We start from the raw sequence: 48,675 nt of genomic DNA, 5'->3' as shown, positions 1-48,675 counted from the left end.
CCCCCGGTTTTTTTTGTCCGTCCGCGCGGGCTTGCGTGATGCCGAGTCTTGGCGCGAATGGGCGCGGTGGCGTCTTCAGCCGCCCGCCTTGCCGCCGCGCTCGTCGCGCGCCGCATGCAGGCAGTCCATGAAGCACTGGGCCGCCGGCGTGGGCGGTGAATCGGCGCGCGTCACGATGCATACGCGCGCGGCGGGCAGCGCGTGGTCCAGCGGCACCATGCGCAAGGGGCGCGGCAGCAGTTGATGCTCGAACAGGTCGCGCACGAAGATGCCCAGCGCGTCGCTTTCGGCGATCAGGGCCAGGCCCACGGCGATGGACTGGCAGGGGATCACATCGCGGGGCGGCGGCAGGCCGTGGGCGGCATAGGCCAGGCGCAGCAGGTTGGACGGCGACTCGATATTGCCCGGCACCAGCCAGAGCGCCTCGTGCAGCTCGGCCAGGCTGCGCGCGCGGCGCAGCGGATGGCCGACGCGCGCGCCTACCGCCAGCGGCAGGTCGTAGAGCGTGGCGCGGGTGAAACCGTCGTCGATCTGGCCGCCGTATTCGGTCTGGACCAGCAGGTCGTAATGGCCGGATTCGAGCAGTTCGTGGCTGTGCGGCGGCGCGACTTCGTTGAAGGAAACGGACACGCGCGGCATGCGCTGGCGGAAGTCCCTGAGCGCGCCCGGCAGCACGGTCAGCGCCGACGAGCTGACCGCCAGGTGCAGCGAACCGCCGGCGCCGTCCTTCATCTGGCCGATCTCTTCCTGGGCGCGGCGCGTTTCCTGCAGGATCAGCACGGCGCGCTTGTACAGCGCCTGGCCGTAGGCGGTCAGCTCCACGCCCTTGGGGCTGCGGCGCACCAGCTCGGCGTCCAGGCTTTGCTCCAGCTCGCGCAGGTTGCGCGTGGCCGCCGGCTGGGTCAGGTGCAGGGCGCGGGCGGCGGCGCGGATGCTGCCGTGTTCGGCGATGAGGACGAAGGTGCGCAGCTGGCGCAGGTTCATGGGCGGACTTCCGGAATGCAGGGGTATCAGGAAAAGCTTTCACTGGAACGAAAATACTATCTTTTCCTTATCGTCAGCCATCCGTATATTCATGGCCATCGCAGCGGATACGGAACCGGGATCACCGGCCGGGCGCCGCGAGCCTAACGGACATCAAGGGGAAACCATGTCTATCGCCGTCGCGGCCGTTTCCGGCCAGCCGGGGCTGTACACGCCTTCCATGCGCCGGCGCGTCATTGCCGGCACCACCATCGGCAACGCGCTGGAGTTCTTCGACTTCACCGTCTTCACCTTCCTGATGCTGGTGATCGGGCCGCTGTTCTTCCCGGCCGCCTCGGGCTATGGGCAGCTGCTGCTCACCACGGCCACCTTCGGCGTGGGCTTTCTGATGCGGCCGGTCGGCGGCATGCTGATCGGTTCCTATGCCGACCGCCACGGCCGGCGCGCCGCCATGACGCTGACGCTTTGGCTGATGGGCCTGGGCTGTGGCCTGATCGCGCTGGCGCCCACCTATGCGCAGATGGGCATCGCCGGGCCGGTGATCATGGTGCTTGCGCGCCTGATCCAGGGCTTCGCGGCCGGCGGCGAGGTCGGCGCGTCCACCACGCTGCTGGTCGAGCACGCGCCGTCGTCGCGGCGCGGCTTCTATTCCAGCTGGCAATTCGGCAGCCAGTCGCTGGGCGTGATGCTGGGCGCGCTGGTGGTGGCGCTGCTGACCGCCGCGCTCACGCCCGAGCAGATGAAGGACTGGGGCTGGCGCGTGCCCTTCGTGATCGGCATCCTGACCGTGCCGGTGGGCGCTTATATCCGCCGCAACCTGGAAGAGACGCTGGAGCCCCAGCCCGCGCCCGGCGCGGCGCGCGCCCGCTCCGACCACCAGCCGCTGCGGCGGGTGCTGGCCGGGCACAAGGGCGCGGTGGCCAAGGGCATCCTGCTGGTCATCGGCGGCATGGTCTGCGCCCAGATCATCGGCTTCTACATGCCGGCCTACGCCAACAAGGAACTGGGCCTGCCGGCCACGTCCACGCTGTCCGCCAGCGTGGTGCTGGGCGCCATCGGTTTCGTGGCCGCGCCCTTCGTCGGCCTGCTGGCCGACCGCGTGGGACGCAAGCGCGTGATTTTCTGGTCGCGAGCCGCCACCGTGGCCGCGCTGTTGCCGTGCTTCCAATGGCTGGTGTCGGCGCCGAGCAGCGCGCGGCTGATGACCGTGATCGCCTTGCTTGCGATATTGTTGGCGCTGCAGACCGCGCCGGTCATCACCATGCTGCCCGAACTCTTTCCCAAGGCGGTGCGCACCACCGGCATGTCGGTGGTGTACGGGCTGGGCATCTCGGTGTTCGGCGGTTTCGCGCAGTTCTTCGTCACCTGGCTGCTGCACGTCACCCGCAATCCGATGGCGCCGGCCTGGTACTTGATGGTCACCGTGACGCTTTCCACCGTGGTGCTGTTCTGGATCCAGGACCGCACCGGGCATGACATCGACAATCAGGAGGCATGATGCAGTCCCGCTATTTTTCCGACAGCTACGCTCAGGCGCGCGAGCGCTTTCTTGCCGCCGCCAAGGCCGTGGCCGCGCGCATGGCCTCGTATCCGATCGAGGCGCGCGGCGCCCGGGACGAGGCCCTGTCCACCGACGTGGCGCTGATCGGCGACGCCAAGGCCGAACGGCTGCTGATCATGACGTCCGCCACGCACGGCGCCGAAGGCTTCTGTGGCTCCGGCTGCCAGCTGGCGCTGCTGGACGATGCGCCGATGCTGGCTCGCGCGCGCGAGTCCGGCGTGGCCCTGCTGCTGGTGCACGCGGTCAATCCTTATGGCTTTTCGTGGATCGCGCGCACCGACGAGGGCAACGTCGACTTGAACCGCAATGCCCAGCCCTTCGACGGCCGTCCCTCACCCGAGAACCCCGGCTACGCTGCGCTGCATCCGCTGCTGCTGCCCGAGTCCTGGCCGCCGACCGAAGCCAACCAGCGCGAGCAGGAGCGCTACATCGCCGAGCATGGCCTGGCCGCCTACGCCCAGGCCGTCTCGCGCGGGCAGTACACGCATGCCGACGGCCTGTTCTATGGCGGCGATCGCCCGGCGGCCTCGCTGTTGAACATGCGGCGCATCCTGAAGGAACATGCCGCCGCTTTTTCCCGCATCGGCTGGATCGACGTGCATACGGGGCTGGGGCCGCGCGGCCACGGCGAGAAGATCTACGCCGGCCGGCGCGACGAGGCCGAAGTGGCGCGGGCGCGGCACTGGTACGGCGCGGACATCGCCGTGCCTTACCAGGGCAGCTCGGCCTCGGTGGACATCACGGGCCAACTGGCCAGCGTCATCTACGATGCCTGCCCGACGTCCACGCCGACGCTGATGGCACTGGAATTCGGCACCCAGCCCTTTGCCGACGTGGTGCAGGCGCTGCGTGGCCGCAACTGGCTGCGCGCGCATCCGGAAGCCAGCGAGGACGCGCGCCGGGCCATTCTGAAGGCCACGTTGGATGCCTTCTATTGCGGCGACGCCGATTGGCACGGCATGGTGCTGGGACAGAGCCGGGTGGCGGTGCTGCAGGCGTTGTGCGGCCTGCAAGACGACTGAGAGTCCGCATCGGATCCGGAAGGGCGCGGCGCCGGCGACGGGGCCGCGCATTTTTTTTTGCCTTGCCGCTTGTTGTTTATGTAATGTTATATCATCTAATTTTTGTTCGTAATGATATAACATCCATAGGAATCGAGATGCAGGGAAAGAAAGAGGGATCGCGGCGCTTCGCCCGCCGCGCCGGCGCGGCCGGGAAGGGATTGCGGCCGCTGGCGTGGGCGTTGCTCGCCGCCTCCGGCGCCACCGCGCAGGCCCAGCAAGCGGCCGGCCAGGCGGACGCCGCCGCCACGCTGGCGCCGGTCACGGTATCGGCCAATCCGCTGGGGCTGGATCTGAACAGCACCACGCAGCCGGCCTCCGTGCTGGAAGGCGATGCACTGGTCGAGAAGCGCGGCGGCACGTTGGGCGACACGCTCGATGGCCTGCCGGGCGTGCATAGCGATACCTTCGGCGGCGGCGCCAGCCGTCCGGTGATCCGCGGCCAGACCGCGCCGCGCGTGAAGGCGCTGTCCGACGGCTCCGAGCTGATGGACGCCTCGGCCATTTCGCCCGACCATGCCGTGACCACCGAGCCGCTGCTGGCCGAGCGCATCGAGGTGTTGCGCGGCCCGGCGGCGCTGCTGTACGGCGGCGGCGCCATCGGCGGGGTGGTCAATGTGATCGACAAGAAAATCCCCACCGAAGTCCCCGAGAAAGGCATCGCCGCCGAGGCCGAGATCCGTGGCGCGACCGGCACCAAGGAACGCGCGGGCGCCATCGGCATCACCGCCGGCGAAGGCAATTTCGCCGTGCGTGTGGAAGGCATGAAGCGCCGCAGCGGCGACTATCGCGTGCCAGACTGGTCCAGCAGCAAGCTGGACGGCTCGTACAGCGAATCCACGCAAGGCACGGTGGGCATGTCCTGGATCACGCCGCGCGGCTACATCGGCCTGGCCTTCACGTACCTGGAAAGCAAGTACGGCCTGCCTGGGCACAATCATGAATACGAAGGCTGCCATCCGCATGGCACGCATCTGCATTGCGGCGGCCACGATCATGGCGACGAGGACGGCCACGACCATGACCATGGCGCCGAGGGCGGCGGCGTGCCCTACGTGAAGCTGCGCAGCAATCGCACGGACCTGCGCGCCGAATACCTGGATCCCTTCGCCGGCATCGAGAAGATCCGCCTGCGCGGCGGCTTGACCGACTACCAGCACCAGGAGATCGAGGGCGGCGAGGTCGGCACCACCTTCAAGAACCGTGGCTACGACCTGCGCCTGGAGGCGCAGCACAAGCCCGTCGCCGGCTGGCGCGGCGTGGTGGGCATGCAGACGTCCTACAGCGATTTCCGCGCGGACGGCGAGGAAGCCTTCCTGCCGCGCAGCAAGACGCGCGCCAACGGCATCTTCCTGCTGGAGGAATACAAGCTGGCCGACTGGCGCTTCGAGCTGGGCGCGCGCCAGGACTGGCAGACGGTCTCGCCCCAGGGCGGCGCGCCGCGCAGCAGCCTGTCGGGCACCTCGCTGTCGGCGGCAGCCATCTGGAACTTCGCGCCGGAGTATTCGGCGGCATTGTCGCTGTCGCGCTCGCAGCGCCTGCCGACCGCGCAGGAGCTTTACGCCAAGGGCGTGCACCTGGCCACCAACACCTATGAGATCGGCAACGCCGGCCTGGGCCGCGAGACCTCGCACAACATCGACCTGACGCTGCGCAAGCACTCGGGCGCAACCACTTTCAGCGCCAGCGTGTTCCACAACCGCGTGAAGAACTACATCTACGCCAACACGCTGGACCGCTACGAGGACTTCCGCCTGATCGAGTACACCCAGCGCGACGCCGAGTTCACCGGCGTGGAAGGCGAGCTGCGGCATCAGTTCACGCCCGTGTTCTCGGCCGCCGTCTTCGGCGACTACGTGCGCGGCAAGCTGACCGGCGGCGACGGCAACCTGCCGCGCATCCCGGCGGCGCGCGCCGGCCTGCGCGGCAACTTCAAGTGGCAGCAGTGGTCGGCCGGCGTCGAGTACGCGCGCGTGTTCTCGCAGAAGGACATCGCCGCCTACGAGAACAGCACGCCCGGCTACAACCTGGTCAACGCCGTCGTGGCCTATCGCGGCAATTACGGCTCGACCGGCTACGAGGTCTACCTGCGCGGCACCAACCTGCTGAACAGGCTGGCCTACAACCATGCCTCGTTCATCTCCTCGGTGGCGCCGCTGCCTGGCCGCAGCGTGCTGCTGGGCATGCGCCTGACGTACTAGTCGTGGCAGGAGGGCGGGGCGGCGGCCCTGTGCTATGTTCGCGGGGTGCCGCCACCGGGCGGCGCCACGCAGCGCAGGAGCCCGCCATGCTGAAGTTCGCCGCCAACCTGTCCATGATGTACACGGAACATGCGTTCCTGGACCGCTATGCGGCGGCCGCCGCCGATGGTTTTGCTGGCGTGGAATGCATGTCGCCGTATGAAGCGCCGGCGGCCTTCGTGCGCGAGCGCCTGGACGCGGCGGGGCTGCGCCAGGTGCTGATCAACACGCCGGTCGGCGCCGCGGCGCGCGGCGATCGAGGCCTGGCCGCGCTGCCCGGCCGGCAAGACGAGTTTCGCGCTGGCCTGGAGCAGGCGCTGGCCTATGCCGACGCGCTGGCCTGCCCGCAGGTGCATGTGATGGCCGGGCTGGCGCCCGACGGCGCGCCGCGCGCCGCGCTGCTGGACTGCTACCGCGAGAACCTGGCCTGGGCCGCGTCGCAGGCGCGTGCGTGTAATGTCACGCTGCTGATCGAGCCCATCAATACCCGTGACATTCCCGGCTACATCCTCAACCGTCAGGACGAGGCCCATGCCGTGGTCGAGTCGGTCAACGCGCCCAACCTCAAGGTGCAGATGGATCTGTACCACTGCCAGATCGTCGAGGGCGACGTCAGCGCCAAGCTGCGGCGCTACCTGCCCACCGGCCGCGTCGGGCATCTGCAGATCGCCGGCGTGCCGCTGCGGCACGAGCCCGACCAGGGCGAACTGAACTATTCCTGGATCTATGCGCTGCTGCGCGAGCTGGACTATCGCGGCTGGATCGGCTGCGAATACCGGCCGGCCGGCGCCACGTCGGATGGCCTGGGCTGGCTGGCCGCCGCCCGCGCGTGAGCGCGCCGGATCGGAGCCCCGGACATTCGAACCCGTGCGTGATCGCGAGACGGTTGGCGCACGCTTGCGTTGCCCGGCCCTGGCGTGCCAACATAATTAATATGTTAATTAAATACGGTCCAAGCAGGCCGTAAAACGGGATAAGGAGACAGTCCCCATGTTCACAGGCATTTTCCGCCGCCTGCCGCGCGCGGCCTTGCTGGCCGCTGCCCTGGCGGCATCCGTGGCCGCCGTCCGGCCCGCGTCGGCGGCCGAATTCCCCGATCATCCGATCCGCTGGCTGGTGCCCTTCAGCGCTGGCGGCGGCAGCGACATCGCCACGCGCATCGTGGCCCGGCACGTGGCCGACGCGCTGGGCCAGCCGGTGGTGGTCGAGAACCGTCCCGGCGCGGCCACCATCGTCGCCGCCCAGGAAACCGCGCGCGCCGCGCCCGACGGCTACACGCTGATGACGGCCGGCATGAGCACGCTGGCCCTGAATCCCTGGCTCTACCGCAAGCTGCCATACGACCCGCAGAAGAACCTGGCGCCGGTGTCCACGCTGGTGGACCTGCCCATCGTGCTGGTGGTGTCGCCGGACTCGAACCTGCATACGCTGGCCGACGTCATCGCTTACCTGAAGAGCGACAAGGCGCCCAGCTACGCCTCGCTGGGCGTGGGCAGCCCGCACCATCTGGCGATGGAGCTGTTCCTGGAAACGGTGAAGGGCAAGGCCACCGCCATCCCCTACAAGGGCACGCCGCCGGCCTTGCAGGACGTGGCCTCGGGCGTGGTGCCCTTGATGATGGCCGATCTGGCCGCCGCGCGGCCGCTGATCCAGGGCGGCAAGCTGCGCCCCATCGCCGTGCCGGCGGCGCGGCGCTCGGACCAGTTGCCTGACGTGCCGACCTTCGCGCAGGCCGGCGGTCCGGCTTTCGAGGCCGCCGCCTGGCAGGGCGTGGTGGCGCCGGCCGGCACGCCCGAGCCGGTGATCAGGAAGCTGAGCCAGGCGATCGAACAGGCGCTGCGCGCGCCCGAGGTGGTCAAGCAGCTGAAGCTGCAAGGCATGGAACCGACCGGCAGCACGCCGGAAGCGTTCAGCGCCTATGCGCGGCAGGAGCACGAGCGCTGGGGCGCGGTGATCCGGAGCAAGGGCATCACCGCCGATTGATACGCCTGCATCATCCGCGTCTCAGTCCGGCGCGGGGGCGGGCGGCGCGCGGCGTCTGGCGGTGGCGGCGCAGCCCGCCGACGCGATCACGATGCCGCCGATGGCCAGCCACTGGTTGCCCGACAGCTGCTCGTTCAGCACCACCACGCCGGCCAGCGCGCCCATGGCCGGCTCCATGCTGAGCAGCACGCCGAAGGTCTTGTTCGGCAGGCGCTTGAGCGCCACCATCTCCAGCGAATACGGCAGCGCGCTGGACAGCACGCCCACCGCGATGCCGGCCAGGATCAGCGACGGATCCAGCAACGCCGTGCCGGCATGGGCGGCGCCCACCGGCAGCGCCACCAGGGCCGCCGCCGTCAGGCCCAGCGAGGTCGCCTGACCGCCGTGGATATGGCCGGCGCGCTTGCCGAAGATGATGTACAGCGCCCACAGCACCGCCGCGCCCAGCGCATAGGCCAGTCCGACGGGATCCAGGTCGTGCACCGATTGGCCGGTCGGGATCAGCAACAGCAGCCCGGCCGCCGCGCAGGCGATCCAGAGGAAGTCGATGGCGCGGCGCGACGAGAACACCGCCAGCGCCAGCGGCCCGGTGAACTCGATGGCGATGGCGATCCCCAGCGGCAGCGTGCGCAGCGCCATGTAGAACATCAGGTTCAGGCAGGCCAGCGTGACGCCGTACAGCGCGATCTTCAGCGCGTTGGCGCGGCTCAGCGGAAAGCGCCACGGACGCCAGATGGCCAGCAGGATCAGCGCGCCGATCACGATGCGATAGGCCGTCGTGCCCTGCGCGCCCACCATCGGGAACAGCGATTTGGCGAACGAGGTGCCGATGCACAGGGACGCCATCGCCGCCATCAGCGACAGGACGGGAACCAGCGTGGAGGAGGAGGTATCGCCTCCGGTGTTCAGGGTAGCGGTGCTCATGGTTGCGTGTAGCAGGTAGGGGCCGGGCGCGGAAGACAGGGAATCAAGGACTCAGGGCGCGGTCGTGGAGTAAAGCACATATGCCGCCAGGCCCAGCATGATGGCGCCCAGCAGTCCCTGCTGCGCGCGCAGGAACCAGGAGTTGCGCCCCACCCAGCCGCGGATGCGCGAGGCGCCGTAGGCGAAGCAGCTGCCGTAGGGCAGGCTCAGGATCTTCATGGTGACGCCCAGCACCAGCATCTGCGACCAGACCGGCCCCTGCTCGGGCGAGGTGAACTGCGGCAGGAAGGCGATCATGAACAGCAGCACCTTGGGATTGAGCAGGTTGGTCACGAAGCCCTGCCAGAAGGCGTCACGCGCATCGCCGGGCCGGGCCGCGAGCGAGACCTCGGCGTCGCGCGCGCAGCGCAGGATGGCCTTGATGCCCAGGTAGGCCAGGTACAGGCCGCCAGCCGCCTTCACGCCCAGGAACAGCCGGGGCGAGGCTTGCAGCACCGAGGCCAGGCCCAACACCACTGCCGGTACTTGAACGAAACCGGCCGCCACGTTGCCCAGCACGCTGAGAAAGGCCGGGCGAAAGCCCTGGGTCATGCCACGGGACAGGGTCAGCGCCATGTCGGGCCCGGGCGTGAGCTTGAGCGCCGCGTCGGCGGCGAGGAACAACAGGAACAACTGGAGCGAAGGCATGGGATTCTGGCGCGGCAGGCCCGCGGCGCGCGGACGGCAAGAATCACAGTGTAAGCAAGGCGGCTGATTTTTTTCTGCGCTACACGGGGCAGAAATGGAGTTTTCCGTCGAAAGCAGGGGTGCTGGACGCAGCAGAGGCGCTGGGTGCGTTTAGAATCGTCGCACGGGCCCGCCGGCCTGCATCCGCGACCGCATACGCTCCGCCTCACGCCGCCATGGAACTCGACGATTTCGACCGCCTCATCCTGCAAAGCATGCAGGAAGACAACCAGCGCACCAGCCAGGAAGTGGCCGAACGCGTGAACCTGTCGCCCGTGTCCTGCCTGCGCCGCATGAAGCGGCTGCGCGACGCCGGCGTGGTCGCCGCCGACGTGTCGGTGGTCGATCCGGCCGCCGTGGGGCGCGGCATCATGATGGTGGTGCTGGTGTCGCTGGAGAGCGAGCGCGCCGACAAGCTTGGCAAGTTCAAGCGCGCCATGACCGAGGCGCCGGAAGTCATGCAGTGCATGTCGGTCACGGGCGAGGTGGACTTCGTGCTGACGCTGACCATGCGCGACATGCTGGAGTACGAGTCCTTCGCGCAGAAGCACTTCTGGGGCGATCCCAATGTGAAGCGCTTCTCGACGCTGGTGGTGATGAACCGCGTCAAGCACGGTCTGGCGGTGCCGATGGATATCTGAGGCGCCGCGCGCCCGGACTGGCGTCGCATGATGGCTGAGGCGGGTGTTTCCGACTGCACTTGCTTGAGCGATTCGCCGCGATAGGGGGCGGCCGCCCGGCGTTCCCGTCTCTGGCGGGCTCGCTTTATCTTCAAAAAATATCAATCTAATTAATATTGATTCATCAATTCGCGATTCCTAGAATCTTCCCATGGCTCACCGCCGCCTTGGGGTAGACATGGACAGCGAAAAAAACACGACGCCGCGACAGCTAACCGTCCGCATCTCACGCGGCGCCGGCGATGGCGAATTCACGGTCTATTCGGTGCCGTGGCGCGACAACCAGACCGTGCTGGACGTGGTCACCGAAGTCCAGCGCACGCTGGAACCCGGTCTGTCCTATCGCTACGCCTGTCGCGTGGGCGTGTGCGGTTCCTGTGCGATGACCGTCAATGGCAAGCCGCGCTGGACCTGTCGCACGCACGTGAGCCGGGTCGAGGAAGACGGCGTGATCGTCATCGAGCCGCTGCGCAACATGCCGCGCATCAAGGACCTGGTGGTCGACATGCGCGAGTTCTTCCAGAAATGGAAGCGCGCCGGCAACACCTTCGTGGGCACGGCAACGCGCCACGATCCGCCGGCGATGGTGTCGCCGCAGAGCAAGAAGCGCAAGCAGGCCGACGCCGCCATCGAATGCATCAACTGCGGCGTGTGCTACGCGGCCTGTGACGTGGTGTCCTGGGACCCGGAGTATCTCGGGCCGGCGGCGCTGAACCGCGCCTGGACGCTGTACAACGACGAACGCCATGCCGATCCCAAGGACGTGTTGCGCCAGGCGACCTCGGGCAGCGGCTGCAATTCCTGTCACACGCAGGGCAGCTGCATGAAGCACTGTCCGGTCGACCTCAGCCCGACCGGCAGCATCGCCGGCCTGAAGCGCAGCTCGCTGATCAACCTGCTCAAGGGGGGCTGACATGGAGGCCCGCCTGTTCGCGCTCCAACGCCTTACGGCGATGGCCATGGCGCCTTTCGTTCTCGTGCATCTGGGACTCATCATCTACGCCGTGCGCGGCGGCCTGAGCGCCGGCGCCGTGCTGTCGCGTACCCAGGGCAGCTGGGCCTGGATCCTGTTCTACGGGCTGTTCGTGGCCTGCGTCGCCATCCACGTGCCCATCGGCCTGCGCAACATCCTGGTCGAATGGCTGCGGCTGGGCCGGCGCGCGTCCTCCTGTATCGGGCTGGCCTTCGGCATCATGATCCTGTTCCTGGGCCTGCGCGCGGTGGCCGCCGTGGGAGGGCTGCTGCAATGAAGTCCGCGCGCAATCACCAGGCGTACTGGGCCTTCCTGGGCCATCGCCTGTCCGGCCTGGCGCTGGCGCTGTTCCTGCCGGTGCATTTCTACGTGCTCGGCATGGCGCTGGACGAGGCCCGTTTCGACCGCTTCCTGAAGCTGTCCGACATGCCGGCGATGAAGGTCGGCGAATGGGGGCTGGTCCTGCTGCTGGCGTTGCACCTGTGTTTCGGCCTGCGCCTGCTGGCGCTGGAACTGTTGCCCTGGCGTTCGACGCGCAATGCCCGCAACGGCTGGATAGGCTGGGGCTTCGCCGTGTCGATGGCGATCGGCCTGGTGTTCATCGCTGGAGTCATCTGAGATGCAGATCGAACAACACAAGACCGACATCCTGATACTGGGCACCGGCGGCGCCGGCCTGTTCGCGGCGCTGCACGCGAAGAAGGCGAATCCGGACCTGCGCGTGACCGTGACGGTGAAGGGGCTGCTGGGCAAGTGCGGCTGTACCCGCATGGTGCAGGGCGGCTACAACGTCGCGCTGTCCGCCGGCGATTCGGTGGAGCGGCATTTCATGGACACCATCGAAGGCGGCAAGTGGCTGCCACGGCAGGACCTGGCCTGGCGCCTGGTCGAGGGCGCGGTCGAACGCGTGCGCGAGCTGGAAAACGAGATCGGCTGCTTCTTCGACCGCAATCCCGACGGCTCGCTGCATTCCAAGGCCTTCGCCGGCCAGAGCTTCGACCGCACCGTGCACAAGGCCGATCTGACCGGCATCGAAATCATCAACCGGCTGATGGAGCAGGTGCGTGCGGTGGATGTCGAAGAACTGGAGGAGCACCGCGCCATCGAGCTGATTCCCGCCGCCGATGGCTCGGGCATCGCCGGCGTGCTGTTCATCGACATGCGCACGGGCGGCTACCGGCTGATCCAGGCCAAGGCCGTGCTGCTGGCCACCGGCGCCGGGCCGACGATGTATCGCTATCACACGCCGTCCGGCGACAAGACCTGCGACGGCCTGGCCATGGCGCTGCGCTACGGCCTGTCGCTGCGCGACATGGAGATGGTGCAGTTCCATCCGACGGGCCTGCTGGGCGGCCCCGACACCCGCATGACGGGCACGGTGCTGGAAGAAGGACTGCGCGGCGCCGGCGGCTATCTGCTCAATGGCGACGGCGAGCGCTTCATGGCCAACTACGACAAGCGCGGCGAACGCGCCACGCGCGACGTGGTCAGCCGGGGCATCTACGCGGAAATGCGCGCCGGACGCACCGGTCCCATGGGCGGCGTGTACATCCAGATGAGCCACCTGGGTCCGGAGAAAGTCGCCAGGACCTTCCCCGGCATGGTCAACCGCTGCAAGGACTGCGGCTTCGACCTGGCGGGCGGCAAGGTCGAGGTGGTGCCGACCGCGCACTATCTGATGGGCGGCGTGGAGTTCAACGTCGACGGCTCGACCGCGTCGCCGGGGCTGTACGCGGCGGGCGAGGACTGCGGCGGCGTGCATGGCGCCAACCGGCTCGGCGGCAATGGCGTGGCGAACTCCACCGTGTTCGGCGGCATCGCCGGCGATTCGATGGCCGCGCACGTGGCCGCGAACGGCCGCTGGCGCGATCCGGATCCGCGCGCCATCGCGCGCGGCTTCGAGCGCGCGGAATACCCTTTTTCGAAGCCGGCCGGCCGCATCCATGAATTGCGCGACCAGCTGGCGCGGACCATGTGGGACGACGTCGGCGTGCTGCGCCAGCGCGCCGCGATGGAGCGCGGCCTGGACGCCGTGGAGGCCCACCATGCCGCGCTGCGCGGCATCGGCGTGGCCGATGGCGACCGCCGCTATAACCTGACCTGGCACGACTGGCTCAACCTGGAAAGCCTGGTCGATATCTCCAGGGTCATCACCGTGTCGGCGCTGGCGCGCGAGAACAGCCGCGGCGCGCACTTCCGCGAGGACTTCCCGGAACCGGGCGATCTGCACGCCAGCCGCTACACGCGCGTCAGCGCGCCGGACGGCGATCTGCGGCTGGACATGGTTCCGGTTTCCTTCGACATCGTTCAACCCGGCCAGTCGCTGATCGACGGCGAAGCCGGCACTCCCCAGGCATAAGGCGCGCACCATGCAGATACCGATAAACAAGATCGAGGAGGCCGCGCTGGAGATCATGCGCCGCGCGGCGATCGAGATCCCGGATGATTACAAACAGGGCATCCTGGAGCTGCGCAAGACCGAGACCGGCAAGCTGCCGCGCTTCGTGATTCACGCCATGGTCGAGAACTGGGAGGCGGCGGACCAGGACCGCCGCCCCATGTGCGCGGACACGGGCCTGCCGCGCTACTACGTGAAGGTCGGCAACCATGCCTCGGTCGAGTCGGGTTTCGTCGCCATCGAGCGCGCGCTGCGCCACGCCACCGCCGAAGGCACGGTGTCGATCCCGCTGCGGCCCAACCGCGTCCATCCGCTCTGGCGCACCGATCACAACAACAACGTGGGCTTGAACGCGCCGGAGGTGGAATGGTCCTTCGAGCCCGACGCCGACTGGATCGACATCACCACCGTGCACAAGGGCGGACTGTTCGGCACCGACTACCGCATGCTGTTTCCGGGCGACGGCATCGACGGCATCAAGCGCTTCGTGCTGGACACGCTGATCGCCTTCGGCAAGCGCGGCCTGGCCTGTCAGCCGGCCATCGTCGGCATCGGCCTGGGCGGCTCCAAGGACACCTGCATGCAGCTGGGCAAGCAGGCCGCCTGCCTGCGCACCGTGGGCGACCGCAATCCGGATCCCAGGGTCGCCGAGCTGGAACTGGAATTGATGAAGCTGGGCAACGCCATCGGCATGGGCGCGATGGGTTTCGTCGGCTCGGGCATGGTGGTCGATTGCCATATCGAATGCGGCTACACGCATACCGGCGGCATGCCGATCAGCCTGCATACGTTCTGCCTGTCGTCGCGCCGCGCCACCGCGCGCATCCACGCCGACGGCCGCATCGAATATCGAACCGATCCGCAATGGTTCACCCCCTATCTGCGCCGGGAGACGGTCGAATGGTAAGCAAGGACGATGACATCAAGGTCTTCCACCTGGACCTGCCGGCCCGGACCGAGGACATCGCCCGGCTGGAGCTGGGCTCGGCCGTGTACCTGAACGGCCTGGTCTACACGGCGCGCGAGGGCGTCTACAAGAAGGTGCTGGACGAAGGGCTGGCGCCGCCGGTGGACCTGCGCGCGCTCAGCAACGTGAACTTCCACTGCTCGCCGGCCGCCGCGCCGGACGGGCAGGGCGGCTACCGGGTCGGCGCCGTCACGGCCACGGCCTCGTTCCGCTTTTCCAAATGGATTCCGCGCTGGCTGGAGGAAACCGGCTGCCGCATCCTGATCGGCAAGGGCGGCATGCCGGCGGACGACTACAAGCGGGTGCTGGCGCCCGGCGGCGCGATCTACCTGACGACGGTGGGCTACGGCACCGGCGCGCTGCTGGGGCGCGGCATCAAGCGCGTGCGCGAGGTGCACTGGCTGGACGAGCTGGGCATCGCGCAGGCGATGTGGCTGTTCGATGTCGAGAATTTCGGCCCCTTCATCGTGGAAAGCGATCTGGCAGGGAACTCCCTGTTCGCGCAGCACGCCGAGACGATCAACGCGGGCATCGAACGGCTCTACGCCGGGCTGAAGCCGCCCGCGCTGCATCGCTACGGCGAAACCGACGACCGCAAGGACGAAGTGATGTAGCGGCCGCCGGCTGGCGCCAGGCCGTCAACACATGGATAGGGAAGACACGGCAATGATCATCGATTTCCGCCTGAGGCCGCCCGTCGGCGGTTTCCTCGACACGCTGATGTACTCGGCCGGCGCGCGGCGCGACGGCTTCACGCGCACCGTGGGCTTCACGCCCTCGCCGGCCGCGCAGCAGCAGTCCATGGACCTGCTGCTGGGGGAAATGGAGGCCGCCGGCGTCGACGCCGGCGTGGTCGTGGGCCGATTGGCCGGCGTGCTGGGCAGCGTGCCGAACGAGGACGTGCGCCAGATCGTGGCCGCGCATCCGGGCCGCTTCATCGGCGCGGCCTCGATCGACCCGACCGACCGCCGGCGGGCCTGCCGGACCATCGACCAGGCGCTGGCGGACGGCTTCAGGCTGATCAATATCGAGCCGGGTTCCTACCCCGTGCCGATGCACGCCGACGACCGGCGGCTGTATCCGATCTATGGCCACTGCGAGGACGTGGGCGTGCCCGTCATCATGATGGTCGGCGGCACGGCCGGGCCCGACCTGAGCTATTCGGACCCGATCCGCACCGACCGGGTGCTGGCCGATTTCCCGACCCTGAACGTGGTGGTCGCGCATGGCGGCTGGCCCTGGGTCAACGAGATCCTGCACCTGGGCTTCCGACGCCAGAACCTGTGGCTGTCGCCCGATATGTACTTCTCGCGCATGCCGGGCTGGGAGGAATACGTGAAGGCGGCCGATGGCTTCCTGTCGGACCGGATGCTCTATGCCAGTTCCTTCCCGTTCTGTCCGGTGCGGGAATACAAGTCGTGGTTCGAAAGCCTGCCGATCAGGGAAGAGAACCTGAGGAAGATAATGGGCGGCAATGCGTGCAGGCTGCTGGGCATCCCGGCGCGGAACCCATAGACTGTCGCCCACCCCGTGTCGCCCACCCCGCCCTGAACCAAGGCCCGCATGATGGATATCCGGACGCTCTACACCCTGATCGCGATCGCCGACTGCGGCAGCTTCGCCGAGGCCGGCAATCGCATCGGCCTGTCGTTGTCGGCCGTCAGCATGCAGGTGCGGGCGCTGGAAGAGGAACTGGAGATCGCGATCTTCGACCGCAGCCGCCGTCCGCCGGTCCTGACCGACGCCGGGCTGGCGCTGGTGCACCGCGCGCGCGACCTGATCGCGCACTGGGAAAGCATGAGCGCGGCGCTGAAGAAGGGCACCGGCGCGGGCCTGCTCAAGCTGGGCAGCGTGCATACCTGCGCCTCCGGCGTACTGCCGCTGGCGCTGCGCCATCTGCAGAAGCAGGGCCATGGCCTGGAGGTTCACGTCACCACGGGTCTCACGCACGACCTGGAACGCGCGGTGCACCACCGGCAGCTGGACGTGGCCATCGTGACCGAGCCCGAGGTGCCGCGATCGGACCTGGATTTCCTGCCCTTCGTCGATGAGCAGCTGGTCGTCATCGCCCACCGCTCGGTCAAGGGCGCGAGCGACCAGGAGGTGCTGGAGCAGACGCCCTACGTGCGCTTCAATCGCCTGGCGCGCGTCGGCCACCTGGTGCAGGAGGAGATCCTGCGGCGCCAGATCGTGGTGCGCTCGACCATGGAGATCGACAACCTGGAAGGCGTGGTGGCCATGGTCGCCAATGGCCTGGGCGCCTCGGTGGTGCCGGCCCGGGGCGTGAAGAACGAGTTCCCCGCCACCATCCGCGTGATTCCCTTTGGCTCGCCGACGGTGACCCGACGGCTGGGCATCCTGGTTCCCAAGGAGAACCCGAGGTCTCATCTTTCGCGCCTGCTGCTCGAGGCGCTGAAGTCGGTTTGCGCCGACAGCCAAGAAAAAGAACGGGCCGGCTCGCGCTAGGCAACCGTCGCATTCCACGTAACTTCCTCCGGTATACGTCGGGCCGATCGGCCCGAGGGAGAGCTGTTGCCTCAAGAAACGCTGTTGCCTGTAAAAACGCCCGCCGGCACGCACCGGAGGGCTCCCGGGTCCGGGAATCCAAGGAGACTGACATGCCGCACATGGTTCACCCCCAACACCGCAGGCGTTTCGCCAGGACGCTCGCCTGTGCCTTGATGCTGACGCCGCTGCTCGCGACGCCGGCGCGCGCGCAATGGCCCGACGACCGGGTCGTCCGCATCGTCGTGCCCTTCGCGGCCGGCGGCGCGACGGACTTCCTGGGGCGGGCGCTGGCGTCCGAGCTGGGCAAGCGCCTGAAGCAGAACGTGATCGTCGAGAACCGCGCCGGCGCCGGCGGCAGCGTGGGTGCGCAGGCGGTGGCCCTGTCGCCCGCCGACGGCTATACCCTGCTGCTGGCATCGGGCAGCATGTTCACCGTCAACCAGTTTATCTACGGCAAGCTGCCGTATTCGCTGGACAACTTCAGCCTGGTCGGCAAGGTGGCCAGCGGGCCCATGGTCGTGACGGTGAACGCCGGCCTGCCGGTGAAGAACATCCGGGAGCTGATCGCCTATGCCCAGGCGCGGCCGGGCAAGCTCAACTTCTCTTCTGCCGGCGTGGGCAGCCAGACGCACATGGCGGGCGAGGCCTTCAGCGACGCGGCGGGCGTCAAGCTGGTGCACGTACCCTACAAGGGCGAAGGGCCGGCCTATTCGGACCTGATGGCGGGCGTGGTGGAAGTGGCCGTCGCCAACATCAATGCCATCACTCCCTTGCTCAAGGGCGACCGTCTGCGCGCGCTGGCCGTCACGGGCAAGGAGCGCTCGCCGCTGCTGCCGGATGTGCCCACCGTGGCCGAGGCGGGCGTGCCCGGCTTCGAATATACCGGCTGGTTCGCGCTGATGACGCCGGCGGGCACGCCTCAGCCCATCGTGGACCGGCTGCTGGCCGATCTCAAGACAGCCGTGGAGCAGCCCGGCATGAAGCGTTACTTCGAGGAGCAGGGCATGTCCGCTGCGGTGAGGCCGCCCGGTCCGCTCAAGGAGGAGATCGTGCAGGAGTCGGCCCGCTGGCAGGCGCTGGTCCGGAAAAAGCAGATCACGGCGAACTGAAACGCCGCGCGCCGTCCCGATGGCTGGCGCGCGTCATTCCCTTTGACTTTCATGTAGGCAGATCGCGACATGCCCGCCGACCTCATCGCCCTGGCCGCGCCCGTCGTCTTCACCGCGTATGTGGTGTTCGGCATGACGGGATTCGGCGCCGCCATGGTCGCGGTGCCCATCCTGGCGCAGTTCATGCCCTTGTCCTTCGCCGTGCCGCTGGTCGTGCTGTTCGACCTGGCCTGCACGGCGCTGGTTGGCGGCCGGAACTGGCGGCAGGTGTCGCGGGCGGAGCTGGCGCGGCTGTTTCCCTGGATGCTGCTGGGCATCTTCCTGGGCGTGACGCTGCTACGCAATGCCGGTGCGCGCTGGCCGCTGATCGTGCTGGGCTGTTTCGTGCTGACGGTCTGCGCGCGCGGCCTGCGTGGTGGCCGGGGCGCCAGCCAGGAGCCGCTGCCCACGCCCTGGGCGCTGCCGTTCGGCATGTTCGGCGGCGTGTTCAGCGCGCTGTTCGGCACGGGCGGGCCGATCTACACCATCTACCTGTCGCGCCGCATCGCCGCGCTGGACGCGTTCCGCGCCACGATTTCGGTCGTCATCCTGGCCAGCGGCGTCGTCCGCGCCGGGGCCTTCGCCGCTGCCGGGCTGTATACGCAGCCGGCCATGCTGAAGAGCGCTGCCTTGCTGCTGCTCGTGGCGCTGGCCGGGCTGTACGCCGGATCGCGCCTCAGGACGCGGGTGGCGCCGGCCCGCTTGCAGCGGTTCATCTTCCTGCTGCTGGCGGTGGCTGGCGCGGGGGCGATCTATCGCGGGTGGATGTCGCCGGCGTGATGGCGCTGGCATGGCGCGGTCGCCGCGTCCGGCATGCCGTCATGTCCGTGGTTTGGGGCACGGGCGGCGGCATCGCGCCGCCCGTGCACGAGGCCTACTTCGCCGTCGGCATGGCGAACTCCGCGCCCTTGGCGATGCTCTCGGGCCAGCGCTGCATGATGGACTTCTGCTTGGTGTAGAAGCGCACGCCTTCCTCGCCATAGGCGTGCATGTCGCCGAACAGCGAGCGCTTCCAGCCGCCGAAGCCGTGCCAGGCCATGGGCACCGGGATCGGCACGTTGATGCCCACCATGCCGACCTGGATGCGGCGGCCGAATTCGCGCGCCACGTTGCCGTCGCGGGTGAAGCAGGCCACGCCGTTGCCGAATTCGTGCGCGTTGATGAGATCGACGGCCGCCTTCAGGTCCGGCACCCGCACGCAGCCCAGCACCGGGCCGAAGATCTCTTCCTTGTAGATGCGCATGTCGGGCGTGACATGGTCGAACAGCGTGCCGCCCAGCCAGAAGCCGTCGTCGCAGCCCGCGCCGGCCTGCGCGCCGCGAAAGCCGCGGCCGTCCACCAGCAGCCTGGCGCCTTCCTGCTCGCCCAGCGCGATGTAGCCGCTGATGCGCTCATGGGCGGCGCGGGTGACGATGGGGCCCATCTCGGCGTCCAGGTTCTCGCCGTCCAGCACCTTCAGCGCCTTGGTGCGCTCGATCAGCTTGGGCAGGCAGCGCTCGGCCGCGTCGCCCACCAGCACGGCCACGCTGATGGCCATGCAGCGCTCGCCGGCCGAGCCGTAGCCGGCGCCGATCAGCGCGTCCACGGCCTGGTCGATGTCGGCGTCGGGCATCACCACCATGTGGTTCTTGGCGCCGCCCAGGGCCTGCACGCGCTTGCCGAGGCGGGCGCCGGTTTCGTAGATGTAATTGGCGATCGGGGTGGAGCCGACGAAGCTCAGTGCCTTCACGTCGGGATGCTCCAGCAGCGCGTCGACGGCCGTCTTGTCGCCCTGCACCACGTTGAAGACGCCGTCCGGCAGGCCGGCTTCCTTCAGCAGTTCGGCGATGCGCAGCGACGGGCTGGGGTCGATGGGGCTGGGCTTGAGCACGAAGGTGTTGCCGGCGGCGATGGCGACGGGGATCATCCACATCGGCACCATCACCGGGAAGTTGAAGGGCGTGATGCCGGCCACCACGCCCAGCGGCTGGCGCATGGTCCAATTGTCGATGCCGGTGGAGACCTGTTCGGTGTAGTCTCCCTTGAGCAGCTGGGGAATGCCGCAGGCGAACTCGACGATATCGATGCCGCGCGACACTTCGCCCTGCGCGTCGGTAAAGACCTTGCCGTGTTCGGCGGTGATCAGGTGGGCCAGTTCGTCGCGGTGACGGTTCAGCAGCTCCAGGAACTTGAACATGACGCGGGCGCGGCGGATCGGCGGCGTGTCCGCCCAGGCGGGGAAGGCGGCCTGGGCGCTGGCGACGGCGCGGGCCACCTCGTCCGGCGTGGCCAGGGCGACGTGGCGGGCGACGGCGCCGGTGGCGGGGTTGTAGACCGGCTGGCGGGCGCCTTGCCCGGGCACGGTCTGGCCGCCGATGTAGTGGCCGACGATGCTTGCGTTCATGCTGTGCTCCTGGAGTTGGGGAATGGCTGGACCAGCCCGCAATGTCGCTGAACGCGTCGCGGCCGTCGAGACCGATACGCTGGAATCAGTGTTTGGAATTCTGCACAACGGAATGCGCATGGAACGAGCAAGACGATTGGAAGACCTGTGGTCGCACATCCACTGCCTGGGCATCCTGGCCGAGACCGGCAGCTTCACGGCGGCCGCCCTGCGTCTGCAGCTCAGCAAGGCCTCGGTCAGCCAGCGCATCGCCGAGCTGGAAAAGGCCGTCGGGCTGCCGCTGGTGCGGCGCACCACGCGCGGCGTCAGCCTGACAGAGGCGGGCGCGCACCTGGTCGAGCAGACCGCCGCCGCGTTCCAGCGCATCGAGGCGGGCTACTCGGCCGTGAAGGACCTGTCGGCCGGGCCCCGGGGCGTGCTGGCCATGACGGCGCCGGTGGCGCTGGGGCGGCAGGTCATCGCGCCGCTGATTCCGGCGTTCCTCAAGCGCTACCCGGACGTGCAGATCCAGCTGGACCTGAGCGACCGACTGGCCGCGCTGGCCACCGAGGGTTTCGACCTGGCGATCCGGCACGTGGCCGAGGTGCCCGACACGCATGTGGCTTCGCTGATCGGCGAGATACGTTCGGTGCTGGTCGCCACGCCTCGGTACCTGGCCGAGCACGGCACGCCCGCCGTGCCGGCGGATCTGGAGCGGCACGACTGCATCCATTACCTGCGGCGCTCGGGCGCGGCGGCCTGGGCGTTCCGGCGTCCGGGGGCGGACGAGCGCGTGCAGGTGCCGGTCCGGGGCAGCTTCGCGGCCAACAACAGCGAGGTATTGCGAGAGGCCGCATTGGGTTCCGTCGGCATCGCGCTGCTGCCCGATTTCAGCGCGGGTCCGGCGCTGCGCGACGGGACATTGGTCGAGGTGCTGGGCGATTGGCGGGTGGAAGGCGACTTCGCCGACCGGCTGTACGCGGTCAGGCCCTATACGCCGCATGTGCCGCGCGTGGTGTCCTTGTTCGTCGAGCATGTCCGGGAGGCCCTGTCCGCGCCTGAAGCACAGTAGGTCTTTACCATCCCAGTCGGTCGGTCAGCGTCCTGTGATGCGGCCGGGACACGGGCCAGGGCTCGGCGACGCCGCGCAGGCGCAGCTGCCAGTGAAAACCCGCGCCGGCGTGCTTGTCCAGCGCGGCGACATGAGACAGGTTGACGATGGCCGTGCGATGAATGCTGGGAAATGATGCCTGCGGCAATAGCGTGCGCCAGACATGCAGCGGACGCCGGTCGAGCTCGACGCTGCCGTCGTCGATCCAGAGACGCGTCGCGTTGCGCATCGACCGGACCGCGACGATGGCCCGCAGCGGCACGCCCCGGATCCTGCCCGCCCCCGTGTCCAGGTACAGCAACGGCGCTTTCGCGCCGCGATCGGCGACGTCGCGGGCGGGCGCCTGGCTCTGATAGCGCGCGGCGCCAATCAGGCGCGCGCACAAGTCCAGCAGGGCCGCCTCGTCGTCCCGCCACGCGCGTGGCGCCCGCACGGCGTCCAGCGCCAGGCAGGCTCGTAGTCGCCCGGCCTGGAAGATGGGCACGCTGAGCATGCTCTTGACCTGTTGGCGCAGCAGTTCGCGCTTGAATGCGCGCGCGGGGGCGGGCAGCGCAGCGACGTCGTCGATTATCACCGTCCTGCCTGCGAGCAGGTCGCGATGCAGCCAGGCGATGATCGCGACGGGCGTGTCCTGCAGATCCGCGAGATGCGAACCGACGCCGAGCGCGCACCATTCATGGCTGTTGCGGAAACGGAGCAGATCGCCGTCGTACTCGAACATCCGGCAGCGGTCGGCCCGCAGCGTCCGACCCAGATGGGCGATCAGTTCCGTCATGGCCGTCTCGGCGGACAGGCTCGGCAACAGCGTGCCCGCGCGGCTCAGGCATTCTCCGGCGCGCGCATGCGCGGTCTCGCCAGGAAGCCAGCTTCGGTAGCCATTGCCTGCGCGCATGATCGCCGCTCTCGATTTCCATTCAAGGAGCGGATCGACCCGCCACGGCCACAGCATACCCAGCCGGCGGCGGCGCATCCCCGTGTAAATTAAAAATCCTTGTTCGTTCGTCCGTCCAGGATGTTCAGTGGATCGGGGCTGTATTGACGCGCCGGTTCCGTCCTTGCAAGCATGATATCCATGCCGGGCGGGACGCCTTTTCGAGGCCGCCGCATTGGGGGGACATGGCGCTTCGCCATGCCATTTGGCCGGCATAAAGGAATCGCGTCATGAACAGCCGCAACCTTGCCTCGGCGGCCACGGCCGCCTGCCCGCGTCGGCGCAGTCAATTCTCACTTGGGAGCGCTGCGGCGCTGATCACGATGCTGGCAAGCCCATTCTTCGAGCCGCAGGCGCGCGCGCAGACCTATACGGGAAACGACGCGACGGGAGGGCCTTTTTCCAGCGGCAATCAGTCCTTCCGCGACAACAGCGCGTTGAACGCGGCGACCGCCAACGCGGTCAGCGGAGGCCGGCAGACGTTCCAAGAGAGCAGCGTGCTGAACGCCTCGGTTGGCGGCGGCATCAGCGGGGGAGAGCAGGAGTTCTACGACAGCAGCGCGCTGAACGTGACGGCCGCCAATGCGATCGGCGGCGGCGAGCAGACGTTCAGCGATACCAGCATGCTGAATGCCTCGGCGGGCGATGCCATCAGTCGGGGAAATCAGTACTTCTATGGCAGCGCCACGCTGAACGCGACAGCCACCAGCGCGGTCAGCGGCGGTACTCAGGAATTCGCTGCGGATAGCATTCTCAATGCATCGGCGGGCAGGGCCCTGAACGGAGGGGAGCAGTTCTTCAACGGCAGCAGCGTGCTCAATGCCACCGTATCCGGGGCCGTCAGCGGAGGCTTCCAGACCTTTTACGGCACGAGCCAGCTCAATGCCCAGGTTGCCGGCGCCATCAGCGGCGGCACCCAGGATTTCTTCGGCAGCAGCCGTCTCAATGCCTCGGTCGCCGGCGCGGTCGGCGCGGGCGTGAAGTACTTCTCCAACAGCAGCGTGCTGGATGTGCAGAGCGACAACGCGCTGACGAACCGGGTGGACGTGCGTTTCGATCTGTTCGGCGGACCCGCGCCCGGCGGCATACTACGCCTGAACGGTCACAGCACGGTGGTCGGCCGAATCAACAGCGAGGTGACCGGGGCGGGAATCATCACCAATGACGGCGCGGCCGACAGCGTGCTGACGGTCGATTCCTCGCGGCTGGCCAACTCGTCGTTCTCCGGACGCATCCAGGACGGCGGCGCGGGCGCGCTGGGCCTGGTCAAGACGGGCGCGGGCACCTTGCGGCTGAGCGGCGCGAACACCTATCGCGGCGGCACCACGGTCACGGGCGGGATCCTGCAGGTGTCGCGCGATGCCAATCTTGGCGCGGCCAGCGGCGGCCTGACCTTGAACGGCGGCACGCTGGCGACGACGGCCAGTTTCGATTCGGGCCGGACCGTAACGCTGGCGGGCGCCGGGCAGTTCGACGTGGCGGCCAACACCGAGCTTGGTCTGATCGGCGCGATGGCCGGGACGGGCGACCTGATCAAGTCCGGCGCCGGCGCATTGCGGCTCGACCGCGCCGGCAACGCCTATGGCAATACGCGGGTCCTGGCCGGCACGCTGATCGGCAACACGGCTTCGCTCTCGGGCGATATCGGCAATGCCGCCACGGTGGTGTTCAACCAGGCGGCCGATGGCGGTTACGCCGGTGCGATCGGCGGCCTGGGCGGCGTCAATGGACGGATGGTCAAGCAGGGTGGTGGCACGCTGACGCTGACCGGCGCGTCCGCGCTCGACTGGTCGGTGCAGGCCGGCGCGCTGTCCAGCGCGGCCGAGCGGTTCAGCGGCAACGCCGCCATCAGCCCGGGCGCGACGCTCATCCTGGACCAGACCGTGGATGCCACCTATGGCGGCGCGCTGTCGGGCGGGGGCAGCCTGATCAAGCGCGGCGCGGCCGCGCTGATCCAGGCGGGCAACAGCGTGGCCTTCACGGGCAGCACCGTGGTATCGGCTGGATCGTTGATCGTGGGCGCGGACGCGGCGCGCGCCGCTGCCGTGCTGGGCGGTTCGGTGTCGGTGCAGGACGGGGCGCGACTGGGCGGACATGGCACGATCGGTTCAGGCGCTGGTTCGGTCGTGACGGTCGAGCCGGGCGGCACGCTTGCGCCCGGCAATTCGATCGGCACGCTCACGGTCAATGGCGATCTTGTCGTCGCCCGGGGGGGGCGCTATGAGGTCGAGGTCGATCCGGCGGGCAAGGCATCGGATCTTACGCGCGTCACCGGCAAGGCCACGCTCAACGGCGGCTCGGTGGCGCTGGTCGGCAACGCCGGCAGTTATGCGCTGCGTTCGACCTACACGATCCTGACGGCGGACCAGGGCCTGTCGGGCACGTTCGAGGGTGTCGCGTCGCGCTACGCCTTCCTGGATCCGACGCTGAGCTACGACGCGAACAACGCCTATCTGAACCTGACGCGCAACGACGTTTCCTTTGTCGACGCGGCCCGCACGCGCAACCAGGCCGCCGTGGCGCGTGCCATCGAGCGTATCGGGGTCAATGCGGCCAATCCCGTCTATGACGCAGTGGTCCAGCTGCCGACTGCCGCCGCCGCGCGCGGCGCCTTCGATCAGCTGTCCGGCGAGATCCTGGCCAGCGCCAGGACCGCGCTGATCGAGGACAGCCGCCATGTCCGCGAGGCCGTCACGGACCGGCTGCGCGCTGCCTGGGGCGGCGCGGGGGTGTCGACCGAATCGATGACCCTGCACGGGCGGCAGGCAGAGGCGACGCAGGAGGGGCCGGACGGCAAGGCGGTCTGGAGTCGCGGCTTCGGCGCCTGGGGCAGGACAGGCAGCGATGGCAACGCCGCCAGGCTCAATCATTCGACCGGCGGCTTCCTGCTCGGGACCGATGCGCGCCTGTCGCAGCACTGGCGCGCCGGCGCGCTGGCCGGCTACAGCCGGACCCGCTTCGATGTCGGCAATGCCTCGGGATCCAGCGACAACTTCCATCTGGGGCTGTATGGCGGCGCGCAATGGGGCCGGCTGGGCCTGCGCCTGGGCGCGGCTCACACCTGGCATGCGCTGCGCGTGTCGCGTCCGGTGGCGTTCGCCGGGTACGCGGATGCGCTGAAGGCGGACTACCGCGCGGGCACGACCCAGGTCTTCGGGGACCTGGGCTATCGCATCGACACGGCGGTGGCGGCCGTCGAGCCTTTCGTCAGCGCGGCCTATGTGAATCTGCGAACCGGAAGGATCGACGAGCGGGGCGGCGCGGCGGCGCTGCGCGCGCAAGGACAGGATACCGGCGTGGGCTACACGACCCTGGGCTTGCGCGCATCGGGCGCGTTCACGCTGGGCCGCGCGGCCGCGACCGCGCGCGCGTCGGTGGGCTGGCGCCATGCGCTGGGAGATACGACGCCGGCATCGGCACAGCGATTTGCGGGGGGCGACGCGTTCACGGCGGCCGGCGTGCCGATCGCGAGGAATGCTGCGTTGATCGAGGCCGGCATGGATGTGACGCTGGGCCGGGGGACCGCGCTGGGCCTGGCGTATTCGGGGATGATCGGATCATCGGCGCGAGATCATGGCGTCAAGGCCAGTCTTGGCATCCGGTTTTGAAGCCTTCCCATGGGCGGCTACACGCGTGGCGGCTATGAGGTTACGTGCAATGCGGAAACGGTAGCTTATTGGGACAGGGCTTCTTGCGTTTTAGTCTTCTGGAGGAATCGAATGCGGCCTGAAGCGTTTCCGTTTAGGATGCCAATGGCGTATTCAGCCTGGATTCCAGTTCCTCGACAGCGTGCAGCACATCGCCGATGTCGGGTAGCTTTCCGAAAATCATTCCACTCATTGCCAAATAGTCGCGTGCAAGCACTTCGCGCATGGCTGGTGACGTCGCCAAGGTGAAGGTGCCGTGCATCGCTGTATCCAACCCGAGGTCTGCATTGCCAAAGAATAGCCGTGCATGTCGTGCGCAATCGAGCGATAGCTTGCGGTCGGCCTGCCAGGTGGCTGCTTCGGGATGTTGGATCAGGCGGTAGACGTCGTAGTAGTGCCGCGATACGCGTTGTCCTTGCTGGCGTAGTTTCCCTCGGCGGTCATGCCATCGGCGCAAGCCATGCAGGATGATGACCTTGTCCCAGAATGTACGTTCGGGCTTGACGGTCGTAATATTTTTCACGGCCATGTCGAGGTCGGGCAAGTCGTCGGCGACATAGGGGGTTACTGTAGCGGCTTCATGGGGTTCCAACGCTGATTTGGCCCCCGCTTCGATTTTCACCGCCGAGCGGATGTAGTCGTCCGAGGTTGTTGTCACGGCGGGATACCAAAAGAGCAGTGTCTGTTGGTCGGGGTCGTCAGGGTCCGACTCCACGAGGAAACGGCCGGCCGGAATAACCCGCGACGCGATCTCGCGCAGTTGCTCTGTCATGCTGTCGGCAATGTACCGCTGGCAGGCGGCGCGGATGCGGTCGAGGCGAATACGCCGCTGCTTGTTGCTCAGGGTATCGAGGTCCACGGTTTTGATAGGTTCGCCGATGTCCTGGCGAAACACCGTGATGTCGATGTCTTCGGAAAATCGTGAAATCAATCCGAATGCCTTGGATAGCGACGTTCCGCCTTTGAACAGCAGCCGAGGGCCATCTGGTGGTTTGCCGTTGAACAGCGCATCCAGGGTCCAGCAAACCCAGAAGTCCTTTTCGACGTTCTGCACCGCTGTACCCAGACGGGCGGCTGCGGCCAGGAACAGGCCGCGCCGCTCTTCATCGCTCGCCTGGATGACGGTGGCGAAATTCGGGTTCATGTTGCAGTGTCGGGGGGCGCGCTGCGTTTGGCGGAAGAGGGCGGTTGCCGCTCGGATTCACCACCTTGCAGGGAGCAGCCATGCAGCTCGCGGACCAGGGCTTGCATCCACGCCGGCAGCGTGTGAAAGCCAGTCATCAAATCCTGTCGGATTGCGTCTCCATGTGAAGAGTCCTCCAGCAATGTGGACAAACGCTTGAGGATGTGTGGCTTGTCCGCCGGCAAAGTGTCCTTGAGCCAGTGCAATGCCTGCACAACCCGCATGGCCGGGCGGCCGGCCCAATAGAGGCGGCTGGGGGCCGTCAGTTTGAATTGGATCGTAAGCTTGTCGAGCTGGATGCTGCGCCGGCGCGCGTCAGTATGGATGGTGACGCGTGCGGGTACTGCGTCGGTGAGGCCCAGATCGTTCGCGGCGGTCATGCCATCGACCAGCAGGCGTAGCTGGTCGCGGCGGGCGATTGCGTCCACGACCGCGCGATAGTCCGGGGCTGCGACGCTCTTGGTCAAACGGTTGGTCTTGGGGCGGTCATACAGTCCTCGATCGATTCGACGCAACTGGCCCGCCGCGACCAAGCGTTGCAATGCCTTGTCTATGGCATCGCGGTTGCCAAGATGAGCGAAGTCGGTCGGTACCCACACCTGGCCAGGATTGCCCGCGCCGACGTGGATCATGATCTGGGTTTTGATATCGTTCATAAGCCACCCTTGTCCGATATTTGTATGTTTTTTTCGGACTCTTTGCAATAGAGCCTGAAATTTGTAGGACTGCTTCCGTGCGGCGTCCAATGAAAGGCGCTAGGTTGTGTCGGGGAGGTTAGTGGGGCGAACTTACTTGCCGGGACATGATTGGCCACGGCATTTGTGCGCGAAGTTGAGATGAGTCTGAAATTGAGGCCACGCTATTGGAAGCACGTAGATCGCATAAATTTATACGTATAGAATACGTATAAATTTGGAGAGACGTAAGATGGCAATCAAGCTCAAGCAACACCGTGTCAAAGCGGGCCTGACTCAAGCCGAGCTGGCCAAGACAGTAGGAGTTTCACAGCCGAACTACCAGCGCTGGGAGGCCGGCTCAGCTCCCATTCCAGAGGACAAGCTCAGGAAATTGGCAAAGGCCTTGAAGACCAAGGCAGACGTGTTGCTTGGAAGGCACCCGCCGATTGAGGCAGTGCTGTATGACGCGTCGGCCGGTGAAGACGTGAACTATTACGGCGAGGTTGCGGTTCATTTCCTGGGCGGTGGGAGGCCTTTGCTGCTTTCGATTTCTGATGGAGCATTTTCCCGGCTGCACCGAACTCTTCAGCTCAGTCCTGCGTTCGTGACAGTGGAAAGCCTGTCAAACCAGACGGTCATCATTCGGACTCAAGCTATCGCTGATTTGTATTTCTCCAGCGAAGCCTATGGCACCTTCGGCCCTGAGCACGACGACTATGACGAGCTCGATGATTTACAGATGCCAGATGCGCGTGATTGGGAAATCGTGGAAGCGCTTTGCAATGATGACGAGATAGGACTGGCCGAATTCGCGCCAGAAGACGTTGAGCGCGTTTCAAACCGGGTCATGATTTCGGACGATCAATACGCCAAGCTCGTCGCGGACGGGGTCATTCAGGCGGAAGACCTGAAAGATGAGAAGGAAAAGAACTGGGCAATAACAGAACGGATCTTTGCCTTGGCGACCGAGGTAAGTTATCAGCTGACGTCAGGGCAGCGACGAAGCATCGCTGGTCTGGAGCCTGCGCATCTATTTGAGGCCTTTGGCGAACTGGTCGAGTGCGAGGATGCCGTGCTGGGCAATCCTTTAATTCGATTGCCGGTTGAAGGATCACACCGGATTGCATTCATTCATCGCGAGGCGCTGGACTACGTCATGTTGCCAACGCATCAGTTTGAGCAAGGACGTATCGAGGCGGTAGCAGGTCTGCTCGACGAGTCGGAGTAGAAGAAGCCCGTGCCGCGCAAATGAAAACGCCCAGCTGCAGGAGCTGGGCGTCGATATGCTTTGGTGGCCTGGGGCGGAATCGAACCACCGACACGCGGATTTTCAATCCGCTGCTCTACCAACTGAGCTACCAGGCCAACGAAGTCCGCAACTATACACAATTTTTTGGACTTGTGCCAGTCAACGCGAAAAAAGTTTAAAAAAGTTAGTGGACCTGGCCAATCAAAGTTGGCGGACCCGGCCAATCGCATGGTGGCCTGCATGTCGATGCCGTATCGACGCCGATATCTCTTCGGCCGACGTCGCGCTTGTTGGACGCAGGGCATGCCCGTGTGCGCTCCAGGTGCGACCCAGCGTCGCGCCTGGCCGTCGCCGTGGTCCGTGGATAAGCCGCGGAGGTATAATCTTTAACGGTCTGCTGTTACATATTCACAAGTACAGGGCGGCCCGCCCATCCTTCCCACATGTCGGTAGCTGTCCTTGCCTTCGGTCTGAATCACACGTCCGCGCCGGTCTCGGTTCGCGAACGCGTGTCCATGCCCGTCGATCTGGTCAGGCCCGCGCTGGACGGATTGCGCTCGGCCTTCGGCGGCTCGGTCCGCGAAGCCGCCATCCTCTCGACCTGTAACCGCACCGAGATCTATTGCGCGGCCGACGGCCATGTGGCCGAGCAACTGCCGGCCTGGCTGGCCGACTACAACCGGCTCGACGCCGGCACCCTGCGCCCGCACCTCTACCGCCATCACCAGGACGACGCCGTGCGTCACGCCTTCCGCGTGGCCAGCGGCCTGGATTCCATGGTGTTGGGCGAGACCCAGATCGTGGGCCAGATGAAGGACGCCGTGCGCGCGGCCGGCGAGGCCGGTTCGCTCGGCACGCTGCTGCACCAGATGTTCCAGCGCACCTTCTCGGTGGCCAAGGAAGTGCGGTCGCAGACCGCCATCGGCGCGCAGTCCGTGTCCATGGCCGCGGCCGCCGTGCGCCTGGCCGAGCGCGTGTTCGGCGACCTGGGCCAGGCCCGCACGCTGTTCATCGGCGCCGGCGAGATGATCGAACTCTGCGCCACGCACTTCGCCGCGCAACGCCCGCGCAGCATGGTCGTGGCCAATCGCACGGCCGAGCGCGCCGAGCTGCTGGCCAATCGTTTCTCGGCCAGCACCATGAAGCTGTCGGACCTGACCGACCGCTTGTCCGAATTCGATGTGATCGTGTCCTGTACGGCCAGCTCCCTGCCCATCCTCGGGCTGGGGATGGTGGAGCGGGCCACGCGGCTGCGCCGCCACCGCCCGATGGTCATGATCGACCTGGCCGTGCCGCGCGATATCGAACCGGAAGTCGGTCGCCTGGACGACGTCTACCTGTATTCGGTGGACGACCTGGGCCGCCTGGTGCAGACCGGCACCGACGCGCGCCGCGCGGCCGTGGTGCAGGCCGAGGCCATCATCGAAACCCGTGTCCAGGGCTTCATGCACTGGATGCAATCCCGCGAAGTGGTGCCCGTCATCCGCGACCTGCACCAGGCCGCCGAGGACGTGCGCGCCGCCGAACTGGAGCGCGCGCGCCGCATGCTGGCGCGCGGCGAATCGCCCGAAGCCGTGCTGGAGCAGCTGGCCCACGGCCTGACCCAGAAATACCTGCATGGCCCGCTGGCGGCGCTGAACCGCAGCGAAGGCGAGGACCGCAAGCAGCTGCTTGCCTGGATGCCGCGCCTGTTCCCCGGCCGCGACTCCCGCCGTTAGCGGCGCTGGCCCGCGTCCCGCCTCGCGGCGGGCGTCCGCGTTGCCGCACGCCCGCCATCCGCTTTCCCCCATTCGAGTACCGCCCATCATGAAATCATCCATGCGCAGCCGGCTGGAGCATCTGTGCCATCGCCTCATCGAGGTCGACGCCATGCTTGCCGAACCGGACACCGCGTCCGACATGGACCGCTTCCGCAAGCTCTCGCGCGAGCGCGCCGAGCTGGAGCCCGTGGTCGAGGCCTTCAATGCCTTCGTGCGCAGCGAGGAAGATCTCGCCACCGCGCAGGAGATGCTGTCCGATCCCGACATGAAGGCCATGGCCGAGGAAGAGATCAAGGCCAGCCGGGGCAAGATCGAGGAACTGGAAGGCGCGCTGCAGCTGCTGCTGTTGCCGCGCGATCCCAATGACGGCCGCAGCCTGTTCCTGGAAATCCGCGCCGGCACCGGCGGCGACGAGAGCGCGCTGTTCTCGGGCGACCTGCTGCGCATGTACACGCGCTATGCCGAGCAGCGCGGCTGGCGCGTCGAGCTGATGTCGGAAAGCCCGTCCGAGCTGGGGGGCTACAAGGAAGTGATCGCGCGCATCGACGGCGACGGCGCCTACGGCCGGCTCAAGTTCGAGTCCGGCGCGCACCGCGTGCAACGCGTGCCCGCCACCGAGGCGCAGGGCCGCATCCACACCTCGGCCTGCACGGTGGCCATCATGGCCGAGGCCGACGAGGTGTCCGAGATCGTCATCAACCCCAGCGACCTGCGCATCGACACCTTCCGCGCCAGCGGCGCCGGCGGGCAGCACATCAACAAGACCGATTCGGCCGTGCGCATTACCCACCTGCCGACCGGGCTGGTGGTGGAATGCCAGGACGACCGCTCGCAGCACCGCAACAAGGACAAGGCCATGCAGGTGCTGGCCGCGCGCCTGAAGGACAAGGAAACCCGCGAGCGCCAGAGCAAGGAAGCGGCCGAGCGCAAGAGCCTGATCGGCTCGGGCGACCGCTCCGAGCGCATCCGCACCTACAACTTCCCGCAGGGCCGCGTGACCGACCATCGCATCAACCTGACGCTGTACAAGCTGCAGCAGATCATGGAAGGCGACCTGGAAGAACTGACCGGCGCGCTGATCGCCGAACACCAGGCCGAGCAGCTGGCGGCGCTGGGCGACGACGTCTGAGCCACGGAGGCGCGCGATGACCCAGGTCAAGACCTTGCTCGCAGATGCCCGGCTGCCGCGCCTGGAAGTGCGCATGCTGTTGGAGCACGTGTTGCAGAAGCCGCGCGCCTGGCTGCTGGCGCATGACACCGACCCGCTGCCGGCCGCCGCGCAGCAGGCTTACGAGGACCTGGCCCGGCGCCGGCTGGCGGGCGAGCCGATGGCCTATCTGGTCGGCCGCCGCGAATTCATGGGCCATCTTTTCCGCGTCACGCCCGACGTGCTGATTCCGCGTCCGGACACCGAGGTGCTGGTCGAAACCGCGCTGCAATGCCTGGAAGGCCAGTCCGCGCCGGCGGTGCTGGACCTGGGCACCGGCAGCGGCGCGATCGCGATCTCGATCGCGCTGGCCCGGCGCGACGCGCGCGTGATGGCCAGCGACCTGAGTCCGGCCGCGCTGGCCGTGGCCGCCGGCAACGCCTGGGAACTGGCGGCCTCGGTGCGCTTTGTCGAAGGCAGCTGGTTCGACGCCGTGCCGGCCGGCGAGGGCTTCGAGCTGATCGTCTCCAACCCGCCCTACGTGGCCAGCGACGATCCGCACCTGCGACAGGGCGACGTGCGCTTCGAGCCGCGCGGCGCGCTGACCGACGGCGCCGACGGACTGGGCGACCTGGCCCGCATCGCGCAGGGCGCCGGCGCGCGGCTCAAGCCGGGCGGCGCGTTGTGGATGGAGCACGGCTGGGACCAGGCCGAGGCGGTGCGCGGCCTGCTCCAGGCGGCCGGCTTCGAGGACGTGGCAAGCCGCCGCGACCTGGCCGGCATCGAGCGCATTTCCGGCGGCCGCTGGCCGGGCCGGCGCTAGCGGGTCTGGCCGCGCGGCCTGGGCGCGTCGAGCATGCGCATGCAGCTGTCGGCGACCGCCCGCGCGAAGGCCGCGCAGTCGGCGGGCTGAGCCGCGATGAGGTCGTCGGTGGCGCCATGCACGCCGGCGTAGATCAGCAGGGCCACGATCCTGGGCTGGTCGGTCGTCCAGGCGCCGGCTGCCATGCCGCGCTCGATGATGTCCTGCAACTGCTCAAGAATCGCGTTCTTGTCCTGGTTGGAACGATCGTGGTGGTGATGATTGGCGTAGACGATGTCGTGCGTGCGAAAGGTCTCGACGTAGGCTTCGACGTTGACGCGGATCCAGGTTTGCAGCCGCGCCCGCCAGTCGCCGGCGGGGCAGCCGTCCACGGCGTTCCGCAAGCGTTCCAGGAACCGGGCGGTGTAGCGGTTGCCCAGGGCGGTCAGCATCTCGTTCTTGGACGCGAAGTAGTGGTAGAACGTGCCCTTAGCGACCTGCGCCTCCTCGACGATCTCGCTGATTGTCGTGGCTTCCACGCCCTTGGCCAGGAACAGCTTCTCGGCGGCGGCCATCAGTTCGTCCAGCCGGACTTCGGCCGGCTTGGTCCGGGGGGACTTGGTGGGCCGGGGTTCCGGCCGGGTCGTCTGGTATCGCATCTGGCGGCCTCATCTTGCTTCGCGGCATCAGGGGGCGGGATGGGATCTCCCCTGATCGAGCGCCAAGTTTAGGCGACTTGAGGGGCCGGACTCGCGGGAACGGACCGATCCGAGGCCGGGCGCCGGCCCGGCCGGCGGCGCGGGGACGGGCCGGCGCCCGCCTAAGCCCCGACGGCGCGCAGGGGGTTCCGGCCGGTTTTCCCGGCAGTACCTATAATTGTGCAATTCCCTTGTCGGCGCCCGCGCGGCGCCTGTCTGCGAGATCACCATGAGCGACGTCCAAGAATTCATCCGCGAAACCGTTACCCAGCATCCCGTCGTGCTGTTCATGAAGGGCACCGCCCAGTTTCCCCAGTGCGGCTTCTCTGGCAAGGCCATCCAGATCCTCAAGGGCTGTGGCGTCAAGAAGCTGGTGACGGTCAACGTGCTGGAGGACGACGAAGTCCGCCAGGGCATCAAGGAATACTCGAACTGGCCGACCATCCCGCAGCTGTACGTGTCCGGCGAATTCGTCGGCGGCTCGGACATCATGGCCGAGATGAACGAGTCCGGCGAGCTCAAGACCCTGCTTGAGCAATCCGGCGCCACGGCCTGATCCCGTGCGTCGTCTCGTCGTCGGCATCACGGGCGCCACGGGCGCCCTGTACGCGGTGCGCATGCTGCAGGCGCTGCGCGGCGTGGAGGATGTCGAGTCGCACCTGGTGATCTCGGCGTCCGGCGTGCTCAACATCAAGCATGAGCTGGACGTGGGCCGCCACGACGTCTATGCGCTGGCAGACCATGTACACAGCATCCGCGACGTGGGCGCCACGCTGGCCAGCGGCGCGTTCCAGACCGCCGGCATGGTGATCGTGCCCTGCTCGATGCGCACGCTGGCGGCCGTGGCCCACGGCCTGTCCGACAATCTCATCACGCGCGCCGCCGACGTCACGCTCAAGGAGCGTCGGCGCCTGGTGATGATGGTGCGCGAGACGCCGTTCAACCTGGCGCACCTGCGCAACATGACCGCCGTCACCGAGATGGGCGGCATCGTGTTCCCGCCCTTGCCGGCGTTCTATCACCGGCCGGCCAGCATCGAGGAAATGGTGGACCACACCGTGGCCCGCGTGCTGGAAATGTTCGATATCAACGTGCCCGGCCCGCATTGGGCGGGCATGTAGGGTCATTCCACCAGTCCCAGCCCGTTGAGCGCGGCCAGGTTCTCCGGCCAGCGGCGCGCGCGTGCGTTCTGCAGTTCGATGCGGGCCCAGGCCATCCAGCCGGCCCATTCGATGCGCTTGTCCCAGGCCGTGCCCCAGGCCTGCAGCGCCGCCAGTCCGGCCGCGGCGTGGCGTTCGGCCGCCTCGAAATCGCCCGCCGTCAGCGCCAGCTGCGCCAGCATCAGGCGCGGCTCGCCGACCCAGGGATTGTGCTCGACGGCCGCTTCCAGCATGTGGCGGGCGCTGTCCATCTCGGTCAGCGGCTGCATGCGGGTCACCACCTGCCAGTACAGCGCGCTGGCCGCGGCCTCGTCGCGCGGCGTCAGCGTGGCGCGGCAATGGTCGAAGGCCGGCGGCACCGGGATGCCGGTGCCGTCCGCCAGCCGCGACAGCGGCGCCAGCAGGTGCGACAGCATGGACAGGATGTTCGACGGCGGCTTGAGCGGACCGGGCCAGAGCGAGGCGGCCCAATGCGTCTTCAGGTCGCGGCGCTGCTGCTGCGGATAGCCGGCGAAGATCTCGTCCTGCCAGCTGTGCCATTGCTCGCCGATGTCGGCGGCCGATACCACGATGAAGGCGGCCACCTGGCGCGGCGTCAGCGTGTGGACCTGGCCGTCGGCGCCTTCCAGCGCCAGTCCCTCGGGACCGGCGCCCTGGCCCTGCAGCACGGCCTGCACGAATTTCGTGCGCGGCATGGCGCAGAACAGACTGACCCATTCCTCGGCTTCCTCGCCCAGCGCCGCGCGCAGCGTGTTGCGCTCGCGTTCGCGGTCGAACAGGGTGAGGTCCACGTACTCATTGCCGTACACGCTGTGGAACAGGCCCAGCAGCCGCACTTCGCGCGGCTGGTTCCACAGCGCCAGCGTGCGGTAGACGCCCAACAGATGGTGTTTGAAGGTGCCGGCCTTGTGCCAGTCTTCGCCGGCGCTGCGGGCGAACAGCAGGTCTAGCAAAGCGGGCAGGTCGGCGTCGACGGCGGCATAGTGGTCGGCCAGCAGGGCGCGCGCCAGGGGATGGAGTTCGGTAGCGGTGGACATGGGCATGCGGGCGCGGCGAGTGCGCGCCGGGTCGATGAAGGCAGCCGCTATTGTGTCGCGGCGCGGCGCGCTTGTCATGGCCGCATCCTTATATTCGAATGGGCATATGAATATGAAAATTCATCGCTTCCGGTTTTGAGGGACGCTATCTAGAATCCCAGGCTTCCTTCGACTCCCGTCTCGCGAGAACTCCCATGCGCCTGCGCCGCTCCCTGGCCCTACTGTCCGTCCTGCTCGGCTTCGCCGCCGGCACCGTCGCAACGCCGGCCTCGGCCCAGGACGCCGAACTCAAGGTCGGCGTCACCGTCGGTCCGCACGCGCAGATCGGCGAGGTGGTGCGCGAGGTCGCGGCCAGGGACGGCCTGAAGGTCAAGCTGGTGGAATTCAGCGACTTCATCCAGCCCAACGCGGCGCTGGATGCCAAGGAGCTGGACCTGAACATCTACCAGCACAAGCCCTTCCTGGACGCGCAGAACAAGGCGCGCGGCTATCACCTGGTGCCGGTCGCCACCGCTGTGGTGCAGCAGATGGGCATCTATTCCAAGCGCGTGTCCAAGCTGGGCGACTTGCCGCCGGGCGCCAAGGTCGCCATTCCCAACGATCCGACCAATGGCGCGCGCGCCCTGCTGGTGCTGCAGGCCGCCAGGCTGATCACGCTCAAGCCGGGCGTGACCGTGACCGCCTCGCTTTTCGATATCGCCGAGAATCCCAAGAACCTGAAGTTCATCGAGATCGAGGCCGCGCAGCTGCCGCACTCGCTCAAGGACGTGGACGCCGCCGCCGTGAACTCGGCCTACGCCATCCCGGCCGGCCTGTCGCCCGCCAAGGATGCGCTGGCGCTGGAAAGCAAGGACGCGCCCTTCGCGCCCGTGGTCATCGCCGCGCGCGAGGACAACAAGAGCGATCCGCGCATCGCCCGCTTCATCAAGGCCTACCAGTCCGATGAGGTCAAGGCCTTCGTCGCCAGGCAGTTCCCCGGCGCCTACGCCACCTCCTGGTAAGCCGTTCATGTCCTCGCTGACCATCTATTCCGAGGACGCGCCTGATCAAGGGCGCACATTGCGCGACGCCGGCGAGATCGGCCGCGAGCTGGCCGCCATCGGCGTGCGCTTCGAGCGCTGGCGCGCGCAGGCGCCGCTGGCGCCCGGCGCGGCGCCGGAGGATGTGCTGGCGGCCTATCGGGAACAGATCGACCGGCTGGTCGCCGAGCGCGGCTACCGCAGCGTGGACGTGGTCAGCCTGGACCCGTCCCATCCCGAGCGCGCGGCGCTGCGCGCCAAGTTCCTGGCCGAGCATACGCATGCCGACGACGAGGTGCGTTTCTTCGTCGCCGGCAGCGGCCTGTTCGTGCTGCACGCCGAAGGCCGCGTGTACGCGGCGCTGTGCGAGCAGGACGATCTGATTTCGGTGCCGGCCGGCATCCGGCATTGGTTCGACATGGGTTCGAGCCCGGCCTTCACCTGTATCCGCCTGTTCAACGATCCGGCGGGCTGGGTGGCGCGGCTCACCGGCGACGATATCGCGACGCGGTTTCCGACGCTGGCCTGAGATCGGCGCTTCCGCCAGGCTTGGCATTGTCCAGGCCCGGCGGAGGATCCTGTGGCTTATGCCGCAGTCGGCGCCGGATACGTCTTCTGGTAATGCACCGTGAAGGTATTGAACGCGGCCAGCGCCTTGTGCGGATCGTGGCCGGGCTTGACCAGGAAGCTGTCGAAGCCCACCCGCGCCTGATAGTGGATGGTGTCTATCATCACGTCGCCGACCGCGCGCAGCTCGCCTTGCCATTGATAGCGCGTGCGCAGCAGCTGCGCCAGCGAATAGCCACGGCCGTCGGTATAGATGGGAAAGTCCACCGCGATGAAGGCGATGCCGGACGGATCCAGCGTGCCGTCGGCGTCGGCCAGCTCGCGCAGGTCGGCGTCGGGTTCCAGCAGCACGGCCACCGGATGATGGTGACGGCGCAGCGTGGCGCGCGAGGTCTTCCAGGTGGACAGCGGCACGATCCAGTCGGGCTCGTCGCGCGGCACCTGACCTTCGGCGGCGACTTCGGGATCGGGCGCGAACAGGCGCGCCGTGTCGGTTTCCAGCCGGCCGCCCCGGATCAGGTGCGGGCCTGGGGCGTCGTGGGCAAAGACCTCAGACATGGGCGGGCTCCTGCGCGGGCTTGGCGAAAGCGGGATCGGCGTACACGTCCTGCTTGAAGGGATCGATGCCGACGCGGTCGACCACGTCGATGAAGCGTTCGGCTTCGCTGTCACGCAGGCCGAGGTAGGTCTGGATCAGCCGGTCGACCACGCCGGGCACCTGGTCGCGCGCGAACGAGGGGCCGATGATCCGGCCCACCGCCGCGCCGCCGCCGCGCGTGGATTCGATGTCGGGCAGCGGCTTGGCCGCGCCGTTCTGGCGTCCGCCGATCGTGACCTGATACCACTCCTCGCCGGCCTTATCCACGCCCAGGATGCCGATGTGGCCGACGTGGTGATGGCCGCAGGAGTTGATGCAGCCCGAGATGTTCAGGTCCAGCTCGCCGATCTCGAACAGGTAGTCCAGGTCGTCGAACTGGCGCTGGATGGCTTCGGCCACCGGGATGGAGACGGCATTGGCCAGCGCGCAGAAGTCCCCGCCGGGACAGGCGATGATGTTGGTGAGCAGACCCACGTTGGGGGTGGCCAGGTTCAGCGCTTCCAGCTGCCGCCAGAGTTCGTGCAGGCGCGCGCGGCGCACGTCGGCCAGGATCAGGTTCTGCTCGTGCGAGACGCGCAGTTCGCCGAAGCCATGCTCGTCGGCCAGCGCGGCGACCGCGTCCATCTGGTCGGCGGTGATGTCGCCGGGCGGCACGCCGGTGGCCTTGAGCGAGACGGTGACGGCGGCGTAGCCGGGCACCTTGTGCGCGTGCACGTTGGTGCGCAGCCAGCGCGCGTAACGCTTGTCGGTGGCGGCCAGCTCAGCCGAATGATCGGGCTCGTCCCTGGCCGCCGGATCATATTGCGGCCAGACGAAGCGGCCGGCGATCTGGTCGACGAAGGCCTGGCTGATGGTGTCCGGGCCGCCCTTGATGGTCTGCCATTCCTCGTCGACCTGTTGCGCGTACACCTCGGGCGTCAGGTCCTTGACCAGGATCTTGATGCGCGCCTTGTATTTGTTGTCACGGCGGCCATGCAGGTTGTAGACGCGCAGCGCGGCCTGCAGGTAGGTCAGCAGGTCCTGCCATTCGACGAAGGGGTTGATCAGCTTGCCGACGATGGGCGTGCGGCCCATGCCGCCGCCGATCCAGACGCGAAAGCCCAGCTTGCCGTCGCGCTCGACCGCCTGCAGGCCGATGTCGTGCACGCCGACGGCGGCGCGGTCCTGCACGGCGCCGCTCACGGCGATCTTGAACTTGCGCGGCAGGAAGGCGAATTCCGGATGCAGCGTGGACCACTGGCGGATGATCTCGCACCACACCAGCGGGTTCACCAGCTCATCGGGCGCGATGCCGGCGAAGTGGTCGGTGGTGGTGTTGCGGATGCAGTTGCCGCTGGTCTGGATGGCGTGCATCTGCACCGTGGCCAGCTCGGCCAGGATCTCGGGCACGTCCTCGAGCTTGGGCCAGTTGAACTGGATGTTCTGGCGGGTGCTGAAATGGCCGTAGCCGCGATCCCACTTGCGGGCGATGTGCGCCAGCGTGCGCAGCTGGCGCGAGGCCAGGATGCCGTAGGGGATGGCCACGCGCAGCATGGGCGCGTGGCGCTGGATGTACAGGCCGTTCTGCAGGCGCAGCACGCGGAATTCGTCTTCGGTGAGCTGGCCGTCCAGGAAGCGGCGCGTCTGGTCCGAAAACTGCGCCACGCGCTGCTCGACGAGCTGCTGGTCGACCGGGTCATACACGTACATGTCTACTGCCCTTGAAGTCTTTCGGTTCTTGGTGTCCTGCCGGAGCGCCGGGCGCGGCGCGTCCACGGGAGGATTCATAACCGTAGCAGGCAGCCACGATGAGCGTCTAAGTCATTCTGGTAATAAGGTCATGCGGGCGATAAGCATATGACCGGGCGCGCGCCGGCACGGCCGCAGTGGCGGCAGGCGCCGGTTCCAGCCTGGGCTTGCAGCGCGGGGGTCACGTACCGGCTGACCGCCGGATTTCACAGCGCCGCGCGCACCGCCCAGCGGGCGGCCGCCACCAGCAGCGTCACCAGCACGGCCGCCATCAACAGCCCCGTCGCGATGACGTGGCCGGGCTTGTTGCCCGCGATGTCGGCATCGTAATCGCGCCGGCGGCGTATTCCGAGAAACCCCCACAACACGGTCTTGACCGTGCGCAAGAAAGCCCGCATGCCCTGCTCCTGTCGTGATGTCGTCCAGGCAATGTAGGCCGGCGTGGCGCCGCGTGGCAGGCGCAGCTGCGGCTCAATCGGGCGTAGCAGATGTCGCGCCGTCCGGCAGGGCAATGCCGCGCACGATATGGTCCAGCAGCTCCCGCGCGGCCGGGGACACATGGCGGCCGGCCCGGCTCAGCACCTGCAGGCTGCCCTGGTTCAGGATCGGATTGGACAGCGGCAGGCTGGCCAGGCGCTGCGCGCGCAGGTCGGCGGTGACGGCGATGGGCGGAGTCAGCGCGTAGCCGATGCCGGTGGCGGCGAACTGCCATAGCGCCTTGAAGGACGAGGTGGTCAGCACATTGCGCAGCCGCACCTGCTCGCTGATCTCGGCGGCCTGGATGTGCTGGCGCACGCCGAAGCCCTCCTGCATGGCGGCGCCGGGATAGTCGGCCAGGTCGGTCAGCAGCAGCGGCCGGCGCAGACGGGTGAGCGGATGGTCGTCGCGCACGATGGCGCGGATGGGCTCGGGCCGCGAGTAATGCGTGCGCAGCCGCGCGTCGTTGGGCGGCTGGAACACCAGGCCGATATAGGCCTGGTCGTCGATGATGCGCTGCGCGATCTCGGAGGTGCGCGCCACGTCGATGTCCAGCGTGACCTCGGGATGGCTGCGCCAGTAGCCCGGCAGCACGCGGTCGAACATCAGTTCCACGAAGCCCTCGCCCAGCACCAGGTCGATATGGCCGCGCTCGGCCTTGCGCAGGCTGTCGATCTCGGAGAAGAAGCTGTCCTGGATGTCCTGCTGCCGTTTCACGTAGCGCGCCAGCATGTGGCCGGCGTCGGTCGGCACCAGACCGCGTCCGCGCCGCTCGAACAGGGCCATGCCGCAATCGCGCTCCAGCGCGGCGATGGCCCGGCTGACGGCGGAGGGGTCCATGTCCAGCAGCTCGGCCGCGCCGCGCACCGAGCCTCGGCTCATGACCTGCATGAAATAGTGGGTGCGGCGGGCGTCCAGGGTTTCGTCCATGGGGGATCCAGATGCAAGAGCGGGGCGGCGGGCGGTGACAGGGTGGGATTGCGGCGGCAAACCCACACTTCTTTTAAGGGTTTACCCAGGCTTTCTGGCTGTTCATGCAAGAAATTCCCAGGAAGCACCCAACCGTTGCATTTTACGCAACGTTTCTGCGCGGGCGATGTCATGGTTGCGGGGTGGGGGCGGGGCGAAAATCGCCCCTGCGCGTTCGCGCGCGTCCCGGGAGGACGCGGCGGATGCCGGCGGATGCGCGCGCGGATCCGCCCGCTTTCTTCCAATAGCTACTCACGTACTCCAGGGGAATCCCATGTCTCACGCCAGCGCCAGCCTGGCCGCGCCTTCGATGTCGCTGTCCAGCCGCATCCGCATGCTTGTCGTCATCCTGATGGTGGTGCTCATTTCCGAGGCCATTGGCAGCATGACCTTCGCGGTCGGTCCGGGCAAGATCGTGCTGCAGCCCATGCTCTGGGCCATCTTCATCGGCGCGGTGGTCGCGGCCCTGGGCCAGCGCCTGCCCGCCGGCGCCGGCGTGGACACCGCCATGCAGACGCGCATCAGCGGCTATCTGCAATACGCGCTGCTGCCCTTCCTGGCCAAGCTCGGCCTGATGGTGGGCGGCGCGCTGCCTCAGGTGCGCGAAGCCGGCTGGGCCCTGGTGTTCCAGGAGTTCGGCCACTTCTTCGGCACCATGGCCGTGGGCCTGCCGCTGGCGCTGCTCCTGGGCATCAAGCGCGAGGCCATCGGCGCCACCTTCTCGGTGGGCCGCGAGCCCAGCCTGGCCATCATCGGCGAGCGCTACGGCATGAACTCGCCGGAAGGCCGAGGCGTGATGGCCGAGTACATCACCGGCACCGTGATCGGCGCGCTGTTCGTGGCGCTGCTGGCCGGCTTCATCACCAGCCTGAACATCTTCGATCCGCGTTCGCTGGCCATGGGCGCGGGCGTGGGCTCGGGCAGCATGATGGCCGCCGGCGTGGGCGCCATCGCCTCGCAGCAGACCCCGGAAATGGCGCACCAGGTGGCCGCGCTGGCCGCCGCCGCCAACCTGCTCACCACCGTCGTGGGCGTGTATTTCACGCTGTTCATCTCGCTGCCGACCACCATCTGGCTGTACGGCAAGCTCGAGCCGGTGCTGGGCCGTTTCTCGCGCGCCAAGGCCGACGAGGCCGTCGCCGCCGATGCCGTGGCCGACGAGACGCCCGCCCACGGCTCCAAGCTGGGCTTCGGCGATCGCCTCACCGCCTATGCGGTCTGCGGCCTGTTCGCGCTGGTGGGCAACCAGTTCGGCTACAAGGTGCCGATCCTGGACGCGCTGCCGGGCATGCTCATCATCCTGGCGCTGGTGGTGCTGACCGACCTGCTGCTGCGCGTGATCCCCAAGCTGCCGGCCGTGTTCGTGCTGTCGGTGCTGGCCATGACCGCCGGCTGCCCCGGCGTGCTGCCGTACTCCGAGCAGATCATCGCGCTGGTGGGCAAGGTCAACTTCCTGCCCTTCACCACGGTGATCCTGGCGATGGCCGGCCTGTCCATCCTCAAGGACCTGCCCGCCTTCCGCAAGCTGGGCTGGAAGATCGTGGTCGTGTCGCTGGCCGCCAACGCCGGCACCTTCCTGGGCGCGACGATGATCGCCGAGTTCTTCCACTGAAGCGGCGCGTTGCCTCGATGAAAGAAGCCACCCCTCGGGTGGCTTTTTTCATGCGTCTTGTTGTGCGATGACGGGCCGGGCGTTCACCCGCCTCGCCGCGGCCGACCCGTTGCGGCCTGGGCCAGGGGCGGCGACTAGGTCCGCGCGCCGGGACGGTAGCGCGCGTTGTCGGTGGCGTTCTCGACGGGGCCGATGTTGGCGACCTTCGGGATGCCCAGGCCGGCGGCCTTCAATGCCACGGCCGTCTGCAATTCCTGGACCTGCGGATTGCCCATGGCGACGCGGTAGGGTTGCAGCGGCGTCAGGCCGGCGATGGTGCCCAGGTCCTGTGTGCCATTGGCGGACGGCTGGACGGGGGCGGCGATGAAGTCGTCGATGGCCCGGCGCATGCGGAAATCCGCGTGCTGGTCGCGCAGCAGGTCGACATCGACGGTGGGTTGTGCGGGCGTGGCGGCTAGGGCTGGCGCGCGCGGCGGTGTGGCCGTGGCGGCATCGGCGCGTCCGTCGCCTGCCGGGACTTGCGCGATGCGCGCGTTGGCGACGGGCTGCGCATTGCGACCCGCCCGCAACTGCGCGGCGCGTTGCGCCTGGCGGGCGGTGAATTCGGTTTCCCAGACCGGGCGGGTGTCGTCCAGCAGGGGGATGCGCGCCGGATACGGGGCGGCGACGCGGGGCACGGGCGAGATCGCGGCGATGTTCATGCGGGGCTCCCTGGGCGTCCGGGACTGAAGGCTTGGAGCGTGCCGGCGGGGCGGGCGTTCCGCCCGGCCAGGCAAGTCCAATGTACTCCTGTCGCGCGGCCGGCGCCATGCGCCCCTACCAGGCCGGCGGAGGTCAGCGCGCGCCGCTTGCCTTGTCCGCCGGGCCGGCCTCTGACTGCTCCGGATCGCCGGCGAACAGACGCATCAGCGAGTCGCCGCGCGGCGTGATGAAGTCGTCCAGGCGCCAGCATCGCGCGCCTTCCTTCTTCAGCGCCAGGTGCACCGCGTGTTTGCCGGGCGCGGCGCCGGGATCCAGCACGAAGGCATAACGCATGGCCACCACCGCCGCGTCTTCCTGCACGGATTCGGCCTCGAAGGCGATGGGCTCGGCGATGTCGCCGTCCTGCGCGCCGAGCCAGGGATCGTAGTCCAGGCGGCCGACCTCGCCCTTGGCGTAGGCCCATTCCTTGCGCAGCGCCGCGTCGAACGCGGGTGTAAACAGCGCCGGGTCGTGGCGCTTGGCGTTCCAGTGGAAGTCGGCGTGCCTCTTCTGGAAATCACGCGCCCATTGCTCGGGAGCGGGACAACCCGCGTAGGCGGGGAGGGCGGCGGCGCACAGGACGAGCGTCAAAAGGCGTTTCATGGAAGCGGTTCCTGCCTGCTGGATAGGAGGGCAAAGGTGGCGGATCGCAGCATAGCGCAGTCTTACGGAGATCACGATTGATTGCAGTTAGGTGCCCGGTCTTTTTCGGTGTCGCGGTGGGCCGGGTTGATAGGCCGTGCCTACTAGGATAGGTCCGATTTTCCAACGGAGACCGTCATTAGAGCCTTGTTTTCAAAGAGGGAAATATAGAATCCCTCGGTGATGATGATTGATTGGCCGGGTGGCGCTAACCGATGTTTCGAGGACCGCTCAATTGAGTGTCGAGGTCTCGTCATTGCCCTCGAATGCCTTGAGGGCCTGAGACTGAAAACGAAAAATGCGTGAGTTTCTCGACACCATGTGGTTCTGGGGCCACTTGAACGAAGGGTGGTCCACCTTTGCCACGATGCTGATCGTCGCGGTGCTCTTGTGGGGCGGGTACCAGCTGTTTAGAGTTCTTCGAGGGAAAAAACCCCGGAGGAGTCTCGAACTTCCTGGTTTCCTGGCCTTGGTGTCTCTATCTGTGATCCTCGGAAAAATGGTGCATGGGCTCTTGTTTATTCAATAACCATGGGCCATCCGAAAAGAACTAAGTTGATGCGTGAGTCGGCAGCGCATTCAGCGATTGCTGTGTCGCCACGATCACTCGTCCCATCGGAGTCAGTCAATGAAAGCAACAATCGCGGCATCAGCTCCCTTTGAGCCAGTGCGGGGCAAGTCACTCCGGTTCAAGAGACTGACGGTTGTTCTGTTGTTTTCCTGGCTGCCCGCGGTCGCCGTGGCTGAGGAAGTGGATACGTCCGCCCTGGACGCGCCTCAATTCAGCCTGGGAATGGTCGGCTTCATCGGACGCATCTCCGATGCCGAGAAGCGAATGCTCGAGGTAGAGAAAAGCCCTGAAGCAAGCCGGATCTTCTCCGCAATCGTTGAGGACGAAGGGAGGGGCGGTGTGGCCAGGTTGTATGCGGCATGCGGGTTGAAGCGTAGCGATAGATCGCAGTTCGATCATGCTTTCAACAGGCTGGAAAACACGGACGAGAAGGTCTCCGTCATGTATGGAGATGTGATGCAGCAAGAGGACTTCAAGGTCCTGCTGGCCCAGATCAAGGGCGGTCTTTGCTAGGCGCATGAGAAAAAAAGCCCCTGGCTTGCGCCAGGGGCCCAGCGGCGGCCCGATAGGCGCCGTACCAGGCGGGCGTCCGGCCCGGGGCCCGGCGGGAATCCCCAGTCCTCGCTGCCCGCCCCAAAAGCGGAGCGTCGCGCTCAGGCGTGCGGCAGCGTGGCCTGCATGGACGGGCGCTGGTTGAACGCGGCGAACCACGCGGCCACGGCGGGGAAGCCGGCGCGCCAGTCGTAGTCGGGATAGCGGAAGTCCAGGTAGCCCAGCGCGCAGCCGATGGTGATGGTGCCGATGTCCACGCGCTGCGCCAGCGCGGCGGTGTTCTGTTCCAGCAGCGCCAGGCCGTCGCGCACCTTGCCCATCTGGCCTTCGTACCAGCCGTCCCAGCGCAGCGCCTCGGGGCGCAGCACGGTTTCGTAGCGGGCCAGCAGCGCGGCGCCCAGCATCCCGTCGCCCAGCGACTGTTCCGTCAGCGCCTGCCAGCGCGGCTTGCCTTCGGCCGGGAACAGCGCGCCGCCGCCCAGGACGTTCAGGTATTCGCAGATCACGCGGCTGTCATACAGCACCTGGCCGTCATCGGTGAAGAAGGTCGGCACCTGGCCCAGCGGGTTGCTGGCGATGATGGTCTGGTCGCGCGCGACCGGGCCGGCCGCGCTGGGCAGCTTCTCGATGCGATCGGCCAGACCGAGTTCATGCGCGGCCACCAGGCATTTGCGCACGAAGGGAGAGGCGGGGGAGAAATAGATTTTCATGGAAAGATCCTTGTCGGTTGCTGGCGTCAGGAAGTCGCGCCGGCCAGGTGGCGTCCGGCCACCCAGCCGAAGGTCAGGGCCGGGCCCAGGGTGATGCCGGGCGCCGGGTAGGCGCCGCCCATCACGGATTGCATGTCGTTGCCCGCCACGTACAGGCCGGCGATGGGCCGGCCGGCGTCGTCGATCGCCTGGGCGTGTTCGTTGGCGGCGATGCCGCAGGCGGTGCCGATGTCGCCGGGGTAGACCTTCACCGCGTAATAGGGGCCGTCGCCCAGCGGCGCCAGGCAGGGGTTGGGCTGGTGCTCGGGGTCGCCCAGGTAGCGGTTGTAGGCCGTGCCGCCCTTGCCGAAGTCGGGGTCTTGTCCCTGTGCCGCGTGCGCGTCGTGGCGCGCGACCGTGGCCTGCAGCTTGTCGGCGGGCACGCCCAGGCGGCCGGCCAGCGCGGCCAGCGTCGGCGCCTGCAGCAGATAGCCGGCGTCGATCAGGTGCTGGCGCGGACGTCCGCCGGGCAGGGCCAGGCCCAGGCCCCAGGTGTCGATGAAGCGCTGGCCGCAGATCAGGAAGGCCGGAACGGCATCGGCGGGCGAGCGCTGCATGGCCTGCACGAACTCATGGTACGAGGTCGATTCATTGACGAAGCGCTCGCCTTGGGCGTTGACGGCGATCAGGCCGGGCTTGGCGCGGTCCCACACCAGGTGCGGATAGTGCAGCGGCGGCTGGCCGGGGCGTTCCAGCACCGACACGGGCGCCCAGAACGCCGGGCTGGCGTAGCCGCTGCCCAGCGCCGCGCCGGCGTGCTCGGCCAGGCGGATGCCGTCGCCGGCGTTGTCGCGCGGCGACATGGACCACAGGCCGGCGGGCTTGGGATAGGTCTGCTCGCGCCGCTTCGCGTCCCACGGAAAACCGCCGGTGGCCATGACCACGCCCCGGCGCGCGCGGATGTTCAGCGTCTTGCTCTCGCGCGTCACGGCCAGCCCCAGCACGCGGCCATTGGCGTCGCGATGCAGCGTCCGCGCGGCGGTGTTCAGCCAATAGGGGATGTCGCGCCGGATCAGGCCGTGGAACAGCTGGGCCGCCAGCGCGTTGCCCAGCAGCAGCCGCGTGCCGCGATGACGGCCGCCGAGGCGGTCGGCGGCGTAGCGCAGCACCAGCTTCATGCTGTGGCGCCAGGCCGTGAACGAGCGGGTGGCGCGCAGCAGGTGCCGCACATCGGTGATGTTGACCATCATGCCGCCCAGCACGGTGAATTCCTTGAGCGGGTCGCGCAGCTCGCGGAACTTCGCGCCGAGCTTGCGGCCGTCGAACTCCACCGGGTCCAGCGAGCGTCCGCCCATGGCTGCGCCCGGACGGTCAGGATAATAGTCGGGCGAGGCGGTGCGCGCGGCCACCTGCAAGTGGCCGCGCTCGACCAGGTAGTCCATCATGCGCGGCCCGGCTTCCAGGTAGGCGCGCTTCATCGCGTCGGAGGACGCGGCGCCCACGGTCTGCTGCAGATAGGTCCAGACCTGTTCGAAGGTGTCGGGATGGCCGGCGCCCTCGCTCTGCGCGTTCAGCGGGATCCACAGCGCGCCGCCGGAGATGGCGGTGGAGCCGCCGATGCGGTCGGTCTTCTCGACCAGCAGCACGTCCAGCCCTTCTTCGCGCGCCGTCAGCGCCGCGGCCATGCCGCCCGCGCCGGAGCCGACGACCAGCGCGTCGACCTCCAGGTCCCATTTGATGCCTTCCATGCTGCTCATGCTCCCGATCCGCCCAGCGATTTGCCGCCGTCCACGAAAATGACCTGGCCTGTGATGAAGTCCATGTGCGGCGCGGCCAGGAAGGACACGGCATTGGCGATGTCTTGCGGTTGCCCGGCACGGCCCGTGGGCTGCAGCGCCAGTTGCGCGGCCAGCCGCTCGGGCGACAGGTTGCGCAGCAGCGGCGTGTCGATCAGGCCGGGCGCGATCGCATTGACCAGAATGCCGCGCGGCGCCAGTTCCATGGCCGAGGCGCGGGTATAGCCCACCAGCGCGGCCTTCGAGGCCACGTAGTGGGGATGGTTCTTCGCGCCCAGGTAGGCGCGCGAGGCGATGTTCACGATCTTGCCGCCCGGCGCCATGTCGCGCGCGGCTTCCTGCGTCAGCGTCGCCACGGCCAGCAGGTTCACTTCATACATGCGGCGGTAGTCGTCGCTGGACACGTCGAAGAACTTGCGCTCGTCGAACAGCCCGGCGTTGTTGACCAGCGCGGCCAGCGGCGCCAGTTCCCGCGCCAGCGCGCGGGTGGCGGCCTCGTCGGCCAGGTCGACGACGCGATGGTCCACGTCCAGGCCCTGCGCGCGCAGCGCGGCGGCCTCGCGCGCGGCCAGCTCGCCGTTGCGGTCGGCCATGATGACGGCGTAGCCGTCGCGCGCCAGCCGCTCGACGATGGCCAGGCCCATGCCGCTGGCGCCGCCGGTGACCAGGGCCTTGCCGGGGCTGGCCTTTGGCTCGCCGGCCGCCGCTGGCGTCGGACTCGATGCGTTCATGATGTCTCCTATACGGCGAGGTAGCCGCCGTCCACGGGCAGCACCACGCCGTTCACATAGCTGGCC

Annotated in this window: 47 protein-coding genes and 1 tRNA gene (1 of these 48 cut by a window edge); 28 read left to right on the top strand and 20 right to left on the bottom strand. The window is 67.7% G+C overall.

From position 1 onward, the window contains the following. Positions 1 to 75 precede the first annotated feature (75 nt). Positions 76 to 984 carry a LysR substrate-binding domain-containing protein gene (locus AC6LJ5_RS05585; RefSeq protein WP_498140004.1) on the bottom strand — a complete coding sequence of 303 codons (909 nt, stop codon included), beginning with the start codon at positions 982 to 984 and terminating at the stop codon, positions 76 to 78. A 166-nt stretch (positions 985 to 1,150) separates the two neighbouring features. Here AC6LJ5_RS05585 and AC6LJ5_RS05580 point away from each other — a divergent pair, with 166 nt between their 5' ends. From AC6LJ5_RS05580 to AC6LJ5_RS05560, 5 genes are all read left to right on the top strand, one after another. Continuing rightward, on the top strand, positions 1,151 to 2,482 hold the full coding sequence (locus tag AC6LJ5_RS05580; protein WP_498140003.1) for an MFS transporter: 1,332 nt from the start codon (positions 1,151 to 1,153) through the stop codon (positions 2,480 to 2,482). Beyond that, positions 2,479 to 3,567: a M14 family metallopeptidase gene (locus AC6LJ5_RS05575; RefSeq protein WP_498140002.1), complete on the top strand. Its 1,089-nt coding sequence runs from the start codon at positions 2,479 to 2,481 to the stop codon at positions 3,565 to 3,567. The genes AC6LJ5_RS05580 and AC6LJ5_RS05575 overlap by 4 nt, the downstream gene beginning before the upstream one ends. A 137-nt stretch (positions 3,568 to 3,704) precedes the next feature. Beyond that, positions 3,705 to 5,807 (top strand): TonB-dependent receptor domain-containing protein, encoded by a 2,103-nt coding sequence (locus AC6LJ5_RS05570; RefSeq protein ID WP_498140001.1) that lies wholly within the window; start codon positions 3,705 to 3,707, stop codon positions 5,805 to 5,807. A gap of 86 nt (positions 5,808 to 5,893) precedes the next feature. Next, complete coding sequence (otnI, locus tag AC6LJ5_RS05565; protein ID WP_498140000.1) at positions 5,894 to 6,679, top strand: 2-oxo-tetronate isomerase; 786 nt, start codon at positions 5,894 to 5,896, stop codon at positions 6,677 to 6,679. A 157-nt stretch (positions 6,680 to 6,836) separates the two neighbouring features. Next, on the top strand, positions 6,837 to 7,829 hold the full coding sequence (locus AC6LJ5_RS05560; RefSeq protein WP_103271384.1) for a Bug family tripartite tricarboxylate transporter substrate binding protein: 993 nt from the start codon (positions 6,837 to 6,839) through the stop codon (positions 7,827 to 7,829). A gap of 21 nt (positions 7,830 to 7,850) precedes the next feature. Here AC6LJ5_RS05560 and AC6LJ5_RS05555 read toward each other — a convergent pair whose 3' ends face one another. Together AC6LJ5_RS05555 and AC6LJ5_RS05550 are read right to left on the bottom strand one after the other, a co-directional pair. After that, complete coding sequence (locus AC6LJ5_RS05555) at positions 7,851 to 8,753, bottom strand: EamA family transporter (RefSeq protein WP_103271383.1); 903 nt, start codon at positions 8,751 to 8,753, stop codon at positions 7,851 to 7,853. A 51-nt stretch (positions 8,754 to 8,804) separates the two neighbouring features. After that, complete coding sequence (locus tag AC6LJ5_RS05550; protein ID WP_498139999.1) at positions 8,805 to 9,440, bottom strand: LysE family translocator; 636 nt, start codon at positions 9,438 to 9,440, stop codon at positions 8,805 to 8,807. 215 nt (positions 9,441 to 9,655) lie between these two features. Here AC6LJ5_RS05550 and AC6LJ5_RS05545 point away from each other — a divergent pair, with 215 nt between their 5' ends. The 11 genes from AC6LJ5_RS05545 to AC6LJ5_RS05495 all read left to right on the top strand — a co-directional run bounded on the left by AC6LJ5_RS05545 (position 9,656) and on the right by AC6LJ5_RS05495 (position 18,933). Further along, positions 9,656 to 10,120 carry an Lrp/AsnC family transcriptional regulator gene (locus AC6LJ5_RS05545; RefSeq protein ID WP_392408955.1) on the top strand — a complete coding sequence of 155 codons (465 nt, stop codon included), beginning with the start codon at positions 9,656 to 9,658 and terminating at the stop codon, positions 10,118 to 10,120. Between the two features lie 217 nt (positions 10,121 to 10,337). After that, a complete protein-coding gene (locus tag AC6LJ5_RS05540) occupies positions 10,338 to 11,072 on the top strand; it encodes a succinate dehydrogenase/fumarate reductase iron-sulfur subunit (RefSeq protein ID WP_498139998.1) in 735 nt (244 codons plus the stop codon). 1 nt (position 11,073) lies between these two features. Continuing rightward, entirely contained in the window at positions 11,074 to 11,409 is a 336-nt protein-coding gene (locus AC6LJ5_RS05535) for a succinate dehydrogenase (RefSeq protein WP_498139997.1), read from the top strand. Continuing rightward, positions 11,406 to 11,750 carry a succinate dehydrogenase/fumarate reductase transmembrane subunit gene (locus tag AC6LJ5_RS05530; RefSeq protein WP_103271378.1) on the top strand — a complete coding sequence of 115 codons (345 nt, stop codon included), beginning with the start codon at positions 11,406 to 11,408 and terminating at the stop codon, positions 11,748 to 11,750. Before AC6LJ5_RS05535 ends, AC6LJ5_RS05530 begins: the two co-directional genes overlap by 4 nt. Before the next feature lies 1 nt (position 11,751). Further along, complete coding sequence (locus AC6LJ5_RS05525; RefSeq protein ID WP_103271377.1) at positions 11,752 to 13,491, top strand: L-aspartate oxidase; 1,740 nt, start codon at positions 11,752 to 11,754, stop codon at positions 13,489 to 13,491. A 10-nt stretch (positions 13,492 to 13,501) separates the two neighbouring features. Beyond that, positions 13,502 to 14,437 (top strand): fumarate hydratase, encoded by a 936-nt coding sequence (locus tag AC6LJ5_RS05520; RefSeq protein ID WP_103271376.1) that lies wholly within the window; start codon positions 13,502 to 13,504, stop codon positions 14,435 to 14,437. Next, complete coding sequence (locus AC6LJ5_RS05515) at positions 14,431 to 15,111, top strand: fumarate hydratase C-terminal domain-containing protein (RefSeq protein WP_103271375.1); 681 nt, start codon at positions 14,431 to 14,433, stop codon at positions 15,109 to 15,111. Before AC6LJ5_RS05520 ends, AC6LJ5_RS05515 begins: the two co-directional genes overlap by 7 nt. A gap of 52 nt (positions 15,112 to 15,163) precedes the next feature. Continuing rightward, positions 15,164 to 16,012, top strand: coding sequence for an amidohydrolase family protein (locus AC6LJ5_RS05510; protein WP_392408959.1), 849 nt, complete (start codon positions 15,164 to 15,166; stop codon positions 16,010 to 16,012). Positions 16,013 to 16,060: 48 nt separating this feature from the next. Next, entirely contained in the window at positions 16,061 to 16,963 is a 903-nt protein-coding gene (locus AC6LJ5_RS05505; RefSeq protein WP_233772613.1) for a LysR family transcriptional regulator, read from the top strand. Between the two features lie 152 nt (positions 16,964 to 17,115). Beyond that, complete coding sequence (locus AC6LJ5_RS05500; RefSeq protein WP_498139996.1) at positions 17,116 to 18,114, top strand: Bug family tripartite tricarboxylate transporter substrate binding protein; 999 nt, start codon at positions 17,116 to 17,118, stop codon at positions 18,112 to 18,114. A 69-nt stretch (positions 18,115 to 18,183) separates the two neighbouring features. Beyond that, positions 18,184 to 18,933: a sulfite exporter TauE/SafE family protein gene (locus AC6LJ5_RS05495; RefSeq protein ID WP_498139995.1), complete on the top strand. Its 750-nt coding sequence runs from the start codon at positions 18,184 to 18,186 to the stop codon at positions 18,931 to 18,933. 94 nt (positions 18,934 to 19,027) lie between these two features. Here AC6LJ5_RS05495 and AC6LJ5_RS05490 read toward each other — a convergent pair whose 3' ends face one another. After that, positions 19,028 to 20,536 (bottom strand): CoA-acylating methylmalonate-semialdehyde dehydrogenase, encoded by a 1,509-nt coding sequence (locus AC6LJ5_RS05490; protein ID WP_498139994.1) that lies wholly within the window; start codon positions 20,534 to 20,536, stop codon positions 19,028 to 19,030. Positions 20,537 to 20,654: 118 nt separating this feature from the next. On the opposite strand from AC6LJ5_RS05490, the gene AC6LJ5_RS05485 reads away from it, so the two are divergent. Further along, on the top strand, positions 20,655 to 21,587 hold the full coding sequence (locus AC6LJ5_RS05485; RefSeq protein WP_498139993.1) for a LysR family transcriptional regulator: 933 nt from the start codon (positions 20,655 to 20,657) through the stop codon (positions 21,585 to 21,587). Positions 21,588 to 21,591: 4 nt separating this feature from the next. On the opposite strand, the gene AC6LJ5_RS05480 is transcribed toward AC6LJ5_RS05485, so the two are convergent. Beyond that, positions 21,592 to 22,575 (bottom strand): GAF domain-containing protein, encoded by a 984-nt coding sequence (locus tag AC6LJ5_RS05480; protein WP_498139992.1) that lies wholly within the window; start codon positions 22,573 to 22,575, stop codon positions 21,592 to 21,594. Between the two features lie 212 nt (positions 22,576 to 22,787). On the opposite strand from AC6LJ5_RS05480, the gene AC6LJ5_RS05475 reads away from it, so the two are divergent. Continuing rightward, positions 22,788 to 26,165, top strand: coding sequence for an autotransporter outer membrane beta-barrel domain-containing protein (locus tag AC6LJ5_RS05475; RefSeq protein ID WP_498139991.1), 3,378 nt, complete (start codon positions 22,788 to 22,790; stop codon positions 26,163 to 26,165). A gap of 133 nt (positions 26,166 to 26,298) precedes the next feature. Here AC6LJ5_RS05475 and AC6LJ5_RS05470 read toward each other — a convergent pair whose 3' ends face one another. Together AC6LJ5_RS05470 and AC6LJ5_RS05465 are read right to left on the bottom strand one after the other, a co-directional pair. Further along, on the bottom strand, positions 26,299 to 27,348 hold the full coding sequence (locus AC6LJ5_RS05470; protein WP_498139990.1) for a nucleotidyl transferase AbiEii/AbiGii toxin family protein: 1,050 nt from the start codon (positions 27,346 to 27,348) through the stop codon (positions 26,299 to 26,301). Continuing rightward, positions 27,345 to 28,043, bottom strand: a complete 699-nt coding sequence (locus AC6LJ5_RS05465) for a DUF6088 family protein (RefSeq protein WP_498139989.1) — start codon at positions 28,041 to 28,043, stop codon at positions 27,345 to 27,347. The genes AC6LJ5_RS05470 and AC6LJ5_RS05465 overlap by 4 nt, the downstream gene beginning before the upstream one ends. A 271-nt stretch (positions 28,044 to 28,314) precedes the next feature. Between AC6LJ5_RS05465 and AC6LJ5_RS05460 the strand changes: the two genes are divergently transcribed. Continuing rightward, positions 28,315 to 29,292, top strand: a complete 978-nt coding sequence (locus AC6LJ5_RS05460; protein WP_498139988.1) for a helix-turn-helix domain-containing protein — start codon at positions 28,315 to 28,317, stop codon at positions 29,290 to 29,292. Between the two features lie 61 nt (positions 29,293 to 29,353). On the opposite strand, the gene AC6LJ5_RS05455 is transcribed toward AC6LJ5_RS05460, so the two are convergent. Continuing rightward, positions 29,354 to 29,429, bottom strand: a tRNA-Phe gene (locus tag AC6LJ5_RS05455). 327 nt (positions 29,430 to 29,756) lie between these two features. On the opposite strand from AC6LJ5_RS05455, the gene hemA reads away from it, so the two are divergent. From hemA to prmC, 3 genes are all read left to right on the top strand, one after another. After that, positions 29,757 to 31,031, top strand: a complete 1,275-nt coding sequence (gene hemA, locus AC6LJ5_RS05450) for a glutamyl-tRNA reductase (protein WP_103271368.1) — start codon at positions 29,757 to 29,759, stop codon at positions 31,029 to 31,031. Between the two features lie 88 nt (positions 31,032 to 31,119). After that, a complete protein-coding gene (prfA, locus tag AC6LJ5_RS05445) occupies positions 31,120 to 32,202 on the top strand; it encodes a peptide chain release factor 1 (protein ID WP_103271367.1) in 1,083 nt (360 codons plus the stop codon). Positions 32,203 to 32,218: 16 nt separating this feature from the next. Continuing rightward, positions 32,219 to 33,043, top strand: coding sequence for a peptide chain release factor N(5)-glutamine methyltransferase (prmC, locus tag AC6LJ5_RS05440; protein WP_103271366.1), 825 nt, complete (start codon positions 32,219 to 32,221; stop codon positions 33,041 to 33,043). On the opposite strand, the gene AC6LJ5_RS05435 is transcribed toward prmC, so the two are convergent. After that, positions 33,040 to 33,681 carry a TetR/AcrR family transcriptional regulator gene (locus AC6LJ5_RS05435; protein ID WP_103271365.1) on the bottom strand — a complete coding sequence of 214 codons (642 nt, stop codon included), beginning with the start codon at positions 33,679 to 33,681 and terminating at the stop codon, positions 33,040 to 33,042. The genes prmC and AC6LJ5_RS05435 overlap by 4 nt on opposite strands. Positions 33,682 to 33,949: 268 nt before the next feature. On the opposite strand from AC6LJ5_RS05435, the gene grxD reads away from it, so the two are divergent. Together grxD and AC6LJ5_RS05425 are read left to right on the top strand one after the other, a co-directional pair. Then, a complete protein-coding gene (gene grxD / locus AC6LJ5_RS05430) occupies positions 33,950 to 34,276 on the top strand; it encodes a Grx4 family monothiol glutaredoxin (RefSeq protein ID WP_103271364.1) in 327 nt (108 codons plus the stop codon). Positions 34,277 to 34,280: 4 nt separating this feature from the next. Next, on the top strand, positions 34,281 to 34,841 hold the full coding sequence (locus AC6LJ5_RS05425; protein WP_103271363.1) for a UbiX family flavin prenyltransferase: 561 nt from the start codon (positions 34,281 to 34,283) through the stop codon (positions 34,839 to 34,841). 2 nt (positions 34,842 to 34,843) lie between these two features. On the opposite strand, the gene AC6LJ5_RS05420 is transcribed toward AC6LJ5_RS05425, so the two are convergent. Next, positions 34,844 to 35,917, bottom strand: a complete 1,074-nt coding sequence (locus AC6LJ5_RS05420; protein WP_392409002.1) for a DUF6817 domain-containing protein — start codon at positions 35,915 to 35,917, stop codon at positions 34,844 to 34,846. A gap of 194 nt (positions 35,918 to 36,111) precedes the next feature. Between AC6LJ5_RS05420 and AC6LJ5_RS05415 the strand changes: the two genes are divergently transcribed. Together AC6LJ5_RS05415 and AC6LJ5_RS05410 are read left to right on the top strand one after the other, a co-directional pair. Continuing rightward, positions 36,112 to 36,918, top strand: a complete 807-nt coding sequence (locus AC6LJ5_RS05415; RefSeq protein WP_498139987.1) for a MetQ/NlpA family ABC transporter substrate-binding protein — start codon at positions 36,112 to 36,114, stop codon at positions 36,916 to 36,918. Positions 36,919 to 36,925: 7 nt separating this feature from the next. Beyond that, positions 36,926 to 37,465 (top strand): 1,2-dihydroxy-3-keto-5-methylthiopentene dioxygenase, encoded by a 540-nt coding sequence (locus tag AC6LJ5_RS05410; protein ID WP_498139986.1) that lies wholly within the window; start codon positions 36,926 to 36,928, stop codon positions 37,463 to 37,465. A gap of 56 nt (positions 37,466 to 37,521) precedes the next feature. Here AC6LJ5_RS05410 and AC6LJ5_RS05405 read toward each other — a convergent pair whose 3' ends face one another. The 4 genes from AC6LJ5_RS05405 to AC6LJ5_RS05390 form a co-directional block, all read right to left on the bottom strand. Then, positions 37,522 to 38,061, bottom strand: coding sequence for a DUF934 domain-containing protein (locus tag AC6LJ5_RS05405; RefSeq protein ID WP_103271360.1), 540 nt, complete (start codon positions 38,059 to 38,061; stop codon positions 37,522 to 37,524). Then, entirely contained in the window at positions 38,054 to 39,790 is a 1,737-nt protein-coding gene (locus AC6LJ5_RS05400; protein ID WP_498139985.1) for a nitrite/sulfite reductase, read from the bottom strand. The genes AC6LJ5_RS05405 and AC6LJ5_RS05400 overlap by 8 nt, the downstream gene beginning before the upstream one ends. Before the next feature lie 245 nt (positions 39,791 to 40,035). Further along, positions 40,036 to 40,227: a DUF2970 domain-containing protein gene (locus AC6LJ5_RS05395; RefSeq protein ID WP_103271358.1), complete on the bottom strand. Its 192-nt coding sequence runs from the start codon at positions 40,225 to 40,227 to the stop codon at positions 40,036 to 40,038. A gap of 73 nt (positions 40,228 to 40,300) precedes the next feature. Then, the gene (locus AC6LJ5_RS05390; protein ID WP_498139984.1) at positions 40,301 to 41,236 is read right to left on the bottom strand and encodes a LysR family transcriptional regulator; all 936 of its coding nucleotides are present in this window, start codon (positions 41,234 to 41,236) and stop codon (positions 40,301 to 40,303) included. Positions 41,237 to 41,549: 313 nt separating this feature from the next. Between AC6LJ5_RS05390 and AC6LJ5_RS05385 the strand changes: the two genes are divergently transcribed. Beyond that, a complete protein-coding gene (locus AC6LJ5_RS05385; RefSeq protein WP_103271356.1) occupies positions 41,550 to 42,887 on the top strand; it encodes a DUF3100 domain-containing protein in 1,338 nt (445 codons plus the stop codon). Positions 42,888 to 43,021: 134 nt separating this feature from the next. On the opposite strand, the gene AC6LJ5_RS05380 is transcribed toward AC6LJ5_RS05385, so the two are convergent. Both AC6LJ5_RS05380 and AC6LJ5_RS05375 read right to left on the bottom strand, forming a co-directional pair. Further along, positions 43,022 to 43,588 carry a hypothetical protein gene (locus AC6LJ5_RS05380; protein WP_498139983.1) on the bottom strand — a complete coding sequence of 189 codons (567 nt, stop codon included), beginning with the start codon at positions 43,586 to 43,588 and terminating at the stop codon, positions 43,022 to 43,024. 133 nt (positions 43,589 to 43,721) lie between these two features. Then, complete coding sequence (locus AC6LJ5_RS05375; RefSeq protein WP_158658291.1) at positions 43,722 to 44,231, bottom strand: YqhG/Tai3 family protein; 510 nt, start codon at positions 44,229 to 44,231, stop codon at positions 43,722 to 43,724. A 667-nt stretch (positions 44,232 to 44,898) separates the two neighbouring features. On the opposite strand from AC6LJ5_RS05375, the gene AC6LJ5_RS05370 reads away from it, so the two are divergent. Continuing rightward, a complete protein-coding gene (locus AC6LJ5_RS05370; protein WP_498139982.1) occupies positions 44,899 to 45,354 on the top strand; it encodes a hypothetical protein in 456 nt (151 codons plus the stop codon). A gap of 140 nt (positions 45,355 to 45,494) precedes the next feature. Here AC6LJ5_RS05370 and AC6LJ5_RS05365 read toward each other — a convergent pair whose 3' ends face one another. The 4 genes in view from AC6LJ5_RS05365 to AC6LJ5_RS05350 are tightly spaced (at most 26 nt apart) and all read right to left on the bottom strand, a layout consistent with a single transcriptional unit that may run on beyond the window. Further along, entirely contained in the window at positions 45,495 to 46,103 is a 609-nt protein-coding gene (locus AC6LJ5_RS05365) for a glutathione S-transferase (protein ID WP_212319092.1), read from the bottom strand. A gap of 26 nt (positions 46,104 to 46,129) precedes the next feature. Beyond that, on the bottom strand, positions 46,130 to 47,830 hold the full coding sequence (locus tag AC6LJ5_RS05360; RefSeq protein ID WP_498140007.1) for an FAD-dependent oxidoreductase: 1,701 nt from the start codon (positions 47,828 to 47,830) through the stop codon (positions 46,130 to 46,132). 5 nt (positions 47,831 to 47,835) lie between these two features. After that, complete coding sequence (locus AC6LJ5_RS05355; RefSeq protein ID WP_498139981.1) at positions 47,836 to 48,609, bottom strand: SDR family NAD(P)-dependent oxidoreductase; 774 nt, start codon at positions 48,607 to 48,609, stop codon at positions 47,836 to 47,838. Positions 48,610 to 48,617: 8 nt separating this feature from the next. Continuing rightward, positions 48,618 to 48,675: the final stretch of an SDR family NAD(P)-dependent oxidoreductase gene (locus tag AC6LJ5_RS05350; RefSeq protein WP_103271349.1), read on the bottom strand. 695 nt of this gene lie beyond the right edge of the window; only the last 58 of its 753 coding nucleotides appear in the window; its start codon lies off the right edge, out of view; its stop codon occupies positions 48,618 to 48,620.

The sequence above is a fragment of the Achromobacter sp. 1011791174 genome, from assembly GCF_059760925.1.
The sequence above is the reverse complement of the archived record's forward strand: the minus strand, read 5'-3'. Positions and strand labels throughout refer to the sequence as shown.

Coding starts and splice junctions, on each gene's coding strand:
- AC6LJ5_RS05545 (WP_392408955.1), top strand. CDS start 9,656: ATGGAACTCGACGATTTCGACCGCCTCATCCTGCAAAGCATGCAGGAA.
- AC6LJ5_RS05540 (WP_498139998.1), top strand. CDS start 10,338: ATGGACAGCGAAAAAAACACGACGCCGCGACAGCTAACCGTCCGCATC.
- AC6LJ5_RS05585 (WP_498140004.1), bottom strand. CDS start 984: ATGAACCTGCGCCAGCTGCGCACCTTCGTCCTCATCGCCGAACACGGC.
- AC6LJ5_RS05410 (WP_498139986.1), top strand. CDS start 36,926: ATGTCCTCGCTGACCATCTATTCCGAGGACGCGCCTGATCAAGGGCGC.
- AC6LJ5_RS05435 (WP_103271365.1), bottom strand. CDS start 33,681: ATGCGATACCAGACGACCCGGCCGGAACCCCGGCCCACCAAGTCCCCC.
- AC6LJ5_RS05355 (WP_498139981.1), bottom strand. CDS start 48,609: ATGAACGCATCGAGTCCGACGCCAGCGGCGGCCGGCGAGCCAAAGGCC.
- AC6LJ5_RS05480 (WP_498139992.1), bottom strand. CDS start 22,575: ATGCTGTGGCCGTGGCGGGTCGATCCGCTCCTTGAATGGAAATCGAGA.
- otnI (WP_498140000.1), top strand. CDS start 5,894: ATGCTGAAGTTCGCCGCCAACCTGTCCATGATGTACACGGAACATGCG.
- AC6LJ5_RS05580 (WP_498140003.1), top strand. CDS start 1,151: ATGTCTATCGCCGTCGCGGCCGTTTCCGGCCAGCCGGGGCTGTACACG.
- AC6LJ5_RS05550 (WP_498139999.1), bottom strand. CDS start 9,440: ATGCCTTCGCTCCAGTTGTTCCTGTTGTTCCTCGCCGCCGACGCGGCG.
- prfA (WP_103271367.1), top strand. CDS start 31,120: ATGAAATCATCCATGCGCAGCCGGCTGGAGCATCTGTGCCATCGCCTC.
- AC6LJ5_RS05365 (WP_212319092.1), bottom strand. CDS start 46,103: ATGAAAATCTATTTCTCCCCCGCCTCTCCCTTCGTGCGCAAATGCCTG.
- hemA (WP_103271368.1), top strand. CDS start 29,757: ATGTCGGTAGCTGTCCTTGCCTTCGGTCTGAATCACACGTCCGCGCCG.
- AC6LJ5_RS05490 (WP_498139994.1), bottom strand. CDS start 20,536: ATGAACGCAAGCATCGTCGGCCACTACATCGGCGGCCAGACCGTGCCC.
- AC6LJ5_RS05420 (WP_392409002.1), bottom strand. CDS start 35,917: ATGTCCACCGCTACCGAACTCCATCCCCTGGCGCGCGCCCTGCTGGCC.
- AC6LJ5_RS05370 (WP_498139982.1), top strand. CDS start 44,899: ATGAAAGCAACAATCGCGGCATCAGCTCCCTTTGAGCCAGTGCGGGGC.
- AC6LJ5_RS05510 (WP_392408959.1), top strand. CDS start 15,164: ATGATCATCGATTTCCGCCTGAGGCCGCCCGTCGGCGGTTTCCTCGAC.
- AC6LJ5_RS05525 (WP_103271377.1), top strand. CDS start 11,752: ATGCAGATCGAACAACACAAGACCGACATCCTGATACTGGGCACCGGC.
- AC6LJ5_RS05470 (WP_498139990.1), bottom strand. CDS start 27,348: ATGAACCCGAATTTCGCCACCGTCATCCAGGCGAGCGATGAAGAGCGG.
- AC6LJ5_RS05380 (WP_498139983.1), bottom strand. CDS start 43,588: ATGAACATCGCCGCGATCTCGCCCGTGCCCCGCGTCGCCGCCCCGTAT.
- AC6LJ5_RS05360 (WP_498140007.1), bottom strand. CDS start 47,830: ATGGAAGGCATCAAATGGGACCTGGAGGTCGACGCGCTGGTCGTCGGC.
- AC6LJ5_RS05560 (WP_103271384.1), top strand. CDS start 6,837: ATGTTCACAGGCATTTTCCGCCGCCTGCCGCGCGCGGCCTTGCTGGCC.
- grxD (WP_103271364.1), top strand. CDS start 33,950: ATGAGCGACGTCCAAGAATTCATCCGCGAAACCGTTACCCAGCATCCC.
- AC6LJ5_RS05400 (WP_498139985.1), bottom strand. CDS start 39,790: ATGTACGTGTATGACCCGGTCGACCAGCAGCTCGTCGAGCAGCGCGTG.
- AC6LJ5_RS05555 (WP_103271383.1), bottom strand. CDS start 8,753: ATGAGCACCGCTACCCTGAACACCGGAGGCGATACCTCCTCCTCCACG.
- AC6LJ5_RS05505 (WP_233772613.1), top strand. CDS start 16,061: ATGATGGATATCCGGACGCTCTACACCCTGATCGCGATCGCCGACTGC.
- AC6LJ5_RS05485 (WP_498139993.1), top strand. CDS start 20,655: ATGGAACGAGCAAGACGATTGGAAGACCTGTGGTCGCACATCCACTGC.
- AC6LJ5_RS05575 (WP_498140002.1), top strand. CDS start 2,479: ATGATGCAGTCCCGCTATTTTTCCGACAGCTACGCTCAGGCGCGCGAG.
- AC6LJ5_RS05395 (WP_103271358.1), bottom strand. CDS start 40,227: ATGCGGGCTTTCTTGCGCACGGTCAAGACCGTGTTGTGGGGGTTTCTC.
- AC6LJ5_RS05415 (WP_498139987.1), top strand. CDS start 36,112: ATGCGCCTGCGCCGCTCCCTGGCCCTACTGTCCGTCCTGCTCGGCTTC.
- AC6LJ5_RS05385 (WP_103271356.1), top strand. CDS start 41,550: ATGTCTCACGCCAGCGCCAGCCTGGCCGCGCCTTCGATGTCGCTGTCC.
- AC6LJ5_RS05570 (WP_498140001.1), top strand. CDS start 3,705: ATGCAGGGAAAGAAAGAGGGATCGCGGCGCTTCGCCCGCCGCGCCGGC.
- AC6LJ5_RS05500 (WP_498139996.1), top strand. CDS start 17,116: ATGCCGCACATGGTTCACCCCCAACACCGCAGGCGTTTCGCCAGGACG.
- AC6LJ5_RS05515 (WP_103271375.1), top strand. CDS start 14,431: ATGGTAAGCAAGGACGATGACATCAAGGTCTTCCACCTGGACCTGCCG.
- AC6LJ5_RS05375 (WP_158658291.1), bottom strand. CDS start 44,231: ATGAAACGCCTTTTGACGCTCGTCCTGTGCGCCGCCGCCCTCCCCGCC.
- AC6LJ5_RS05520 (WP_103271376.1), top strand. CDS start 13,502: ATGCAGATACCGATAAACAAGATCGAGGAGGCCGCGCTGGAGATCATG.
- AC6LJ5_RS05465 (WP_498139989.1), bottom strand. CDS start 28,043: ATGAACGATATCAAAACCCAGATCATGATCCACGTCGGCGCGGGCAAT.
- AC6LJ5_RS05405 (WP_103271360.1), bottom strand. CDS start 38,061: ATGTCTGAGGTCTTTGCCCACGACGCCCCAGGCCCGCACCTGATCCGG.
- AC6LJ5_RS05475 (WP_498139991.1), top strand. CDS start 22,788: ATGAACAGCCGCAACCTTGCCTCGGCGGCCACGGCCGCCTGCCCGCGT.
- AC6LJ5_RS05495 (WP_498139995.1), top strand. CDS start 18,184: ATGCCCGCCGACCTCATCGCCCTGGCCGCGCCCGTCGTCTTCACCGCG.
- AC6LJ5_RS05390 (WP_498139984.1), bottom strand. CDS start 41,236: ATGGACGAAACCCTGGACGCCCGCCGCACCCACTATTTCATGCAGGTC.
- AC6LJ5_RS05460 (WP_498139988.1), top strand. CDS start 28,315: ATGGCAATCAAGCTCAAGCAACACCGTGTCAAAGCGGGCCTGACTCAA.
- prmC (WP_103271366.1), top strand. CDS start 32,219: ATGACCCAGGTCAAGACCTTGCTCGCAGATGCCCGGCTGCCGCGCCTG.
- AC6LJ5_RS05535 (WP_498139997.1), top strand. CDS start 11,074: ATGGAGGCCCGCCTGTTCGCGCTCCAACGCCTTACGGCGATGGCCATG.
- AC6LJ5_RS05530 (WP_103271378.1), top strand. CDS start 11,406: ATGAAGTCCGCGCGCAATCACCAGGCGTACTGGGCCTTCCTGGGCCAT.